Origin of the sequence: Streptomyces fradiae, from assembly GCF_041270065.1 — a bacterium.
Taxonomy (GTDB): domain Bacteria; phylum Actinomycetota; class Actinomycetes; order Streptomycetales; family Streptomycetaceae; genus Streptomyces.
This window is the reverse complement of sequence record NZ_CP065958.1, coordinates 3,369,016-3,425,206: the sequence shown is the minus strand read 5'-3', so window position 1 is coordinate 3,425,206 and position 56,191 is coordinate 3,369,016. Positions and strand designations below refer to the sequence as shown.

The 56,191-nt window shown below is 72.0% G+C and carries 53 protein-coding genes (2 of these 53 running past the window's edge); 30 read left to right on the top strand and 23 right to left on the bottom strand.

Translation table 11 applies throughout. The features are described from left to right. Positions 1–551 carry the 5' portion of an HAD family hydrolase gene (locus tag JAO84_RS15415; protein WP_370413408.1) on the bottom strand. Its footprint begins 400 nt before the window's first position, so the window shows 551 of its 951 coding nt (coding positions 1–551); its start codon is at positions 549–551; its stop codon lies off the left edge, out of view. 108 nt (positions 552–659) lie between these two features. Between JAO84_RS15415 and JAO84_RS15410 the strand changes: the two genes are divergently transcribed. From JAO84_RS15410 to JAO84_RS15380, 7 genes are all read left to right on the top strand, one after another. Then, positions 660–950, top strand: a complete 291-nt coding sequence (locus JAO84_RS15410; protein ID WP_365763883.1) for a glutaredoxin family protein — start codon at positions 660–662, stop codon at positions 948–950. 272 nt (positions 951–1,222) lie between these two features. After that, the gene (locus JAO84_RS15405) at positions 1,223–2,050 is read left to right on the top strand and encodes a redox-sensing transcriptional repressor Rex (protein WP_370413407.1); all 828 of its coding nucleotides are present in this window, start codon (positions 1,223–1,225) and stop codon (positions 2,048–2,050) included. Next, the gene (locus JAO84_RS15400; RefSeq protein ID WP_370413406.1) at positions 2,047–3,402 is read left to right on the top strand and encodes a glutamyl-tRNA reductase; all 1,356 of its coding nucleotides are present in this window, start codon (positions 2,047–2,049) and stop codon (positions 3,400–3,402) included. Before JAO84_RS15405 ends, JAO84_RS15400 begins: the two co-directional genes overlap by 4 nt. Then, positions 3,399–4,394 carry a hydroxymethylbilane synthase gene (gene hemC, locus JAO84_RS15395; RefSeq protein WP_370413405.1) on the top strand — a complete coding sequence of 332 codons (996 nt, stop codon included), beginning with the start codon at positions 3,399–3,401 and terminating at the stop codon, positions 4,392–4,394. The genes JAO84_RS15400 and hemC overlap by 4 nt, the downstream gene beginning before the upstream one ends. Further along, positions 4,391–6,061, top strand: coding sequence for a uroporphyrinogen-III synthase (locus tag JAO84_RS15390; protein WP_265866470.1), 1,671 nt, complete (start codon positions 4,391–4,393; stop codon positions 6,059–6,061). The genes hemC and JAO84_RS15390 overlap by 4 nt, the downstream gene beginning before the upstream one ends. 119 nt (positions 6,062–6,180) lie before the next feature. Next, positions 6,181–7,182 (top strand): porphobilinogen synthase, encoded by a 1,002-nt coding sequence (gene hemB / locus JAO84_RS15385; RefSeq protein ID WP_370413404.1) that lies wholly within the window; start codon positions 6,181–6,183, stop codon positions 7,180–7,182. 54 nt (positions 7,183–7,236) lie between these two features. Further along, entirely contained in the window at positions 7,237–7,509 is a 273-nt protein-coding gene (locus JAO84_RS15380; RefSeq protein WP_265866501.1) for a DUF1876 domain-containing protein, read from the top strand. 21 nt (positions 7,510–7,530) lie between these two features. Here JAO84_RS15380 and JAO84_RS15375 read toward each other — a convergent pair whose 3' ends face one another. The 3 genes from JAO84_RS15375 to JAO84_RS15365 all read right to left on the bottom strand — a co-directional run bounded on the left by JAO84_RS15375 (position 7,531) and on the right by JAO84_RS15365 (position 13,165). After that, positions 7,531–8,178 (bottom strand): TetR/AcrR family transcriptional regulator, encoded by a 648-nt coding sequence (locus tag JAO84_RS15375; protein ID WP_370413403.1) that lies wholly within the window; start codon positions 8,176–8,178, stop codon positions 7,531–7,533. Positions 8,179–8,353: 175 nt separating this feature from the next. Further along, positions 8,354–12,355, bottom strand: coding sequence for a type I polyketide synthase (locus tag JAO84_RS15370; RefSeq protein WP_370413402.1), 4,002 nt, complete (start codon positions 12,353–12,355; stop codon positions 8,354–8,356). 129 nt (positions 12,356–12,484) lie between these two features. Beyond that, on the bottom strand, positions 12,485–13,165 hold the full coding sequence (locus JAO84_RS15365; RefSeq protein WP_370413401.1) for a TetR/AcrR family transcriptional regulator: 681 nt from the start codon (positions 13,163–13,165) through the stop codon (positions 12,485–12,487). Between the two features lie 206 nt (positions 13,166–13,371). Here JAO84_RS15365 and JAO84_RS15360 point away from each other — a divergent pair, with 206 nt between their 5' ends. The 11 genes from JAO84_RS15360 (at position 13,372) to JAO84_RS15310 (ending at position 24,331) form a co-directional block, all read left to right on the top strand. Continuing rightward, on the top strand, positions 13,372–14,076 hold the full coding sequence (locus JAO84_RS15360) for a response regulator transcription factor (RefSeq protein WP_370413400.1): 705 nt from the start codon (positions 13,372–13,374) through the stop codon (positions 14,074–14,076). Between the two features lie 241 nt (positions 14,077–14,317). Then, positions 14,318–15,469 (top strand): isopropylmalate synthase, encoded by a 1,152-nt coding sequence (locus JAO84_RS15355; protein WP_370413399.1) that lies wholly within the window; start codon positions 14,318–14,320, stop codon positions 15,467–15,469. A gap of 141 nt (positions 15,470–15,610) precedes the next feature. Further along, a complete protein-coding gene (locus JAO84_RS15350; RefSeq protein WP_365763902.1) occupies positions 15,611–15,799 on the top strand; it encodes a lysine biosynthesis protein LysW in 189 nt (62 codons plus the stop codon). 1 nt (position 15,800) lies between these two features. Next, positions 15,801–16,652 (top strand): RimK family alpha-L-glutamate ligase, encoded by an 852-nt coding sequence (locus JAO84_RS15345; RefSeq protein WP_370413398.1) that lies wholly within the window; start codon positions 15,801–15,803, stop codon positions 16,650–16,652. Next, entirely contained in the window at positions 16,649–17,704 is a 1,056-nt protein-coding gene (argC, locus tag JAO84_RS15340) for an N-acetyl-gamma-glutamyl-phosphate reductase (RefSeq protein WP_370413397.1), read from the top strand. The genes JAO84_RS15345 and argC overlap by 4 nt, the downstream gene beginning before the upstream one ends. Further along, a complete protein-coding gene (locus JAO84_RS15335) occupies positions 17,701–18,519 on the top strand; it encodes an acetylglutamate kinase (RefSeq protein ID WP_370413396.1) in 819 nt (272 codons plus the stop codon). Before argC ends, JAO84_RS15335 begins: the two co-directional genes overlap by 4 nt. An 11-nt stretch (positions 18,520–18,530) precedes the next feature. Further along, positions 18,531–19,094, top strand: a complete 564-nt coding sequence (locus tag JAO84_RS15330) for a type 1 glutamine amidotransferase (protein ID WP_370413395.1) — start codon at positions 18,531–18,533, stop codon at positions 19,092–19,094. A 63-nt stretch (positions 19,095–19,157) separates the two neighbouring features. Then, entirely contained in the window at positions 19,158–20,318 is a 1,161-nt protein-coding gene (locus JAO84_RS15325; protein WP_370413394.1) for a Glu/Leu/Phe/Val dehydrogenase dimerization domain-containing protein, read from the top strand. Beyond that, complete coding sequence (locus tag JAO84_RS15320; RefSeq protein ID WP_370413393.1) at positions 20,315–21,946, top strand: AMP-binding protein; 1,632 nt, start codon at positions 20,315–20,317, stop codon at positions 21,944–21,946. Before JAO84_RS15325 ends, JAO84_RS15320 begins: the two co-directional genes overlap by 4 nt. 168 nt (positions 21,947–22,114) lie before the next feature. Further along, positions 22,115–23,413 (top strand): pyridoxal phosphate-dependent aminotransferase, encoded by a 1,299-nt coding sequence (locus JAO84_RS15315; RefSeq protein WP_370413392.1) that lies wholly within the window; start codon positions 22,115–22,117, stop codon positions 23,411–23,413. A gap of 30 nt (positions 23,414–23,443) precedes the next feature. After that, positions 23,444–24,331, top strand: a complete 888-nt coding sequence (locus tag JAO84_RS15310; protein WP_370413391.1) for a fumarylacetoacetate (FAA) hydrolase — start codon at positions 23,444–23,446, stop codon at positions 24,329–24,331. Here JAO84_RS15310 and JAO84_RS15305 read toward each other — a convergent pair. Continuing rightward, a complete protein-coding gene (locus tag JAO84_RS15305) occupies positions 24,290–24,760 on the bottom strand; it encodes a MerR family transcriptional regulator (RefSeq protein WP_370413390.1) in 471 nt (156 codons plus the stop codon). The two genes, JAO84_RS15310 and JAO84_RS15305, sit on opposite strands and share 42 nt — an antisense overlap. Before the next feature lie 78 nt (positions 24,761–24,838). Here JAO84_RS15305 and JAO84_RS15300 point away from each other — a divergent pair, with 78 nt between their 5' ends. Continuing rightward, positions 24,839–25,624: an SDR family oxidoreductase gene (locus JAO84_RS15300; RefSeq protein ID WP_370413389.1), complete on the top strand. Its 786-nt coding sequence runs from the start codon at positions 24,839–24,841 to the stop codon at positions 25,622–25,624. Positions 25,625–25,709: 85 nt separating this feature from the next. Here the strand turns inward: JAO84_RS15300 and JAO84_RS15295 are convergent, their stop codons facing one another. The 4 genes from JAO84_RS15295 to argS form a co-directional block, all read right to left on the bottom strand. Next, entirely contained in the window at positions 25,710–26,924 is a 1,215-nt protein-coding gene (locus tag JAO84_RS15295) for an MFS transporter (RefSeq protein ID WP_370413388.1), read from the bottom strand. A 111-nt stretch (positions 26,925–27,035) separates the two neighbouring features. Further along, positions 27,036–27,776: an SDR family NAD(P)-dependent oxidoreductase gene (locus tag JAO84_RS15290; RefSeq protein WP_370413387.1), complete on the bottom strand. Its 741-nt coding sequence runs from the start codon at positions 27,774–27,776 to the stop codon at positions 27,036–27,038. Next, entirely contained in the window at positions 27,773–28,537 is a 765-nt protein-coding gene (locus JAO84_RS15285; protein WP_370413386.1) for an arylmalonate decarboxylase, read from the bottom strand. The genes JAO84_RS15290 and JAO84_RS15285 overlap by 4 nt, the downstream gene beginning before the upstream one ends. A 209-nt stretch (positions 28,538–28,746) precedes the next feature. Further along, complete coding sequence (argS, locus tag JAO84_RS15280; protein ID WP_370413385.1) at positions 28,747–30,516, bottom strand: arginine--tRNA ligase; 1,770 nt, start codon at positions 30,514–30,516, stop codon at positions 28,747–28,749. A gap of 241 nt (positions 30,517–30,757) precedes the next feature. Between argS and lysS the strand changes: the two genes are divergently transcribed. Next, the gene (gene lysS, locus JAO84_RS15275) at positions 30,758–32,479 is read left to right on the top strand and encodes a lysine--tRNA ligase (RefSeq protein ID WP_370413384.1); all 1,722 of its coding nucleotides are present in this window, start codon (positions 30,758–30,760) and stop codon (positions 32,477–32,479) included. Between the two features lie 81 nt (positions 32,480–32,560). On the opposite strand, the gene JAO84_RS15270 is transcribed toward lysS, so the two are convergent. The 3 genes from JAO84_RS15270 to JAO84_RS15260 form a co-directional block, all read right to left on the bottom strand. Further along, the gene (locus JAO84_RS15270; protein WP_370413383.1) at positions 32,561–33,820 is read right to left on the bottom strand and encodes a DUF2637 domain-containing protein; all 1,260 of its coding nucleotides are present in this window, start codon (positions 33,818–33,820) and stop codon (positions 32,561–32,563) included. A gap of 150 nt (positions 33,821–33,970) precedes the next feature. Beyond that, positions 33,971–34,705 (bottom strand): DUF3558 domain-containing protein, encoded by a 735-nt coding sequence (locus JAO84_RS15265; RefSeq protein ID WP_370413382.1) that lies wholly within the window; start codon positions 34,703–34,705, stop codon positions 33,971–33,973. A gap of 134 nt (positions 34,706–34,839) precedes the next feature. Further along, the gene (locus JAO84_RS15260; RefSeq protein WP_370413381.1) at positions 34,840–35,733 is read right to left on the bottom strand and encodes a DUF3558 domain-containing protein; all 894 of its coding nucleotides are present in this window, start codon (positions 35,731–35,733) and stop codon (positions 34,840–34,842) included. A gap of 176 nt (positions 35,734–35,909) precedes the next feature. Here JAO84_RS15260 and JAO84_RS15255 point away from each other — a divergent pair, with 176 nt between their 5' ends. Continuing rightward, positions 35,910–37,103: an RtcB family protein gene (locus tag JAO84_RS15255; RefSeq protein WP_370416770.1), complete on the top strand. Its 1,194-nt coding sequence runs from the start codon at positions 35,910–35,912 to the stop codon at positions 37,101–37,103. Positions 37,104–37,165: 62 nt separating this feature from the next. Here the strand turns inward: JAO84_RS15255 and JAO84_RS15250 are convergent, their stop codons facing one another. The 4 genes from JAO84_RS15250 to JAO84_RS15235 form a co-directional block, all read right to left on the bottom strand. Beyond that, entirely contained in the window at positions 37,166–38,008 is an 843-nt protein-coding gene (locus tag JAO84_RS15250; RefSeq protein WP_370413380.1) for an LAGLIDADG family homing endonuclease, read from the bottom strand. 143 nt (positions 38,009–38,151) lie between these two features. Beyond that, on the bottom strand, positions 38,152–38,823 hold the full coding sequence (locus JAO84_RS15245) for a DUF2278 family protein (protein ID WP_370413379.1): 672 nt from the start codon (positions 38,821–38,823) through the stop codon (positions 38,152–38,154). 54 nt (positions 38,824–38,877) lie between these two features. Further along, a complete protein-coding gene (locus JAO84_RS15240; RefSeq protein WP_265866441.1) occupies positions 38,878–39,642 on the bottom strand; it encodes an SDR family NAD(P)-dependent oxidoreductase in 765 nt (254 codons plus the stop codon). 68 nt (positions 39,643–39,710) lie between these two features. Beyond that, positions 39,711–40,046, bottom strand: coding sequence for a YnfA family protein (locus tag JAO84_RS15235; protein ID WP_370413378.1), 336 nt, complete (start codon positions 40,044–40,046; stop codon positions 39,711–39,713). A gap of 88 nt (positions 40,047–40,134) precedes the next feature. On the opposite strand from JAO84_RS15235, the gene JAO84_RS15230 reads away from it, so the two are divergent. After that, positions 40,135–40,617 (top strand): hypothetical protein, encoded by a 483-nt coding sequence (locus tag JAO84_RS15230; RefSeq protein WP_370413377.1) that lies wholly within the window; start codon positions 40,135–40,137, stop codon positions 40,615–40,617. Positions 40,618–40,650: 33 nt separating this feature from the next. On the opposite strand, the gene JAO84_RS15225 is transcribed toward JAO84_RS15230, so the two are convergent. Continuing rightward, entirely contained in the window at positions 40,651–42,186 is a 1,536-nt protein-coding gene (locus tag JAO84_RS15225; protein ID WP_370413376.1) for an FAD-dependent oxidoreductase, read from the bottom strand. A gap of 159 nt (positions 42,187–42,345) precedes the next feature. Here JAO84_RS15225 and JAO84_RS15220 point away from each other — a divergent pair, with 159 nt between their 5' ends. Next, positions 42,346–42,906 (top strand): TetR family transcriptional regulator, encoded by a 561-nt coding sequence (locus tag JAO84_RS15220; protein ID WP_370413375.1) that lies wholly within the window; start codon positions 42,346–42,348, stop codon positions 42,904–42,906. A 24-nt stretch (positions 42,907–42,930) separates the two neighbouring features. Here the strand turns inward: JAO84_RS15220 and JAO84_RS15215 are convergent, their stop codons facing one another. Then, positions 42,931–43,677, bottom strand: a complete 747-nt coding sequence (locus JAO84_RS15215) for a Mut7-C RNAse domain-containing protein (protein WP_370413374.1) — start codon at positions 43,675–43,677, stop codon at positions 42,931–42,933. Positions 43,678–43,776: 99 nt separating this feature from the next. On the opposite strand from JAO84_RS15215, the gene JAO84_RS15210 reads away from it, so the two are divergent. Next, on the top strand, positions 43,777–44,250 hold the full coding sequence (locus JAO84_RS15210; protein ID WP_370413373.1) for a GNAT family N-acetyltransferase: 474 nt from the start codon (positions 43,777–43,779) through the stop codon (positions 44,248–44,250). On the opposite strand, the gene JAO84_RS15205 is transcribed toward JAO84_RS15210, so the two are convergent. Beyond that, on the bottom strand, positions 44,234–44,803 hold the full coding sequence (locus tag JAO84_RS15205) for a GNAT family N-acetyltransferase (RefSeq protein WP_370413372.1): 570 nt from the start codon (positions 44,801–44,803) through the stop codon (positions 44,234–44,236). The two genes, JAO84_RS15210 and JAO84_RS15205, sit on opposite strands and share 17 nt — an antisense overlap. Positions 44,804–44,817: 14 nt before the next feature. Beyond that, on the bottom strand, positions 44,818–45,762 hold the full coding sequence (locus JAO84_RS15200) for a DUF6597 domain-containing transcriptional factor (RefSeq protein ID WP_370413371.1): 945 nt from the start codon (positions 45,760–45,762) through the stop codon (positions 44,818–44,820). A gap of 80 nt (positions 45,763–45,842) precedes the next feature. Here JAO84_RS15200 and JAO84_RS15195 point away from each other — a divergent pair, with 80 nt between their 5' ends. Next, positions 45,843–46,457 carry a TIGR03086 family metal-binding protein gene (locus JAO84_RS15195; protein ID WP_370413370.1) on the top strand — a complete coding sequence of 205 codons (615 nt, stop codon included), beginning with the start codon at positions 45,843–45,845 and terminating at the stop codon, positions 46,455–46,457. A 21-nt stretch (positions 46,458–46,478) separates the two neighbouring features. On the opposite strand, the gene JAO84_RS15190 is transcribed toward JAO84_RS15195, so the two are convergent. Continuing rightward, positions 46,479–46,721, bottom strand: coding sequence for a hypothetical protein (locus JAO84_RS15190; protein WP_265866431.1), 243 nt, complete (start codon positions 46,719–46,721; stop codon positions 46,479–46,481). A 207-nt stretch (positions 46,722–46,928) separates the two neighbouring features. On the opposite strand from JAO84_RS15190, the gene JAO84_RS15185 reads away from it, so the two are divergent. Beyond that, complete coding sequence (locus JAO84_RS15185) at positions 46,929–47,792, top strand: ABC transporter substrate-binding protein (RefSeq protein ID WP_370413369.1); 864 nt, start codon at positions 46,929–46,931, stop codon at positions 47,790–47,792. A gap of 28 nt (positions 47,793–47,820) precedes the next feature. Here JAO84_RS15185 and JAO84_RS15180 read toward each other — a convergent pair whose 3' ends face one another. After that, positions 47,821–48,210 carry a MerR family transcriptional regulator gene (locus JAO84_RS15180; RefSeq protein WP_370416769.1) on the bottom strand — a complete coding sequence of 130 codons (390 nt, stop codon included), beginning with the start codon at positions 48,208–48,210 and terminating at the stop codon, positions 47,821–47,823. A 114-nt stretch (positions 48,211–48,324) separates the two neighbouring features. Between JAO84_RS15180 and JAO84_RS15175 the strand changes: the two genes are divergently transcribed. The 3 genes from JAO84_RS15175 to JAO84_RS15165 all read left to right on the top strand — a co-directional run bounded on the left by JAO84_RS15175 (position 48,325) and on the right by JAO84_RS15165 (position 54,206). Beyond that, positions 48,325–50,295 (top strand): APC family permease, encoded by a 1,971-nt coding sequence (locus tag JAO84_RS15175; RefSeq protein ID WP_370413368.1) that lies wholly within the window; start codon positions 48,325–48,327, stop codon positions 50,293–50,295. Between the two features lie 32 nt (positions 50,296–50,327). Then, positions 50,328–51,089: a hypothetical protein gene (locus JAO84_RS15170; RefSeq protein WP_370413367.1), complete on the top strand. Its 762-nt coding sequence runs from the start codon at positions 50,328–50,330 to the stop codon at positions 51,087–51,089. A gap of 162 nt (positions 51,090–51,251) precedes the next feature. Next, a complete protein-coding gene (locus tag JAO84_RS15165; protein ID WP_370413366.1) occupies positions 51,252–54,206 on the top strand; it encodes a hypothetical protein in 2,955 nt (984 codons plus the stop codon). 33 nt (positions 54,207–54,239) lie between these two features. Here JAO84_RS15165 and JAO84_RS15160 read toward each other — a convergent pair whose 3' ends face one another. After that, the gene (locus tag JAO84_RS15160; protein WP_265866499.1) at positions 54,240–54,737 is read right to left on the bottom strand and encodes a hypothetical protein; all 498 of its coding nucleotides are present in this window, start codon (positions 54,735–54,737) and stop codon (positions 54,240–54,242) included. 637 nt (positions 54,738–55,374) lie between these two features. Between JAO84_RS15160 and hemL the strand changes: the two genes are divergently transcribed. Continuing rightward, positions 55,375–56,191, top strand: the 5' portion of a protein-coding gene (gene hemL / locus JAO84_RS15155; protein ID WP_265866426.1) for a glutamate-1-semialdehyde 2,1-aminomutase. The gene runs 491 nt beyond the window's last position; the window shows 817 of its 1,308 coding nt (coding positions 1–817); the start codon lies at positions 55,375–55,377; its stop codon lies off the right edge, out of view.

Sequence of the window (56,191 nt, the reverse complement as noted above, 5' to 3'; positions counted from 1 at the left end):
GTGGCGGTCTCGACCGGGGCGGCGGTCACCAGCCAGACCTTCTGTCCGGCGTCCAGGTGCGCCTGGGCCAGCGCGCGGGTGCCCGGCCAGATGCGGTCGGCCATGTACTCGTCGTAGATCTCCTCGCCGATCGACATCAGTTCGGAGACGCGGTGGCCCTTCACGATGGACAGCGCGCTGTCCCGGGCCTCCTGCATGTGCTCGGGGTCCTCGACGCCGGCGAGCCGGAACCAGACCTGCGCCCAGGCGAACCGGGCGAGTTCGCGGCGCTGGAAGAACTTCCGCTTGTACAGGCCGCGGCCGAAGTGGAAGATCGCGGCGCCCTGCATCACGGTGTTGTCGAGGTCGAAGAAGGCGGCGGCCTCGGTGTCGCCGACGACCGGGAACTCCGGCTCCGCGGGCGCGGCTTCGGCGGCGGCCTCGGCCTCCGCCCGCTCCCGTTCGAGCTGGGCCGAGGTCTTGCGGGCCGCCTCCGCGGCGGCCTCGCCTGCCAGGACGCTGCGCGCGGTGGCGGAGCGCCTACGGGGGGTGAGCCATCCTGGAGCGGCCATGCTTGGAGCATAGCCAGTCTGTTCGGTCCTTCCCGACGTGCCGGGATGCCGTGGTGTGAACAGTGGGGGACTCCCTTGTTACCTACGGGCCCGTCGGCGGCGCGCAGAATGGACGGCATGTTCGGACGGACGAAGAAGAAGAGCGGTCCGCGGGAGAGCGGGCCGCGCACGGTGACGCTGATCGGCAAGCCGGGGTGTCATCTGTGCGACGACGCCCGCGCGGTGATCGAGACCGTGTGTGCCGAGACGGGTGCACTCTGGGAGGAGAAGGACATCCTCCGGGACGAGGCGCTGTACGCCGCCTACTGGGAGCAGATTCCGGTCGTCCTGGTCGACGGCGAGCAGCACACCTTCTGGCGGGTGGACGCCGGGCGGCTCCGGCGCGAACTGGGTGGTTGACCGAAAGGGGGCTACCATCATGGACGTTTTGTTGGGTTTCGGGGGCGGCGTCGTAAGGAGAGTGTGCGGTTTTGCCCCCTTCGGGATTCCAACGCTCTGATGCCGTCCGCGGTTCCGTACCGTCGCGATCCGGCCGCGTGACCCCGGTCACTTTGGGCGGACAAAACGGACACCATCTTTGTGCACGCGTTCACAAAGACATAGCCTGCATTCGACGGGGCGGTCCTGGGACACACGGCCGCCTGCAGCCCCGCTCATCCCGCAGGAGCACCGTGGCAACTGGCCGAACTCACCGACCGGCGACCCGTAGCCGAGGAATTCCCGAGGCCACCGTCGCCCGTCTCCCGCTGTATCTGCGTGCCCTCACGGCACTGTCGGAGCGCTCCGTGCCGACGGTCTCCTCCGAGGAGCTCGCGTCCGCGGCGGGGGTCAACTCCGCGAAGCTGCGCAAGGACTTCAGCTATCTCGGCTCGTACGGCACCCGCGGTGTCGGCTACGACGTCGAGTACCTCGTCTACCAGATCTCCCGCGAACTCGGCCTGACCCAGGACTGGCCGGTCGTGATCGTCGGTATCGGTAACCTCGGCGCCGCGCTCGCCGGCTACGGCGGTTTCGCCTCCCGCGGCTTCCGGGTCGCCGCGCTGATCGACGCCGACCCCGCGATGACCGGCAAGCCGGTCGCCGGGATCCCGGTCCAGCACAGCGACGACCTGGAGAAGATCGTCACCGAGGACGGCGTGTCCATCGGCGTCATCGCCACCCCGGCCGGTGTCGCCCAGCAGGTCTGCGACCGGCTCGTGGCCGCCGGTGTCACCTCGATCCTCAACTTCGCGCCGACCGTGCTCTCCGTGCCCGACGGCGTGGACGTGCGCAAGGTCGACCTCTCCATCGAGCTGCAGATCCTCGCCTTCCACGAGCAGCGCAAGGCCGGCGAGGAGCCCGGCGCCGACTCCGGCCCCGAGGCCGCGGCCCCGGCCGAGCCGGCCGGCGCCGCCGTCGCGCCGCCCGCCGCTCGTACGGCGCAGGACTCCGGCCGTACCGCTCAGGACTCCGGTCGCAAGGGACCTGACGGGGACATGCCCGCGGTGATGCCCGCATGAGCCTCCTCGTCGTCGGTCTCAGCCACCGCAGCGCCCCCGTCAGCGTCCTGGAGCGGGCCTCCCTCTCCACCGACGCCCGGGCGAAGCTGCTGCACGACACCCTCGCCGCCGAACCGGCCGGTGAGGGCGCCGTCCTGGCCACCTGCAACCGCATCGAGCTCTACGCCGACGTGGACAAGTTCCACGCCGGTGTCGCCGAGCTGTCCACGCTGCTCGCCCAGCACAGCGGCGTCGGCCTCGAAGAGCTCACCCCCTATCTCTATGTGCACTACGAGGACCGCGCCGTCCACCACCTCTTCTCGGTGGCCTGCGGCCTGGACTCGATGGTCGTCGGCGAGGGCCAGATCCTCGGCCAGATCAAGGACGCCCTCGCGCTCGGCCAGGACCTGCACACCGCCGGACGCCTCCTGAACGACCTGTTCCAGCAGGCGCTGCGGGTCGGCAAGCGCGCCCACAGCGAGACCGGCATCGACCGGGCCGGGCAGTCGCTCGTCACCTTCGGCCTGCAGCAGCTCGCCGAGGGCGCCGACGTCGACGCCTGGGCCAAGGGCAAGCGCGCCCTCGTCATCGGCGCCGGCTCGATGTCCTCGCTCGCCGCCGCGACCCTCGCCCGGGCCGGCGTCGCCGAGATCGTCGTCGCCAACCGCACCGCCGCCCGCGCCGAGCGCCTCGTCGAGATCCTCACCGAGCCCGGCAGCACGGGAGTGGCCGCACGCGCGGTCGAGATGGTTGCCGTCGGCGACGAACTGGCCCGTGCCGACGTCGTCGTCTCCTGCACCGGCGCCACCGGACTCGTCCTCACCGGCGAGGCCGTCGAGACCGCGATGCAAGGCCGCGAGACCCCGCTGTTCCTGCTCGACCTCGCGATGCCCCGCGACATCGACGCCGCCGCCCACCGCATGCCCGGCGTCCGGCTCGTCGACATCGAATCGCTCGCCGAGGCCTCCGCCGACGCGCCCATGGCGGGCGACGTCGACCAGGTGCGCACCATCGTCTCCGACGAGGTCGCCGCCTTCGGCGCCGCCCAGCGCGCCGCCCACATCACGCCGACCGTGGTCGCCCTGCGCGCCATGGCCGCCGAAGTCGTCGCCGGCGAGGTCGCGCGCCTGGAAGGCCGGCTGCCCGGCCTCGACGACAAGCAGCGCGCCGAGATCACCCAGACCGTGCGCCGGGTGGTCGACAAGCTCCTGCACGCGCCCACCGTGCGCGTGAAGCAGCTCGCCGGCGAGCCCGGCGGCGCCGGGTACGCGGACGCGCTGCGGACACTCTTCGACCTCGACCCGGAGACGGTTGCCTCTGTCAGCCGGGCCGACCGAAACGACGGCGACGTCAAGAACCGAGGGCGAGTATGACCGAGAAGGCACTGAGGCTCGGGACCAGGCGCAGCAAGCTCGCCATGGCCCAGTCCGGACATGTGGCCGACGCCGTCCGGCAGCTGACCGGCCGGACCGTCGAGCTCGTGGAGATCACGACGTACGGGGACACCTCCCGCGAGCACCTCGCGCAGATCGGCGGCACCGGCGTGTTCGTCGCCGCGCTGCGCGACGCGCTGCTCGCCGGCGAGGTCGACTTCGCCGTGCACTCCCTCAAGGATCTGCCGACCGCCCAGCACCCCGAGCTGACCCTGGCCGCGATCCCCAAGCGCGAGGACCCGCGCGACGTCCTGGTCGCCCGCGAGGGCGTCACCCTGGACACGCTGCCGGACGGTGCCCGCGTCGGCACCGGTTCGCCGCGCCGGATGGCCCAGCTCAACGCGTACGCGCGCAGCCACGGCCTGACCATCGAGACCGTACCGATCCGCGGCAACATCGACACCCGGGTCGGCTATGTGCGCAAGGGAGAGCTCGACGCGGTGGTCCTCGCCGCCGCCGGACTCAACCGCATCGGCGGAACCGAGGAGCTCACCGGCTCCCTGACGGTCGACCCGCTGTCGGTCGACGCGGTCCTGCCCGCCCCCGGCCAGGGGGCCCTGGCGGTCGAGTGCCTGGCGTCGAACGCCGACCTCGTCGCCGCGCTCGCCGAGCTCGACGACCCGTACACCCGGGTCGCCGTGACCGCCGAGCGAACCCTGCTCGCCGCCCTGGAGGCCGGCTGCTCCGCACCCGTGGGTGCGCTGGCCGACCTGCTGGCCGACGGTCCCGGTCACGGGTCGCACGAGCAGACTGTCACCGAAATGCGCCTGCGCGGCGTCGTCGGCACCACCGACGGTTCCACGCTGGTGCAGCTGTCCACCACCGGTCCCGTACCCACCTCGCACGACGAGGCGGTGGCGCTCGGACGCGAACTCGCGGACGAGATGCTCGCCAAGGGTGCGGCCGGTCTTATGGGGGAGCGAGCACTTTGAGCCCCACCGCCCCGACCACCAGCCCCGCGTCCGCCGCCTTCCCCGGCCACGGTCACGTCACCTTCCTCGGCGCCGGACCCGGCGACCCGGGACTGCTGACGCTCCGGGCCGTCGAAGCCCTGGCCGGCGCGGACGTCCTGATCGCCGAGCCGGAGGTGCTCGAAGTCGTTCGCGGGCATGCGCGCGCGGGCGTGAGCACGCCTGAGCTGACGGTTGTCGACGAGGCGTCAACAACCGTCGGTGTCCCCGTGTTGAGGGATGCGACCAATCTTGTCATGGAGGCCGCGCGCGGCGGCAGGCGGGTCGTCCGTGCGGTGACCGGCGACCCCGGCCTCGACGGCAACGCCGGCGCCGAGATGCTCGCCTGCGCCTCCGCCGGCATCCCCTTCGAGGTCGTGCCCGGCGTGGCCACGGCGGTGGGCGTGCCCGCGTACGCCGGCGTGCCGCTGCGCGACGCGCAGGGCACGGACGTGCGCTTCGTCGACGCGCGGACCGCCGACGACCGGTGCTGGGCCGAGGTCGGCGCCTCCGACGGCACCGTCGTCGTCTCGACCTCCCTCGACTCGGTCGCCGCGGCGGCCGGTGAGCTGGTGGCGGCAGGCCGTAAGCCGGACACCCCGCTCACCGTGACGATCGCGGGTACGACGACCCGGCAGCGGACGTGGACCGCGACGCTCGGCACGATCGCCCAGGTCTTCAAGCAGGGCAAGGTGCTCCCGTCGCCCGAGGGCCACCGTCCGGTGATAGCCGTGGTCGGCGAGCGCAGCGCTCCGGCGCAGCGGGACCTGCTGTCGTGGTTCGAGTCCAAGCCGCTCTTCGGCTGGCGGGTGCTCGTGCCGCGTACCAAGGAGCAGGCCGCGTCGCTCTCCGACCAGCTGCGCTCGTACGGCGCGGTGCCGCACGAGGTGCCGACGATCGCCGTCGAGCCGCCGCGTACGCCGCAGCAGATGGAGCGGGCGGTCAAGGGGCTCGTCACCGGCCGCTACGAGTGGATCGCCTTCACGTCGGTCAACGCGGTGAAGGCGGTGCGGGAGAAGTTCGAGGAGTACGGGCTCGACGCCCGCGCCTTCGCGGGCATCAAGGTCGCGGCGGTGGGCGAGCAGACCGCGGCCGCGCTTGTCGACTTCGGTGTGAAGCCGGACCTGGTGCCGTCGGGTGAGCAGTCCGCGGCGGGTCTGCTTGAGGACTGGCCGCCCTACGACCCGGTCTTCGACCCGATCGACCGCGTCTTCCTGCCGCGCGCCGACATCGCGACCGAGACGCTGGTCGCGGGGCTCATCGAGCTGGGCTGGGAGGTCGACGACGTCACCGCCTACCGGACCGTGCGCGCCTCGCCGCCGCCGGCGGACACCCGTGAGGCGATCAAGGGCGGCGGCTTCGACGCGGTGCTCTTCACCTCGTCGTCCACGGTGCGCAACCTCGTCGGCATCGCCGGCAAGCCGCACAACGTCACCGTCATCGCCTGCATCGGCCCGGCGACCGCCAAGACGGCGGAGGAGCACGGCCTGCGGGTCGACGTCCTCTCGCCCGAGCCGTCGGTCCACAAGCTCGCCGAGGCCCTCGCCGAGTTCGGCCTCCGCCGCCGCGCGGCGGCCCTGGAGGCGGGCGACCCGGTCACCCGCCCGAGCGAGCGCCGCCCGGGCGCGCGACGTCGTCGCACGACGTAGCGGGCGCGGTTTACGCAGCGGGGCGCGGTTCCTTCGGGGGCGGCGCCCCGTTCGCGTGGGGGACGGCGGCAACATCGTGTCGGTAAATGCACGGTGTGTGCGGGCGTAGCCTCGATGGCATGAATGGGTACGGAAGCTTTCCCGGGACGCGGCCGCGGCGGCTGCGGACGACGCCTGCCATGCGGCGGATGGTGGCCGAGACGCGGCTGCACGCGGCCGATCTGATTCTGCCCGCCTTCGTGCGGGAGGGCGTCGACGCGCCCGTGCCGATCTCCGCGATGCCCGGCGTCGTACAGCACACGCGGGACACGCTGCGGAAGGCCGCCGTGGAGGCGGTGGAGGCCGGGGTGTCCGGGATCATGCTGTTCGGGGTGCCGGAGGACGCGAAGAAGGACGCGGCCGGTACGGCGGGGACGGATCCCGAGGGGATCCTGCAGGTGGCGATCCGGGACGTGCGGGCCGAGGTCGGGGACGACCTGGTGATCATGTCGGACCTGTGCCTGGACGAGTACACGGACCACGGCCACTGCGGTGTCCTGGACGCGCAGGGGCGGGTCGACAACGACGCCACCCTGGAGCGGTACGCCGAGATGGCCCAGGTGCAGGCCGACGCCGGCGTGCACGTGGTGGGGCCGTCCGGGATGATGGACGGCCAGGTCGGGGTGATCAGGGACGCCCTGGACACCATCGGCAAGGAGGACGTGTCGATCCTCGCGTACACCGCGAAGTACTCCTCCGCCTTCTACGGCCCCTTCCGCGAGGCCGTCGGCTCCTCCCTGACGGGCGACCGCAAGACGTACCAGCAGGACCCCGCCAATGTGCGCGAGTCGCTGCGGGAGCTCGCGCTCGACCTGGAGGAGGGTGCGGACATGGTCATGGTGAAGCCGGCCGGCCCGTACCTGGACATCCTGGCCAAGGTCGCCGAGTCGGTGGACGTGCCGGTCGCCGCGTACCAGATCAGCGGTGAGTACGCGATGGTCGAGGCCGCCGCCGAGAAGGGCTGGATCGACCGGGACAAGGCGATCTTCGAGACCCTGACCGGCATCCGCCGGGCCGGCGCGCAGATGATCCTCACCTACTGGGCCACCGAGGTCGCCCAGAAGCTCGCCCGCCAGATCTGATGCACCCTGGAGAGGTACCCGACAGGTACCTCTCTGGAGGTGGTCCTCATGACGATGAACACGCTCGTCGGCTGGCACGTCGACATGGAGTTCCAGGAGGAGGGCGACCGGACGCGGGCCGCGTGCATGGTGCGGCTCAGTGACGGCACCGAGTTCCGCGCCCACGGCAATGCGAACCGGCACCCCTCCGACCCCGAGCAGTTGCGGGTCGGCGAGGAGATCGCCGGGGCGAGGGCGCTGATGGACCTCGCCTCCCAGCTCTTGCAGAAGGCCCACACCGAGATCGACGAGGTGTCGGGCCGTACCTCCCACCCCATCAACAGGTGAGCTGGCTGGCCTCCGGCGTCGTCAGTCGCGGGGGTCGCGGGCGGCCTGGACGCCGTCCAGGACCAGGTCCAGGGTGCTCATGAGCTCGTGGGCGAGCTGGTCCGGGGCCGCGTCCGGGCGGCCGCACCAGCGGTACAGCGCGCCCAGGTAGAGGTCGCGCAGCGCGTGGCCGATCTGGTCGGCGGTGAAGCGGGTGTGGAACTCGCCGCTGCGGATGCCGTCCCCGGCGATCCGGGCGAACAGATCGGCGAGGTAGGGGTCCTCCAGGAGCGGGCGGCCGGCCCGGACCCAGGCCATGAGCAGCGAGTTGGTCTCCTGTCGGTGTCCCTCGTTGATCCGGCTGAGTGTGGTCATGCAGTGGCGCAGCTGCCCGACGGCCGAGTCCGCGCCGCAGCCGTCGGCGGCCAGCGTGGCGAGGAGGGCGTCGCGCCGCTTCTCTCCCCAGGCGCCGAGGAGGTCTTCCTTGCGCTGGAAGTAGTTGAAGAACGTCCCCCGTGCGACGTCGGCGCGCTCCACGATCTCGTCGATGGAGGTCTCGTCGTAGCCCTGCTCCGCGAAGAGGGTGATGGCGGAGCTGTAGAGCCGCTCCTTGACCCTGAGCTTGTTGCGTTCCCGCCTGCCCAGGGGGGCCGTGCCCTGGCGGTTCGTGGCCGCTTCTGTCGGGCTCACGCGCTACTCCGATCTGTTCGTCAGCCGATCAGGCCCGCTCCCCTCGGTCCTGGTTGATGGACCAAAGTTTAACTATGACTCGAAGTCAAAGTTAATACGTAGGCCATATTCGGCCGCCGAACCGGACCGGCGGACTCCGTCCCGCCGGTCCGGCCGATGGAGCGGGTCCGGACAGCTAGTGGATCGTCGCGAGGATCCGGTGCAGGCTCTCCGGGCCGAGCAGCCGGCCCGCCGTGAGGTCGAGCCCGAAGTCCGAACGCAGTTCGGTGCGCAGCCGGGTCGCCATCAGCGAGTCCAGGCCCATCTCGCGCAGCGGGCGCCGGTGGTCGAGCCGGTCCTCGGGGATCTCCAGGAGGTCGGCGACCCGCCGCACCAGGGCCTCGGCCGCGGTGACCGCGCCGTTCAGGTGCGCCGGGGGCTCCGGGCGCTCCGGGGCCGCCTGCTCACGGGTGTGCTGGGCGGCGGTGCGCTGGGCCGGGATGCGGACCAGGGGGGCCCGGGACTGCGGGGCCTGCGCCCGCGCCTCGTACGCCTCACGGGGCCGTGGCAGCAGCCGGGCGCCGAGCGCCGCGAGGGGGTGGGGCCGGTGGCCGGGCAGGGCCTGGAGTTCGACGCCGAGGAACTCCGCGAGCACGCAGCCGTCGGGGTCCAGGAGCAGGACGTCGCCGTGCGCCCGGTCCTGGCCCCTGGCCGGGCGGACCCGGCACAGCGCCCAGAACTCCTCGCCCGGGTCGGCGTGCACCCGTACCGAGCCGAAGCCGGTGGGCACGTACGCGCTACCGGGCCGGTAGGCGGCCAGCAGGGTCAGCAGGCCCGACTCCCAGGAGGCGGCGTCGGGGCCGTCCGCCTCGGCTCCGGGCGTACGGCGCAGGCGGGCGACGGCCTGGCCGCCCCGGCGCCAGACGTGCCGTACGGCCCGCAGCTCCTCGTCGATGCCGAAGCCGAGCTCCTCGGCCAGCGCGAAGAAGTCCTCGGCCCGGCAGTAGCCGAGCCGGCGGGCGAGCGTGCGGTCGAGCAGGGCGCGCCGGTCGTACGGCTGCGCGGGGCCGGCCCCGGCGGGCCGCAGGGTGGCCTCGGCGCACAGCTCCGGCGGGGCGTCCGGGGCGCGCCGGGCCTCGGCGCGCACCCGCCGCACTCCGTCGGGGCCGGGGCTTTCGACGGTCACCCGCAGGACGGCCGCGGGCAGGTCGTCGAGGGTGAGGGGGGTCTCGCCGAGCCGGACCCCGGTCAGCGCGATCCCGGTGCTTTCGCCGGTGGCGGCGCGGGCGGTGTCGAGCATCGCCGCCAGGTACACCGAGGGCAGGACCGGTCTCAGGCCGCGCACGTTCACCCCGGTGTCCCAGCCGGTGATGCCCCAGTCGGCGAGGGCGTCCTCGCGGACGTACGGCCCGGCCGGGCGGGCGGGGCGGGTCGTCACGGTGCCGCCCGCCGGGGCGGCCGGGTGGCGGAGCGCGTCGCAGTCCCAGGCGTACGTCGGGAGGTCCTCCGGCATCGCGGGCGCGGCCCCGTCCCCGTACCCGTACCACCGGGTCCAGTCCACCCGGGCGCCGTGGGCGAAGGCCCGGCCCACGGTCTCCAGGAGGGCGACGGGCTCGTCGCAGTCGCGCCGCAGGGTGGCGAGCGCCGCGCCGCCCTCCGCGCCCTCCGCGCCGAGGGACCGGCGGGTCTCGTCGACGGCCGCGGTCAGCACCGGGTGCGGGCTCACCTCCAGGAACAGGGTCTCCTCCGCGCACAGGAGCCGTACCGCCTCGGTGAAGCGGACCGGCTTGCGGAGGTTGTCCTGCCAGTACTGGGGCAGGAGTTCGTCCCCGCGCAGCGGCGCGGCGAGGACGCTGGACACGAGGCCGGCGGTGGCCTGGCCGGGGTTCAAGTCGGCGAGCGCGGAGAGGAGTTCGTCGCTGATCAGATCCATGTCGGGGGAGTGCGAGGCCACTTCGACCCGGACGGTGCGGCAGAGCACGTCGCGGCCCTCCAGGGCCGCGGTGACGGCGGCGAGCGCCTCGTGCGGCCCGGCGAGCACGGTGGCGGAGGGGGAGTTCTCCGCGGCGACGCACACCCCGGCGAACTCGGGCCGCTCGGCGAGGACTTCGCGTGCCGCGTCGGCGCCGAGCTCGACGGCCAGCATGGCGCCGCGGCCGGCGAGCCGGCGCATCAGCCGGCTGCGGCGGCAGATCACCGCGCAGCCGTCGCGCAGGCTCAGCGCACCGGCCACGCAGGAGGCGGCGATCTCGCCCATGCTGTGGCCGAGGCAGACGTCCGGGTCGAGGCCCGCCTCGCGCAGCGCGGCGGCGAGGCCGACACCGATGGCCCAGAGCGCGGGCTGGACCAGGTCGATGTCGGTGGGCAGTTCGGTGGCGGTGGTGAGCAGATCGAGCAGCGACCAGCCGAGTTCGGCCCCGATCGCGGTGTCGCACTCGGTCAGCGTGGCCCGGAAGGCAGGGGAGGAGTCGAGCAGTCCGCGGCCCATGCCGAGCCACTGGGAGCCCTGGCCGGGGAAGACGAAGGCGGTGCGGCGGGGTGCCCCGAAGCCGGCCTCGGCGATGCCGCCGCCGGTGATGCCGCTCCCGGTCGCCCGGCCGTCGGCGGCGAGCGCGCGCAGCCGTTCGGCGACGGCCGCGTGGGTGGCGCCGCGGACCCAGAGCCGGTGCGGATGGGCGTCCCTGCGCAGGGCCGCGGCGGCGCACAGCTCGCGCAGCGGCCGGTCGCGGCCGGGGCCGTCGAGGTGGAGAGCCCAGGACCGGGCGAGGCGGGCGAGCGAGCGCTCCGACCGGGCGCTGAGGACCAGCAGCTGTTCCGCTCCGGCAGCCCCCGCCGCGGTCGGAGCGGTCTGAGCGGTCTGAGGGGTGGCCGCCCGCGGTGCGGTGGCGGGCGCGGGCCGGCGGGAGCCGACCACGACGTGCGCGTTGGTGCCGGAGATGCCGAAGGAGCTGACGCCGATCCTGGCGTCCGCGCCGGCGTGCGGCAGTTCGGTGGTGCGGGTGACCACGCGGACGTGGAGTCCTTCGTCGGCGATCACCGGGTTCTCGGTGGAGCAGTGCAGCGAGGCGGGGACGACGCCGTGCCGGGCGATGAGGACGGCCTTGATCAGTCCGGCGATGCCGGCGGCCGACTCGGTGTGCCCGATGTTGGTCTTCACCGATCCGGTGGGCAGCGGCCGTTCGGCCGGCCGCCCGGTCGCCTCGGCGAGGGCGCGCAGTTCGACGGCGTCGCCGACCGCCGTGCCGGTGCCGTGGGACTCGACGTAGTCGAGGCGGTCGGGGGTGATCCCGGCGGCGCGGCACGCCGCCCGGAGCATCGCGACCTGGCCGCTGACCGCGGGCTGGAGCAGCAGTCCGCTGCCGCGCCCGTCGTTGGTGACGGCGCTGCCGAGGAGGGTGGCCAGGACGGGGTCGCCGTCGCGCTCGGCGTCCGCGAGGCGCTTGAGGACGACCACGCCGACGCCGTCGCTGCGGACGAATCCGTCGGCGTCGGCCGCGCCGAAGCGGCAGCGGCCCTCGGGGGAGAGCATGGCGCCCTGGGAGTAGGCGATGGCATCGTGGCTGGAGAGCACGAGGTTGACGCCCGCGGCGAGGGCGAGGTCGCACTCGCCGGTGAGCAGGCTCTGCCGGGCGTGGTGGACGGCGACCAGGGAGGAGGAGCAGGCGGTGTCCAGGACGACGCTGGGGCCGAGCAGGTCGAGGGCGAAGGAGAGCCGGCCGGCGGTCACGGCGCGCAGCCGACTGCCCGCCATGTCACGGATGTTGGGGCCGCCGGGGCCCGCGGAGACCTCCGAGTACTCGGCGGTGGCCTGTCCGACGAAGACGCCGGCGGGGGTGCCGGCCAGGGTGGAGGGGCGGATGCCGGCGTGTTCCAGGGCTTCCCACGCGGTCTGGAGAAGCAGCCGCTGCTGCGGGTCGACGGCCTTCGCCTCGGCGGGCGAGATGCCGAAGAAGGCGTGGTCGAAGGCGAACGGGTCGTCGATGAAGCCGCCGTGGCGCGAGGCGGTCTTGCCGAGGGTGCCGGACTGCGGCGCGTAGTCCGCCGTGATGTCGAAGCGCTCGGCGGGCACCGTGGTGATCGAGTCCGTCCCGGCCAGGAGATTGGCCCAGAACTGCGCGGGCCCGTCCGCGCCCGGGAACCGGCACCCGAGGCCGATGACGGCGATGGGGGTGGAGGCGAGGTTTGCTAAGAGCGCCATGGGAATGAGTGCCAACCTTTTCTTGATGCGACCGATGGGTTCGTCAGCAGTGCAGTTGGACTAGCGGGATACAAACTTACACTCCGAGCCAACTTTGACCCAGTGTTCTTCGGTGCATCTCCGTCATTCTCAGTATTTGAGACGATTTGGCTCGCCGTACGGACAGAGTCCATGCGGGGACGTGGTCAGACCGTGCAGCAACAGGCTGAGCGACAGCTGCAGTTCGGCGTGGAGGTCGGCGTGCAGGCGGCGGTGCCGGCCGTCGGTCGCGGGCCCGGCCCACCGGCGCAGGGCGCCGACGTACAGATCGCGCAGCGCTTCGCCGAGCTGCTCGGAACTGGCGGCGCTGCGGATCTCGCCCCGGACCCGGCCCTCCTCGATGATCAGGGCGAAGAGCGACTCCAGGTGTGATCGCCCGTCGAACAGAAGCCCGGACTGGATCCAGGCCGTCAGCATCGCGGCGCTCAGTTCCGGCTCCTCCTCGTTGAGGTCGCCGAGGGTGGACATGCAGGCGCGCAGCGCCTCCACGGCGTCGGCCGCGCTCTCCAGGCGGGGCGTCAGGCGGCGGTTCAGCTTGCGCATCCGCTCCTGCGACCAGGCGCTGAGCAGACAGTCCTTGCGCGGGAAGTAGTTGAAGAAGGTGCCGCGCCCGATGCCGGCGTGCTCCGCGATCTGTGCGACGGAGGTGTCCGCGTACCCCTGCCGGCGGAACAGGGACAGGGCCGCGACGTAGACCCGCTCCTGGGTGCGCTCCTTGCCGCGCCGCCGGCGCGGGGGAGTGGGTGCTCCGTCGTCCGAGGGCTGGCGCACGAGGCCTCCAGGTAAGTGATCGTCTTTGTATGAGAGTTCAGGTATACCCTCGCATATAAACATGGACTCTGGCCCGGAAATGGACTTGAGTGTATGTTTGCATCCGGGCCTGGTCGGACAGGTCCGGGCGGAAGCCACTGCCACGGGGCTCGGGAGTGGGTGGTGCCCACGTCCCACCGGCTACGAACGGGGGAGCAATGACTTGGATGGCAGCTCAGAGACCGCGTACCGAAGGGGCCGTCGCGGCCCAGCCGGTCTCCGTCCTCGTGGTCGAGGGCGACACCACCGCCGCCGAGGCGCGGGTCCGCGATCTGCAGCGGCAGGGGTACGCCGCGAGCAGCGTCGGCACCGGGGAGCAGGCCCTCGCGGTGCACCAGCGGTCCGACATGGTCCTGCTCGATCTCGACTTACCCGACATCGACGGCCTGGAGGTCTGCCGGCTGATCCGCCGCACCGGGGACAAGCCGATCATCTCCATCGCCACCCGCGACACCGAACTGGACCGGGTCCTCGCCCTGAAGGCCGGCGCGGACGACTGCGTCGTCGCCTCGTGCGGGCCGCGCGAGATGCTCGCCCGCGTCGAGGCCGTACTGCGCCGGGCGCACCCCCGGCCGCCGGCCTCGCACACCATCTCCCTCAGCCCGCTGCACATCGACAACATCACCCGCGAAGTCAGCCTGGACGGACGGCCGGTGGAGCTCACCGCCAAGGAGTTCGACCTGCTGCACACCCTCGCCGCGGACCCCAAGACCGTCCTGTCGCGCAAGGAGCTGATGACCCGCGTGTGGGACACCGCGTGGGCGGCTTCCAGCCGCACCATCGACACCCATGTCAGCAATCTGCGCGCGAAACTCGGCGAAAAATGGATCATCACCGTCCACGGGGTCGGCTATCGGCTCGGCCGCGGATAGCGCAGACAGCACGGACAGCAGCGCGGAAAAGACGCTCCCATGTGCGGCTTTGTTCACCGGGGCCGCATGGTATTCACGGCCGATGACGTTCGCTGACACTCCTTGACAAGCTCCGACACAAGAAGCGTTGTCCGGCCAGGAGCGGGGCGTACAGGATGGTCACCGGCGCGGAAAGGCGCAGCGCGGAAAGGCGCTCCGCGCTTCGACGGGATATCCACGGATACCGACGGAGGAAAACGCAATGCCGAAGACAGGACGCGAGGAAAACCCCCCGATAAGGCCCCGCATTTCCGATGCGACGCTGCGCGACAGCGCGCACATGGCGGGCGTCGAATTCGGCCCCAAGGACGCCGCGGCCATCGCGGACCTGCTGGTGAAGACCGGCGTCGAGCTGGTCGAGGTCGGCATGGTGGCCGGCCCCGGCTCCAAGGACGCCGACCTCATCCTGGCCACCCACGAGACCGTCGGCCCCGAGCGCAGCATGACGCTCGTGGTCGTCCGGGACCGCCAGCAGGTCGCCAAGGCCCTCGACGAGGCCGAGCGGCTCGGCGTGAAGCACATCATGTACTCCATCCCCACCTCCGAGCAGCACGCCCGGCTCAAGCTCGGCTCGCCCAGCGCCAAGTTCCTCAACACCCTTGCCAAGTCCGCGGTCTCGCAGGCCAAGGAGCGCGGCTTCCACGTCACCTTCAGCGGCGAGGACGGTGCGCGCACCCCGGCCGAGCGGCTCGTCCCGTACGTCACCGCGGGCTTCGAGGCCGGCGCCGACCGCTTCCGGCTCGCCGAGACCGTCGCGTACCTCTCGCCGTGGCAGATGGAGGACGTGATCGGCGACCTCACCGCGATCGACGGCTCCGAGATCGAGATCCACTCGCACAACATGCTGGGCATGGCCGTCGCCAACTCGCTCGCCGCGGTCCGCGCCGGCGCCCAGTGGATCTCCGCGACCGTCGGCGGCATCGGGGAGCGCGGCGGCAACGCCCCGCTCGCCGAACTGCTCACCTCCCTGCGGGTGATCCACGGCGACACCCGGTTCGACCTGAGCCACCTCACCGAACTGTCCCGGATCGCCCTCAAGGGCGCCGGCCTCGGCGAGGCCTTCCAGTCCGGCCCGACCACGCCGCACGCCTTCGCGTACGAGCTCCCGGGCCAGCTCACCCACCCCGAGGCGTACGAGACGCTGCCGGCCGAACTCGTCGGCAACGCCCGCGAGGTGCGCGTCCGCACCCGCCTCACCCCGGCCCTCGTGAAGTGGGCGCTCGCCGAGTCCGGCGTCTTCGTCGACGTCGAGATCTTCACCCCGTGGCTGATCGAGCGTCAGGAGCGCGCGGGCGGACCGGTCATGGACCGGGACGCGATCCGCAAGGCCGCCGTCGACTTCCAGGCCGCCTGATCCCCCGCACACCGCAGACCCCCCCACCGCAGAACCTCACACCGCACCACCTCCCCCACGCGCACCGCACACCCCCACGCGTACCGCACCACCCCCCCCACGCGTACCGCACCAGCCATGACAAACCACTGGAGTTCACTCATGTCCACCGCCACCACCGTGACCGGCGTCTGCCCCGAGTGCGAGACCGACCTGACCGTGCCGCCGATGGTCACCGGCGAGACCCTCGCCTGCCCCGAGTGCATGCTGACCCTGCGCGTCGAGGACGTCCGGGACGGCGTGCTCAGCCTCGAGATGGTCGAGGTCACCCTCCGCGACTGGGGTCAGTGAGATGACCAAGAAGGTCGCGGTCGTCGCCGACCGGATCGGCTGGGAGGAACGCAAGCTGATCGAGCTCGGCCCCGGCCTCGGGGTCGAGGTCGACTGGGTCAACGACGAGTCGCTGTGCCTCGGCGGCGCCGACGCCCCGTCGGTCAACGCGTACGACGCCCTCCTGGTCCGCAGCCGCAGCTACACCCGCGGCGGCCTGGTCGCCACCCTCGCCGAGGAGGCCGGGATCCCGGTCCTCAACTCCGCCCGGGCCATCAACGCCTGCGAGAACAAGGCGGTCCTGCGGGCCGTGCTGCGGGCCGCGAGCATCCCGGTCCCGGACTTCCGGCTCGTGCTGTCCCGCAAGGACTTCGCCAAGGCCCTCGACGAGCTCGGCGTCCCGGTCGTCCTCAAGCCGATCTTCGGCGGCATGGGCAAGCGGGTCACCCTGATCCGGCACACCGACACCGCCCACTCCGTCTACGACTACGTCGAGGACCTGGGCCACGCCTTCGAACAGGCCTGCCTGGTCGAGCCGTTCCTGGCCGGCGGCAGCTCCGTGCGCTGCCTGGTCGCGGGCAGCGAGATCGTCGCCGCCGCCGAGTTCGCCAGCGCCGGCACCGACTGGCGCAGCAACGCGGCCCTCGGCAACAGCAGCACCGCCATCGCGCACGACCCCGACGTCGTGAAGATCGTGGACGCCGTGGTCGCCGAACTCGGCCCGGGCATCTACGGCATCGACCTGTTCCGCACCGAGGACGGCCTCGTCGTCAACGAGGTCAACCACGCCCCCGCCTTCCGCGGCGTGGCCTCCACCACCGCAGCGGACATCCCCTCCGCCATCGTCCAGTACGTGCAGGAGTTACTCGCATGATCCGGGCAGGAGTCGTCGGAGCCTCCGGGCTCGCCGGCGGCGATCTGATCAGACTGATCACCCAGCACCCCGACATGGAACTGACCTTCCTCGGCGGTTCCTCCAACATCGGCCGGCGCCCGGCCGAACTGCACGCCAACCTGCGCATCGACCTCGGGCTCACCGTGCAGCCCGTCACCGAGGAGGTCGCCGACCAGGTCGACGTCCTCTTCCTGGCCACCCCGGCCCCCGTCTCCAACCGCCTGGCCGAGCAGCTGGTCGACAAGGTCCCCGCGATCGTCGACCTCAGCGGCGCCTTCCGCATCGCCACCCCCGAGCGCCACGACCGCTGGTACCCGAAGGTGGACCGGCGCGCCGACCTCGCCGACCGCTTCGTGTACGGCGTGCCGGAGCTCGTCCGCGACCAGCTCAAGGAAGCCTCGCTGATCTCGATGCCGGGCTGCTACGCCACCGCGCTCACCCTGAGCCTGGCGCCGCTGACCCTCGGCCTCGGGCTCGACCTGAAGACCGTCGTGGTCGACGGCAAGAGCGGCTCCAGCGGCGGCGGCCTCCAGCTGCGCACCTCGGACCTGCACCCGTTCCGCAGCGGGGCCATCGCCCCGTACGCCCCCACCGGGCACCGGCACGCGGCCGAGGTCGGCGACTTCCTGGAGCGCGCCAAGAAGGGGAGCATCGACTCCCTGACGATGTCCGCGTACGGCGTCTCGCACGTCCGCGGGCTGCTGACCAGCTCGTACGTGTTCACCGACGAGCAGGTCGACCAGCGCGAGCTGCAGCGCGCGTACACCCGCTTCTACAAGGGCGAGCGCTTCGTCCGGGTGCGCCGCAACAACGAGACGCTGATCCCGGTGCCCGACCCGCAGGCCGTCCTCGGCTCCAACTTCTGCGACGTGACCGTCCTGAAGGACGAGGAGGGCGACCGGATCGTCGTCCTCGCCGCCCTGGACAACCTCATCAAGGGCGCCGCCGGCCAGGCCGTGCAGGCCGCGAACATCCGCTTCGGGCTGCCCGAGGAGTCGGGCCTGACCATGCAGCCGGTGATGCCCGCATGAGCGAGACGCAGCAGAACCCCACGCCGACGCAGACGCCGACCGTCGTCAAGCTCGGCGGCAGCTGCCTGGACGACCTCGACGGCAGCTGGTGGGACGACCTGGCCGCGCACGGCCGGGAACACCCGCTGATCCTCGTGCACGGCTGGTCCAAGCCGCTCAAGCGGCTCGACCCGCGCCGCTACACCGACCCGTCGGCGATCCTGCGCGACCGCTACGGCAACCAGAGCCGCTGGACCACGCCCGAGGTCATCGCCGACATCAAGACCGTCAGCGCGGCCATGGCCGAGGACGTCTTCGCCCGGCTCGCCGACCGCGGCATCACCGCGGAACGGCTGCTCGGCAGCGACGGCCTGGTCCGGGCCGGCGAGGGCGAGCGCTGGTGGTGGCGCGACAAGAAGCTGGTCGAACTGGAGAACCTGGTCGGCCCGATCACCGGCGTCGACCCGGCGCCCCTGAAGAACCTCCAGGCCGGCCACGCCTACCTCGTCACCCCGCTCGCCCAGGGGCCGGCCGGCCAGGAGGTCAACACCGACGCCGACCGGGCCGCCGCCGCCATCGCGGGCGCCGCCGGCGCCACCGACCTGGTCCTGGTCACCGACGTCGCCCATCTGCTGATCGACGGCGAACCGGTACGGGAGATCAGCGCCGAGGCGGCCGCCGCGTTCCGCGACAAGGGCGCCACCGGCGGCATGCGCAAGAAGCTGCGGGCCGCCGGCGAGGCCCTGGAGCGGGGCGTGGAGCGCGTCTTCATCGGCAGCGCGGCCACCACGGACCTGCTCGCGGCCCGTACCGGCACCGTCATCACGCGAACCTGAGGAGCGAGCACGTGGCGAAATCCCGTGTCCTAGTCGTCAACAACGGAACCCTGTCCCTCCCGCAGCTGCGCAAGCGCTTCGAGGACCTGGGCTCCGACACCGAGGCCGTCGACGCCGCCTCCGTACCCGCCACGCTCGGCGGCCGCTACCAGGCCATCGTGCTCAGCGGCACCAAGGTGCGGGCCTACGACCAGGACTTCTACAAGCCGCTCGTCGACCTCGTCATGGGCGCCGACGTCCCGGTCTTCGCGATCTGCGGCGGCATGCAGCTGATCGCGGTCTCGGCCGGCGGCCGCCTGGAGGAAGGGGAGTCGCGCGTCGGCGGCTACGAGGTGCAGGTCGACAAGACCGAGCCGCTCTTCGAGTACGTGAAGCCGACCGTGACGGTCTTCCACCGGCACACCCTGTACCTCCAGGAGGCGCCGGAGGGCTTCCGCTCCATCGGCCGCTCCGAGCACGCCCCCGTGGAGTTCATGCGCTCCGAGGACGGCCGGATCTTCGGCGCCCAGGCGCACCTGGAGTTCCGCAGCGACGGCATGGAGATCCTGCGCGGCTTCGCGCAGCTCTACCAGTGACGCCGGTGACGGCCACACCTCTTCTGGCCTCGGCCACCGATCCCAGTATCCAAAGGACTGGCAATGAGTGATCTGGAAAACCCGCAGGACCTCTCGCAGGACCACCCGAAGGACCCCGCCCTCACCGTCCATCTGAACGGCAGCGGCGGCAGCATCAAGGGCTGGGTCGTCGTCGACTCCCTCGTCGACGGCCTGGCCATGGGCGGCACCCGGATGACCACCGGGGTCACCGAGGAGGAGGTCGCCGGCCTCGCCCGCGACATGACCGAGAAGTTCACCCTCGCGGGCCTGCGCATCGGCGGCGCGAAGGCGGGCATCGTCGCCACCGCCGCCAACTCCGAGGGCGCCGGCCGCGAGCAGACCTTCCGCACCTTCGGCCGCACGGTCAAGCCGCTGCTGCACGGCGGCATCCACCTCGGCATCGACATGGGCGTCACCCCGGCCGACCGCGCCGTCTTCTTCGACGAGGCCGGCTACGACCCGCGCTACCGGCTCGGCGCCCCCGACATGCCGATCGACTGGCGTACGTACTACGAGCCGCTGATCGACTGCACCGGCCACGGTGTCGGCGTCGCCGCGCTCACCGCCCTGGAGGCGGGCGGCCGCACCGAGCCGGCCCGGGTCGTGATCCAGGGCTTCGGCGCCGTCGGCCGTGCCGTCGCCCGCTTCCTGGAGGACCGCGGCCACCTCGTCGTCGGCATCGCCGACGTCCAGGGCACCATCAGCGCCGACCGCCTGCCGGTCGCCGATCTGGTCGCCATCACCGACGAGTTCGGCCGCATCGACCACTCCCGGCTGCCGCAGCACGTCACCGTGAGCCGCGAGCCCGACGCCTGGCTCGACGTGGACGCCGACCTGCTGGTGCTCGCCGCCCAGAAGTACGCCCTCAACGCCGAGAACGCGCACCGGCTGCGCGCCCGGGTGGTCGTGGAGGGCGCCAACCTCGCCTCCAGCGCGGAGGCGAAGGAGAAGGTCGCCGCGTCCGGCGCCGCCCTGGTCCCCGGTGTCATCGCCAACATCGGCGGCGCCGGCTCGGCGGCCCTGGCCGTCACCCGCAAGGTCCCCTTCGAGCTGTCCCACGAGGCCCGCAAGCAGTGGGTCTTCGACTGGGTCGCCGACCGGGTCCGCCTCAACACCCGCGATCTGCTCGACATCGCCGCCTCGCGCGCGGGCAACCCGCTGCCCGAGCTGCTCGCCGCCCGCCGCCAGGAGCTCTTCGGATGAGTGTCACACCCTCGGCCGCCGACCGCCTGGCCGAATTCCGCCGCCGCGGCTGGTGGCGCGACGAGACCTTCCTGGACGACCTGCGCCGCCAGGCCGGCGAACGGCCCCGCAAGCTCGCCATCGCCGGCCGCCGCCTCGACGAGGCCCGTACCGACACGCTCGACTACGCCGAACTCTCCCGGCTCACCGACCGGTTCGCCGGTGCCCTGCTCGAACTGGGCGTGCAGCGCGGCGACGTCGTCGCCGTCCAGCTGCCCAACCGGTGGGAGATGGTGCCGCTGATGTTCGCCTGCATGGCCGTCGGCGCCGTGATCTGCCCGATCGCGCCCGTCTGCCAGGCGGAGGAGCTGCGCCACCGGCTCGTCCTCACCGAGGCGAAGGTGTGCGTCACCGTGCCGGAGTGGGAGGGCTACCCGCTCGCCGAGACCATCGACGGGCTGCGCGACGAGCTGCCGCTCGAGCACCTGGTGGTCCTCGACGGGCACGTCCCCGACGGCGCGGTCGACTTCCACGACCACTTCGTCTCCGTGCACTGGGAGAAGCGGCGCATGGGCGATCTGATCGATCGTCAACTGCGTCCGGACGAGCCGTTCGTGGTGCTGTTCACCTCCGGCACCACCGGCTTCTCCAAGGGTGTCGTGCACAGCCAGAACACCGTCCACTCGGGCGTGCGCGGCTATGTGGACAGCTTCATGCTCCGCGACGACCTGGTCGCCGCCGTCACCACCCCGCTGGTGCACTACTCCGGCTTCGGCCAGGGCATCCTCGCCGGCGTCATGCTCGGCGGCACGGTCGCCTTCCAGGACGGACCGGACCACGACGGACTGCTCGACCTGGTCGAGCGGTACCGGGCCACCCTGCTGTACGGGCCGCCGCCCACCCTCATGGGCGTCGCCCGGGTCCAGCAGCGCGACCCGCACGACGTGTCCAGCCTGCGCCACACCATCACGGGTGCGGCGCCGGTGCTCCAGCCCCTGGTGGACGAGCTGCGCGCGACCTTCGGCGCCCGGACGTACTCGGTATGGGGCATGTCCGAGTTCGGTCCGGTCACCATCACGCGGCTCGACTACAACCAGGACTGGGCGGCGCACAGCCACGGCAGGCCGATCGACTCCATGCAGATACGGATCGACGCCTGCCAGGACCCCACCGTGCGGGCCTCGGTCGGCCGGCTGCGGGTGCGCGGGGCGTCGCAGGCGCTCGGCTACTTCAAGCAGCAGGACGTCTTCGACGACGAACTCACCGACGACGGCTGGTTCGACACCGGCGACGTCGCCCGTGAGGACGGCCGCGGCGGCATAAGGGTCCTCGGCCGCGCCAAGGACGCCATCATGCGGGACGGCATCGTCCTGCCGATGGCCGAGCTGGAGGCGGTCATCGCCGGCCACCCCAAGGTGACCGACGCGGCGGTGGTCGGCCCGACCGGCCACATCGACGACCCGATCCTCGCGGTCGTCGTCGCGGCCGGCGGCACCCCGCCGACCCTGGACGAGATCCGCGCCCATCTGCGCGAGGCCGGCCAGGACCCCAGGTTCTTCCCCGAGCGCCTGGAGGTCATGACGGCCCTGCCCAAGACCCTGACGGGCAAGGTCCGCAAGATCGAGCTCAGGAAGCTGTACGCGGACTAGTCGTACGCGGCCCGAGCTCTCGCTCGCGGGCGCCGCACCGTTCCCGTACGGGCTGACCCGTGCGGTGCGGCGCCCCACACCGACCACCGGGGGGTGCACCTCCCCCGACACCCCCCGGTTTTCCCCCTCCCCTTCCTGTCCTTGAACGACCCGCCTTCGGAGGCCGTCATGTCCCAACCCGCGCCGGTGACCATGTCGGCGACCCTCGCCGCCGACGAGGCGCTGGAGCGCCGGCGCCGCGCCGGGGAGCGGGTCCTGTCGCTCGCGAGCGGCGAGATCGGCCTGCCCGTCCTGCCCGAGCTGCGGGAGCGGCTCGCCGCGGCGGCGGGCCTGGGCGCCTACGGCCCCGTCGCCGGAAGCCCGGCGCTGCGCGCCGCGGCCGCCGGCTACTGGGGGCGGCGGAACCTCGACACCGACCCGGAGATGGTGGTCTGCGGCCCGGGCAGCAAGCCCGTGCTGTTCGCCCTCATGCTGGCCGTCGGCGGCGACGTGGTCGTACCGGTGCCGAGCTGGGTGAGTTACGCGGCCCAGGCCCGGCTCGCCGGCGCGCAGCCGCTCCACGTACCCACGCTGCCCGGCCAGGGCGGAGTCCCGGACCCGGCCGCGCTGCGCGAGGCGGTCACCGCCGCACGGGCCGCCGGCCGCGATCCGCGGTGCGTCGTGGTGACCCTCCCCGACAACCCGACCGGGACCGTCGCCGAGCCGGACACCCTGCGCCGGCTCGCCGCGGCGGCCCGGGACCTGGACCTGGTCATCGTCTCCGACGAGATCTACTGCGACCTCGTCTTCGAGGGCGCGGACCGGGCCCTCTCCCCGGCCGTGTTCGCGCCCGAGCGGACCGTGGTGACCACCGGGCTCACCAAGAACCTCGCGGTGGGCGGCTGGCGCATGGGCGTCGCCCGGCTGCCCGAGGGCCCGCTCGGCCGCGCGCTGCGCGACCGCCTCGAAGCCGTCGCCAGCCAGACCTGGTCGACCACCGCCGCCCCCGTCCAGGCGGCCGCCGCCTACGCCTTCGCGGAGCCGCCCGAGGTCCTCGCGTACGTGGCGGCGGCCCGGCGCCTGCACGAGACGGTGGTGCGCGCGGTCCACCGGCACTTCACCGCGGCCGGCGCCGCACTGACCCCGGTCCGCGCCACCAGCTACCTCTACCCGGACTTCGAGCCGCTGCGCGACCACCTCGCCGCCGCGCACGGGGTGTCGGGCGGCGGGGAGCTCGCCGCGCTCCTCGCGGACCGGCACGGCCTGGGCGTCCTGCCCGGCAGCGCGTTCGGCGAACCCGACCGCGTCCTGCGCGTCAGGGCCGCCACCAGCCGGCTCTACGGCGACACCGAAGAGCGGCGCACCCAGGCCCTGCACTCCTCCGCACCCCTCGAACTCCCGTGGATCAAGGCCTCCTTGGACCGCATCGAGGAGGTCCTGCACGACCTCGTCCACGTACCTGCCCCTGCATCAGTCCCGACGATCTGACACCGACCACCTGAGAAAGGTCACGAACCCATGCTGATCCTCAGCGAATACGAGTACCGGGACCGGCGGTACGTCAGCCTCGGCATCCAGACCCCGGGCGAGCCGCAGACCCTCCACGCGGTCGCCGAGGGCGCGCTCCTCGACGTCTTCCTCACCGACGGCGGACCGGACGCGATCACCGCCCTCGTCGAGGCCGCCGAGACGGTCACCGTCACCGCCGGCGACCCCGAGCTGCACGCCCTGCCGCCGCTCCTTCCGACCACCGGCGCCTCGCTGGTCAGCGGCTTCCTCGGCACCCACAAGTCCAAGGCGGACGCCATCGAGTCGCACGACGGCCGGCCGCCGATCCCCAAGTGGTACTTCAAGGGCCTCGGTTCGTGGCTGCGCACGCCCGGCCAGCCCCTCGTCGTCCCCGCCGAGCCGATCATCCTGATCGAGGAGGCCGAGGTCGCCCTCGTCCACGTCAACGACGACGACGGCACGCCCCACTACGCCGGCTTCACCTTCGGCAACGACTTCTGCGACATCGGCCTGCACCGGATCCACCCCGGCTACACGCCGTCCGGCAAGCTCTGCGACACCGGCATCTCGCCGTACCTCTTCGTCGGCGAGCCGCCGCGCTCGGCCACCGGCCGCGTCACCATCGAGCGCGCCGGACAGGTCGCCTGGGAGGGCAAGTTCGACTGCGGTGCCGACGCCCTGTACTTCACGGTCGAGGACATGGTCGACCGGGCCTTCTCCTTCCCCGCCCTGCGCCGCCCCGGACTGGTCAACTACCTGCTGACCGGCGCCGACCTGAGCAGCTTCCACGACGGGTTCCAGGTCGCCGACGGCGACCGGCTCACCATCGAGGTGGCCAGCCACGGCGTCGTGCTCTCAAACACCGTCCAGTACGGCGGTACGGCCTCGTCCCACTGACGTACTCGGTGCGCCGGACGCACCCCCCGACGCGCTCGGTGTGTCGGTGCGGGCCGCGACGCGCTCCGCCTTCCTGCGGCGTACTTCCGCGAGGTAGGCGGAGACCGCGTCGCGGTTGCGCTCCAGACACCGGATGCGTTCGGTCATGCGGTCGCACTCCTCCTCGAGGGTGGCCAGCATCTCCGGGGTGGCCTCCTCGAAGTGGATGGCGCGGGGCTGACTGAGGCACGGCAGGATCTGCTTGATGATCCTGGTGGGCAGCCCCGCCGCCAGCAGGCCGCGGATCTGCATGACCCGGTCGACGAAGGCCTCGTCGTAGTCGCGGTAGCCGTTGGGCTCGCGCGACGAGGCGATCAGGCCCTGTTCCTCGTAATAGCGCAGCAGCCGCCGCGAGGTCCCCGTGCGCTCCGACAGCTCACCGATCCGCACCCCTGTCAACTCCCCTCGTACGTACCTGATTTGACCCGCTTGACCCTCACATTAATGGAAAGGTTTCAGGATCCCGTCATGACGAACAGCAACCAGTCCAACGGAGGAAGCACCGTGACCGAGACGCCCGAGCTGACCGGCAAGGTGGCCCTGGTGACCGGCGGCAGCCGCGGTATCGGCGCGGCCGTGGCCAAGCGGCTCGCCGCCGCCGGCGCCGCCGTGGCCGTGACCTACGTCCGGGCCGCCGACCAGGCCCGCGCGGTCGTCAAGGACATCGAGGCGGCCGGCGGCAAGGCCGTCGCCATCCAGGCCGACCTCACCGAGTCCGACGCCGCCGTGGCGGTCGTGGAGCAGACGGTCCGCGACCTGGGCCGGATCGACATCCTGGTGAACAACGCCGGCTTCCTCGCCTACGGCGCCTTCGACGAGGTGACCGCCGAGGACCTGGACCGCGCGCTCGCCGTGGACGTCCGCTCGATCTTCCTCGCCTCCCAGTCCGCCGCCCGGCACATGGGCGACGAGGGCCGGATCATCAGCATCGGCTCGTGCTTCAACGGCCGTGTCCCCGGCTCGAACTTCGTCGTCCAGGCGATGGCCAAGACCGCGCTCATCGGCTTCACCAAGGCCCTCGCCCGGGAGCTCGGGCCGCGCGGGATCACCGTCACCGCCGTGGACCCGGGCCCGATCGACACCGACATGAACCCGGCCGCCGGCGAGAGCGGCGACTTCCAGCGCGGTCTGACCGCCCTGGGCCGGTTCGGCGAGGCCGAGGACATCGCCGCCGCGGTGGCCTTCCTCGCGGGCCCCGGCGGCCGTTACGTCACCGGCACCTCGCTCGCCGTCGACGGCGGCTACACCGCCTGACCGACCACCCCTGCATTAGCCGCGAGGCGCCCCGGCCGTTCCCCCGGCCGGGGCGCCTCGCGGCTTTCGTACGGCGTCGCGGACGTCAGGCCCGGCTCTTTCCGGGGAAGCCGTGCGCGCGGGAGGCGAGGACCACGACCAGGACCGGGACCAGGAGGGCGAGGACGATCCAGGGGAACGGGGTGACCCCGACGGCCTGCAGCACGAGGCCGCCGGCGATGCCGCCGCCGGCCATGGCCACGTTCCACAGCACCACCAGGATGGCCTGGGCGGCGTCGGCCGCCTCGCCGCCGGCCTGCCCCGCGGCCGTCTGCAGCAGGGTGGGCACGCCACCCCAGCCCAGACCCCACAGCGCCGCTGCGACGTAGACCAGGGCGTCGGTGCCGGAGAACGCGCCCAGGACCGCGACGGCGAGGCCCACAAGGAGGGTGCTGGCGATGGTCAGGGTCCGCAGGTGCGCGGCGATGTAGGTGCCGACGACCCAGATGCTCACCAGGGACGCGACGCCGAAGACGAGCAGGGCCGCGTCCGTCTGGTCGCCCATGCCGATGTCGTCGAGGAACGAGGCGATGTACGCGTACAGGATGGTGTGCGCGAGGACGAAGACCAGCATGACGAAGAGCACCGGGGTGACACCGGGCACCCGCAGGGTGCTGCGTACGGGGATCTTGCCGCCCGCCGCCTGCCCCGGGTAGTCCGGCACGATCGCCGCGATCCAGACCAGGAGCAGCACGGTCAGGCCGGTCATGACGAGGAACGCCGCCTGCCAGTTCGCGATCCTGCCGAGGAAGGTGCCGGCCGGGACGCCGAGCGACAGGGCGACGGGGATGCCGGCCATCGCGATGGCGATGGCGCGGCCCTCCTGGTGCGGGGCGACCATGCGGCGGGCGTACCCGGCGAGCAGCGCCCAGGCCAGGCCGGCGGCCACACCGGCCAGGAAGCGGCCGACCAGGGTGAGCGGGTAGTTCACCGACAGGGCGGTGATGGTGTTGGCGACGGCGAAGGCGCCCATGGAGGCCATCAGCAGGCGCTTGCGGCGCCATCCGGCGGTGGCCGCGGACAGCGGGATGGTGGTGAGGACCGTGCCCAGCGCGTAGATGGTCACCGTCTGTCCGACGGCCGACTCGCTGGTGTGCAGGGTGTCGCTCATCGCGGGCAGCAGCCCGGCGGGCAGCGTCTCGGTGAGGCTGGTGATGAAGACGGCGACGGCCAGCGCGAGCAGGGCCGCCATCGGCAGCTTCGCGGCGTCGGCCGGCGGGGCGTCACGGGTGGGGGACTCGGGGGAAGCGGTGCTCGTCATGACGAGATCCTGAAACCTTTCCATTGATGTGAAGGTCAAGCGCGTGCGGGGACGGGCGCCGGGGGAGCGGCCGCGCAGCCGCGCGTGCGGCGTCCGGCGTGCGGCGGGCGGCTACAGGCGCAGGGCGTGGATGCCGCCGTCGACGGTGAGGACCGTGCCGGTGGTGCCGGAGGAGGCGGAGGTGGCCAGATAGGCGATGGCCTCGCCGACCTCCTCGGGGCGTGCGAGGCGCCCGAGGGGATGCCGCTCGTTCAGCTCGGCCCGCGCCGCCGCCGGGTCCGGGGCCAGCGCCAGGACCCGCGCGATCCAGGGCGTGTCGACGGCGCCGGGTGCGACGGCGTTGACCCGTATGCCCTCCCGGACGTGGTCGGCCGCCATCGCCAGGGTCAGCGAGTAGATCGCGCCCTTGGACGCGGAGTAGAGCGTGCGCCGGGGCACGCCGGTCAGCGCGAAGACGGAGCAGGTGTTCACGATCGCGGCCGCCGGGGACTCGCGCAGATGCGGCAGCGCGGCACGGGCGAGCCGCACCATGCCGATGACGTTCACGTCGAGGACCCGACGCCACTCGTCGTCGTCGTTGCCCGTGATGTCGCCCTGGGCGGCGATGCCCGCGTTGTTGACGACGATGTCGACCCGGCCGAAGCGCTCGACGGCCTGCGCGACCGCCCCGCGTACGGAGGCGTCGTCGGTGACGTCGCAGGCGATCCCGACAGCGGGCGCGGCGACCTCGTCGGGCTTCAGATCCAGGCCGGCGACACGTATGCCCCGGGCGGCGAGGGCGGCCGCGGCGGCCGCCCCGATCCCGGACGCGGCGCCGCTCACCACGGCCACGAGGGAGTCGGAGGTCGTCATCGCACCGCCCCGTCGATCCGCTGGAGCAGGGCGTGCTCACCGGCACCGGCGAGCCCCGCGGTGCGCCGCGCCCACCACGCCGCCGCGCTGTTGGAGGTGATGAGGGTCCGCCGCGTGCCCTCCGCGGCGAGCGCGGCCACGGCCGGCAGCGTCCCCATGCCCGTGCCGGTGAACAGCACCGTCCCGTCCTCGGGGACGTCGGCCTCCCGTATGCGCTCCAGGAGCGTCTTCGTCGTCACCAGGTACGGGTTGAAGTCCTCGTCCTTCTCCTCGCCGCGGCCCGGCGGGTTCGGCCCGGCCGGCGCGAGGACGATCCGGTCGACCGTCAGACCGGCCTTCTCCCAGTAGCCGCGGGACAGTTCGGTGAGCCACGACGCGTACGGGGACACCAGCGTCAGGCTGCTCACCCCCAGCGCGTCGCACAGGTCGAGGATGGCCAGCGTCGTCGACTGCACGGGGAACCCGCAGCGCTCCGACAGCTCCGCGCAGAAGGCACGGTCCCCGTCCGGGCCCAGCAGATAGTGCGAGGCGTTGCACGCCACGACGGCGCCGTCGAGCCGCATGGTCCCGAACGTGGCGAGCACATCGGGAAGCACCTCGTTGTACATCTCCATCGTTTCCAGGGTGAATCCGGGAGTCACCGGGAAACGGGTCGTGTACACATTCATCTCGGAGCCGAGCAGCTCGTGGTACTCGGGTTCCGCGATGGGGTTCTCGGGCGGAACGAGGAGCCCTAAGCGGGGCAGCGTGAAGATATCCATGCCCGCAAGCTAACGCCGAAAACGGGGGCGATTCCCCCGTCCTGACGTACTGCCATGTCAATCTTGAAATGTCTTTCAGTCTTGACACTTCTTGACAAGTCGCCACATTTTCTTTGCGAAAAGGCGTGGCGAAAGGCCTGGAAAAAGGAGAGGACGGCCGTGCCCGAAGGCACGGCCGTCCTCTCCTTTTTCGCCGATACTGCCGAGTGTCAGAGACGCTCGGGCGTCCGGATGCCCAGCAGGGCCATGCCCTGGTGCAGGGTCCGGGCGGTCAGGTCGCAGAGGAAGAGACGGTTCTCGACCTGCTCCGGGGTGTCGGCCTTCAGGACCGGGCACTCCGAGTAGAACGTCGTGTACAGCGACGCCAGCTGGTAGAGGTACGCCGCCAGCTTGTGCGGGGCGAACTCCTCGGCGGTCTCCTGGATGACCTCGCCGAACGAGTCCAGGTGCAGGCCGAGTGCCCGCTCCGAGGCCGCGAGCGCCAGCTCCGGGTGGGCCGCGGGCCTCGCGTCACCGGCCTTGCGCAGGATCGACTGGATACGGGCGTACGCGTACTGCAGGTACACCGAGGTGTCGCCGTTCAGCGAGACCATCTGGTCCAGGTCGAACTTGTAGTCCCGCGCCGCCGACGTCGACAGGTCCGCGTACTTCACCGCGCCGATGCCCACCTGGGCACCCCGCTCGGCGATCTCTTCCTCCGACAGGTCCTGGGCCTTCTCCCGGACGACCGCCGACGCACGCTCGACCGCCTCGTCGAGCAGGTCCACCAGCCGCACCGTCTCGCCCTCACGGGTCTTGAACGGCTTCCCGTCCTTGCCGAGGACCGTGCCGAAGGCCAGCTGGTGCGCCTTCACCTCGTCGTTCAGCCAGCCGGCCCGGCGGGCCGTCTCGAAGACCATCTTGAAGTGCAGCGACTGACGGGCGTCCACCACATACAGCAGGGTCGACGCCTTCAGGTTCTGCACCCGGTCGCGGATCGCCGACAGGTCGGTCGCCGCATAGCCGAAGCCGCCGTCGGACTTCTGGACGATCAGCGGGACCGGGTTGCCCTCCGGGCCCTTGATGTCGTCGAAGAACACGCACAGCGCACCCTCGGAGCGGACGGCCACGCCCGACTCCTCCAGGATCCGGCAGGTCTCCTGAAGCATGTCGTTGTACCCCGACTCGCCGACGATGTCGGGGTCGCGGATGTCCATGTCGAGCTTCTCGAAGACCGAGTAGAAGTAGATCTTCGACTCGTCGACGAACCGCTGCCACAGGGCGAGGGTCTGCTCGTCGCCCGCCTGCAGGTCCACGACCCGCGCCCGGGCCCGCGTCTTGAACTCCTCGTCGGAGTCGAAGAGCGCACGCGACGCCTTGTACAGCCGGTTCAGGTTCGACATGGCCTCCTCGCCGGAGACCTCCGCGCCCGCGCCCTCGGCCTTGTGGTCCAGCTCGTGCGGGTGCTCGATCAGATACTGGATGAGCATGCCGAACTGGGTGCCCCAGTCGCCGATGTGGTGCCGCCGGACCACCTGCTCGCCGGTGAACTCCAGGATCTCGACCATCGCCGCGCCGATCACCGCCGACCGCAGGTGGCCGACGTGCATCTCCTTCGCCACGTTCGGCTGGGCGTAGTCGATCACCGTCGTGCCCGCCGCCTCGTTGAACGGCACGCCGAGCCGCGCGTCGGCGGCACGGGCCGCGAGCGTGTTCACGATCGCCGCGTCGGAGACCGTGATGTTGAGGAAGCCGGGGCCCGAGACCTCGATCACCTGCAGCACGTCATTGGCCGGGATGGCCTCGACGACCTTGGTCGCCAGCTCGCGCGGATTGCCCTTGAGCTGCTTGGCGAGGGCCAGGATGCCGTTGGCCTGGAAGTCGGCCCGGTCGCTTCGTCGCAGCAGCGGGTCGGCGGACCCGGCCTCCGGCAGGGCTGCCGAGAGGCCTTCCGCGAGGCGCTGCTGCACGGTCGAAGCGAGGGAAGGGACCGAGGCCATGAGCTTCCGTTCCTGTGGTGGGAGACTTACGGGCTGTTTCGCCTGTCAAGTGTCCCATGGGCAGGCAACGAGTTTTCTCCCCCTGTGGACAACCACAGGCCTGTGGACAACCACGGAGTACGGAGAAGCTCAGCCTGTGGACAACCTCGGAGCGCGTCCTTCCGTCTGGGACAATGACTCGTGTGGGGCCTACCGGCCCGCAGGCTTTCCGAAGGAACCAAGGAAGAAGGACGAACCGACCGTGGCTCAGAGCAGCACCGAGACCGACTGGGTCTCCCGTTTCGCGGACGAGGTCATCGCCGAGTCGGAGCGACGTGCGCCTGGCAAACCGGTCGTCGTCGCCTCCGGCCTCTCCCCCTCCGGCCCGATCCACCTGGGCAACCTCCGCGAGGTCATGACCCCGCACCTGGTCGCCGACGAGATCCGCCGCCGCGGGCACGAGGTCCGCCACCTCATCTCCTGGGACGACTACGACCGCTACCGCAAGGTGCCCAACGGCGTCACGGGCGTCGACGAGTCCTGGGCCGAGCACATCGGCAAGCCGCTGACCTCCGTCCCGGCCCCCGCCGGCTCGCCGCACGCGAGCTGGGCCGAGCACTTCAAGGCCGCCATGGTCGAGGCGCTCGCCGAGCTCGGCGTCGAGTACGACCCGATCAGCCAGACCGAGCAGTACACCTCCGGCGTCTACCGCGAGCAGATCCTGCACGCCATGCGCCACCGCGGCGACATCGACGCCATCCTCGACCAGTACCGGACGAAGAAGGCCCCGAAGAAGCAGTCCCAGAAGCCCGTCGACGAGGCCGAGCTGGAGGCCGCCGAGGGCTCCGGCGCCGCCGGCGAGGACGACGGCTCCGGCGGCGGCGCCGGCTACTTCCCGTACAAGCCCTACTGCGGCCAGTGCGAGAAGGACCTCACCACCGTCACCGGCTACGACGACGAGACCACCGAGCTCTCCTACACCTGCTCCTCCTGCGGCTTCGCCGAGACCGTCAAGCTCAGCGAGTTCAACCGCGGCAAGCTGGTCTGGAAGGTCGACTGGCCCATGCGCTGGGCCTACGAAGGCGTCATCTTCGAGCCCTCCGGCGTCGACCACTCCTCGCCCGGCTCGTCCTTCCAGGTCGGCGGCCAGATCGTCGGCATCTTCGACGGCGTCCAGCCCATCGGCCCCATGTACGCGTTCGTCGGCATCAGCGGCATGGCCAAGATGTCCTCCTCCCGCGGCGGCGTCCCCACCCCGGCCGACGCCCTGCAGATCATGGAGCCCCAGCTCCTCCGCTGGCTCTACGCCCGCCGCCGCCCCAACCAGTCCTTCAAGATCGCCTTCGACCAGGAGATCCAGCGGCTCTACGACGAGTGGGACAAGCTGGAGGCCAAGGTCGCCGACGGCACCGTGCTCCCCGCCGACGCCGCCGCCCACGCCCGCGCCGCCCGCACCGCCGCCGGCGAGCTGCCGCGCACCCCGCGCCCCCTGCCGTACCGCACGCTGGCCTCCGTCATGGACATCACCGCCGGCCACGACGAGCAGACCCTGCGCATCCTCACCGAGCTCGACCCGGAGAACCCGGTCGCCTCGCTCGACGAGGTCCGCCCACGCCTCGACCGTGCCGAGAACTGGATCACCACCCAGGTCCCGGCCGACCAGCGCACCATCGTCCGCGACGAGCCCGACACCGCACTCCTCGGCTCGCTCGACGACGAAGGCCGCGAGTCGCTGCGCCTCCTCCTGGAGGGCCTCGACACCCACTGGTCCCTCGACGGCCTGACCACCCTGGTCTACGGCGTCCCGAAGGTCATGGCCGGCCTCGACCCCGAAGCCAAGCCCACCCCGGAGCTCAAGCTCGCCCAGCGCTCCTTCTTCGCCCTCCTCTACAAGCTCCTCGTGAGCCGCGAGACCGGCCCCCGCCTCCCCACGCTGCTGCTCGCGGTGGGCGCGGACCGCGTGCGCAAGCTGCTCGGCGCGTAACCGTCACCGACGGCCCGAGCCGACGAAAACCGCCCTCCTCCGCATCGTGCGGAGGAGGGCGGTCTCATGCGCGGGCGCCGCCTACGGCGTGTGGGTCTCCGCCCACTCCTGCTCGATCCGGAGCCGCAACTGCGGGATCAGCTCCCGCAGGATCGACGTACTGCGCGGATGAGTGATCCCGTACCGGTCACTCAGCCGTATGTCGAGCTGCTCCGACGTCGGGAACTCCTGGTTCTCCTCCACGTAGTCCCACATCGCCTTGTACGCCGACTCCGCGAACTCGACCCCCGACGGCTCCTCGTCCACGAACTCCGAGTACTCCTCGAACTCCTCCGGACCCGGCGGCGGAACATCGTCCGGACCCTGCGGGATCGGCACCGGAGTCGGCTCCAGACCCTCCACGATCTGAGGGTCGTACGTGCCCTGATAGGTCTCCGGCGAAAGCTGCTGCGCCGCAAACCACGGGTTGCCGTCCTCACCCGGAACACCCTGCTGCGCGGGCACCGCCTGAGCCGGCACCATCTGCCCGGGCGCCATCTGCCCGGGCACCTGCGCCGCCACCTGCACCGGCTGCATCTGCATCTGCGCCTGCGCCTGCGACTGGGGCAGCTCCGGAGCCACGGGAGCCACCGGGACCGCCGGGGCCGGCGGCAGCAGGGCCGGTTCCACACCGGCCGCCGCCAGGCCCGCCGCCGCCGTCTCCGCCAGCGGCACGCCGTACTTCGCAAGCCGCAGCGGCATCAGCGCCTCCACCGGCGCCTTCCGCCGCCACGCCCGCCCGAACCGGGCCTGCAGCCGCGCCTGATAGATCAGCCGGTCCTGCTCCAGCTTGATCACCTGCTCGTACGAACGCAGCTCCCACAGCTTCATCCGCCGCCACAACCGGAACGTCGGAATCGGCGACAGCAGCCAGCGGGTCAGCCGCACACCCTCCATGTGCTTGTCGGCCGTGATGTCCGCGATCCGGCCCACCGCGTGCCGCGCCGCCTCCACCGCGACCACGAACAGCACCGGGATCACCGCGTGCATGCCCACACCCAGCGGGTCCGGCCACGCCGCCGCGCCGTTGAACGCGATCGTCGCCGCCGTCAGCACCCACGCCGTCTGCCGCAGCAGCGGGAACGGGATCCGGATCCAGGTCAGCAGCAGATCGAGCGCGAGCAGCACACAGATGCCCGCGTCGATGCCGATCGGGAAGAAGTACGAGAAATCGCCGAAGCCCTTGTCGACGGCCAGCGCGCGCACCGCGGCGTACGAGCCGGCGAAACCGATCCCGGCGATGATCACCGCACCCGCGACGACCAGGCCGATGAGTATCCGGTGCGTGCGTGTCAGCTGCATCGCGGCCACCCGCGATCCCTCCCGTCGTTCGACATCTCGCGGGCACAGACTGGCACATGTGCGCGAAGCCCGACCCTCGGGGGAGGGACGGGCTCCGTTACGAATCCGCACAAACGGCGCGAAAACGTCGTACAGGCGTCGTACAGAGGCCTACTTGTTGGCCGCCTCGACGGCGGCGATCGCCTCCTTGGCGGCCTTCAGCGCACCATCCGAGATCGTCTTGTCCGACGGAGTGTCAGCCCCGGCGTAACCGGCACCGTTGTACGACAGCAGCACCACCACATTGCCCGCACGCGCGACCACCGAGGCGTACTGGAAGTCCTCGTCCGTCTTGCGCAGCTGGTACGTCACCGTGTCCGCCTGCTCGCCGACGCCTGTCGTCTGCGTCGTCTTCAGCTTCTTCGCACCCGCCGTGGCCTGGACCTTGGCCAGCTCCTTGGCGTAGCTCTCCGTGGCGCGCTCCTGGCCGCTGCCGAGCGTCGCGTCCGACTCGTAACGGTAGAAGGACACATCGAGCCAGCGGTACTGCGAGCCCTTGGTGCCCTTGTCCTCCAGACCGTTCCACGAGCAACCGCCACGGCTCGCGGCATCACTGGAGGTGGCCTCCGTGCCGTTCTTGTTCTTCACCTTCGGCACGAGGCTCTCGACCGTCTTCGACGAGACCGACTTGCAGATCTCCGGCAGCTTCGCGAACTTCGCCGGCTCCACCTTCTTCGTCGACTGCGTGGGCTGCGGCGCCGCCGCGGACGAGGACGCCCCCTTGTCCGGGGCACCGGAGCCCTTGTCGCCGGAGTCCGATCCGGAGGAGCAGCCGGCGGCGACGAACATCACCGGGACGGCGGCGCAGGCGAGTATGCGGGAGAGGCGCGGGGCAGATCGCTGCATGGTTCCTTCAGTCGCTTGTCGTACGGTCCGGGGGCGCCCTGAGCGCATCCGGCCGGCCGACGGCCGGCTGCCGACGGGCGGATACGCCGACACGTTACGTGGTCCCGCGCCGCTCACGGAGCGGGTCCGGACGGCTACTCCTCAAGCCGCTCGGCGAGCAGCCGGGCCAGATTCCGGGCCTTTTCCTGCAGCTCCCTGCTGTCGGGCAGCTCGGCGGAGGTCGTCGTCTGCTCCTCGTACGCCACCGTCACGATGACGTTCGATGTGCGGAACACCACGCTCACGAGCCGCTTCGCGCCCGACGGGCCGGGCGCGGCGAGGGTGTCGTTCACGAACGCGACCTCGCCGAGCCCGTCGAGGGTACGGGGCTCCAGACCGGTCGTCGGCGAGGCGGGAGTGGCCGGGGTGGCCGGGGCGGACGGGGCCGTGCTCCCGTGCGACGGCTCGTGCCCGGCGAGCGCGGAGGTGGCCCCACCGGCGGGCGTCGTGGTCGGGGTCGCCGCCCCGCTCGGCGCGCCCGTCGGCGTGGGCGGGGCGGTCGGCGGCGCGACGATGCCCGCGGCCGCCTGCTTGCTCCCGAACACCTCCTGCGCACGGTCGGCGTCGCTGACCGCCGGGTCGTACGACACCACCCGCTCGAAGTCCAGCGTCAGCCGGTGCGTCGCGTCGGGCGCGTCCGCCTTCCAACTGCACCCCACCCGCCGGTCGGTGTCGAACGTCGCCGCCGCCGTCCCCCGATAGGTCCGGTCCCGCTCGGCGTCCGGCAGCGCGGCGGCCCCCGGCAGCAGATCCTTCAATGTCGCCTGCGGCACGGCACCACACGGCTCGAACAGCGTCCGGTAGCGCCCGGGCGCCGCCGTCGTGGTGGCCGGACCCGCCTTGGCGTCCACCGTCTCCGCACTCGGGGCGGTACCGGAGGAGCAGCCGGTCAGCCCGACCCCGAGACCGACGGTCAGGGCGACCGCGGAGACCACCGCGGACCCGGGCCGACCCGCCCCGCGCCCCGGTCCGTACGCCTTGCGCTGCACGATCCCAGGCTCCCTTCTCCGGGAGGCGAACCCCCGAAAACCGATTGCCGCGCCGCCTGGCGCGATGAACACAATGTGTATCGCAAGCACAGCCGTCGATGCCGGTCCGCAGTCACCTGTACGGGCTTTGGTTCCGGTTTTTGCGTTATCAGGCTTATCGGGGGAATCGAGGGAGTATGTCGTACGTAGAGGTACCGGGCGCGAAGGTACCCATCCGCATGTGGACCGATCCGGGCTCCGTCGAGGACGGCGCGATGCGCCAGCTCCAGAACGTCGCGACGCTCCCCTGGATCAAGGGCCTCGCCGTGATGCCCGACGTGCACTACGGCAAGGGCGCGACGGTCGGCTCCGTCATCGCGATGCGCGACGCGGTGTGCCCGGCGGCGGTGGGCGTGGACATCGGCTGCGGCATGTCGGCCGTCAAGACCTCCCTCACCGCGAACGACCTCCCGGGCGACCTCTCCCGCCTCCGCTCCAAGATCGAGCAGGCCATCCCGGTCGGCCGCGGCATGCACCGCGCGGCGGTGGACCCGGCCCGGCTGTTCCAGTTCCCGACGGCGGGGTGGGGCGACTTCTGGTCGCGGTTCGACTACGTGGCGGAACCGGTCAAATTCGTTCGTGATCGAGCAGAAAAGCAGATGGGAACGCTCGGCGGAGGAAATCATCTGATTGAAGTCTGTCTTGATGAGTCATGTTCGGTCTGGCTGATGCTGCACTCCGGCTCCCGCAACATCGGCAAGGAGCTCGCCGAGTACCACATCGGTGTCGCGCAGAAGCTGCCTCACAATCAGGGTCTGGTCGATCGCGACCTCGCCGTGTTCGTCTCGGACACTCCGCAGATGGCCGCTTACCGTAACGATCTCTACTGGGCGCAGGAGTACGCGAAGTACAACCGGGCCGTCATGATGGCGCTGCTGCAGGAGGTTATGCGGCGAGAGTTCCGCAAGGCGAAGGTCACCTTCGAGCAGGTCATCTCCTGCCACCACAACTACGTGGCAGAGGAGCAGTACGAGGGAATGGACCTGCTCGTCACCCGCAAGGGCGCGATCCGGGCCGGCTCGGGAGAGTTCGGCATCATCCCGGGCTCCATGGGCACCAGTTCGTTCATCGTGAAGGGACTCGGCAACGAGGCCGCGTTCAATTCGGCCTCGCACGGTGCGGGCCGCCGCATGAGCCGCAGCGAGGCGAAGCGACGGTTCACGACCAGGGACCTGGAGGAGCAGACCCGTGGTGTGGAGTGCCGGAAGGACTCGGGTGTGCTGGACGAGATCCCCGGCGCGTACAAGCCGATTGAGAAGGTGATGGAGCAGCAGCGGGACCTGGTCGAGGTGGTCGCGAAGCTGAAGCAGGTCGTGAACGTGAAGGGCTGAGGCACGATGCCGAAAAGAGGGCCGATGCGTGCGCATCGGCCCTCTTCGCGTGATGCGGGGGGCTAGTTCTTCTTCAGCAGGCGCCAGCGGCGCAAGTTGCAGGACTGGTAGGTCCGGCCGAGGGCGCTGGCGGCTTCTTCGATCGTTGCCGAGCTCAGCAGAATGTTGTCTTCCAGCAGTGTCCAGGTGCGTACCTGGCGGGGCGGTGGCGTGTCCGTGGGGCGCTCCCAGGCGCTGACATCGCCTGCTGCCAGCTGCTTCCGTTCCAGGGCAAGTGCGCCCGGCGTGTAGAGGTGCTGAGCGAGGGCGACGGCTCCTTCCCGCAGGTACACGACGTTGTACGCGGCGTCGCGCTTGTTGCGGCCAGGGATTTTCCGGATGCCGAGGGTGCGGTTCGTGTAGTGGCACAGGTACACCGCGATGGCAGTGCTCTGGGTGGTGAGGCTGATGAACGGATGGCCGTCCTTGGTGAAGCCCACAGAGCCGTCCGCGTCGATGAGGCCTCGGATGTAGTCGGGCCGGGAGAACGGCACGCGGGGCGGTGTGATGCGCTTCGACTTGCGGCCGTAGGGGATGCCGAGGTCGTTGAGCCTCGTACGGGCTTCCAAGGCGCAGAGGGCCCAGGTGGCCGTGTGGCTGACCTCGGCGAAGTTCGTCGCCCGGGTGCGCTGGGTGATGCTGCTGTTGTACGGCGTGAGGCGCTGGAATTCTTCCAGGATCGCGATGTCGCGCGCGTTGATTTCGACGGTGAGTTTGCCCTTGCGGCCGATGCCCGCTTGCAGGTGTCCGTCCGCCTGGAGGAAGCCGAACATGTACGCGTAGTCGGGGTTTTCCAGGTCCATGAAGGAACTGGCGGGCGCGTCGAGGTCGAAGAGCGTTGGCGCGCTAGGGTCGTGTTCAGCCATGGGAAGTCTCAGCCTTCCTGATGGTGAGGCCCTCGGTCGGGATTGCAGTCCCGGCCGAGGGCCGTTGCTGTATGGAGTTGTTTCGACCGTAGGTCGGGCGTTCGGGTGGCGTTGGGGCTTTCGGGGGGATTCACCCGAACGGGTCAGTTCGCCGGGTGGCCGAGGATGTTCGTGTGGGCCGCTTGGCTGGAGAACTTGTTCAGGAAGACGTCGTAGCGGCCGTCGGGGCGGCGGGTGGCCGTGGCGCCGTCCTGCCAGATGCCGTTTTCGGGCCACCACTGGGAGCCGGCGGGGTCGCCCTGGTTCTGGTGGATGTTGTGCATGCCGAGGTCGCCCGGGGGGTCGTCGTCGAAGGGTTCGCCGAAGACGAGGATGGGGCGGCCGGGGGCGAGGAGGGGTTCGAGGGCGGTGGCGGCGTCGAGGTTGGTGCCGGCCTGCCAGGGGTGGGAGCCCAGGAGGTCGAGGAGTTCCTCGAGCCAGGTGGGCGGGCGGCGTTGGAAGAGGACGCCGGAGTGGTCGACCAGGGGCGGGTGGCGGAGGTAGTCGAGGGCGCCGGAGTCCGGGCTGGGGGCGAGGTCGTGGTAGCCGGGGGTGAGGGCCGCGGCCTGGCCGAGGGTGTGGGCGTCCAGGGTGAGGGTCTTCCACTCGACGCCGACGTTGGACTGGTGGCTGTCGACGTCGATCGCGCACTGGTAGCGCCCGGCGGGGGCGTCCACCTCCACGTGGATGTGGAACCAGCGGCCCTGGTCGTCGGGCTGGTCGCGGTAGTGGCGGTACACGGTTCCCGAGAGCACGCCGTAGCGTTCGAAGGGCATGCCGTCAGTGAAGCAGCCGGAGCGCCGCGGGGCCTGGCGGCGCTCCGGGAGCGGTCAGAGCTCGCGGTGGACCTTGGTGTTGGAGGCCTGGGCGCGGGGGCGGACGACCAGGAGGTCGATGTTGACGTGCGGGGGGCGGGTGCAGGCCCAGGTGATGGTGTCGGCGACGTCGTCCGCGGTGAGCGGCTCCGCGACGCCCGCGTAGACCTTGGCGGCCTTCTCGGTGTCGCCGCGGAAGCGGGTGGTGGCGAACTCCTCGGTGCGGACCATGCCGGGGGCGACCTCGATGACGCGGACCGGGGTGCCGACGATCTCTAGGCGGAGGGTCTCGGCGAGGACGCGGGCGCCGTTCTTGGCGGCGACGTAGCCGGCGCCGCCCTCGTAGGTGGAGTGGCCGGCGGTGGAGGAGACGACGACCACCGTGCCGTCGCCGCTCGCGGTGAGCGCGGGGAGCAGGGCCTGGGTGAGGTTGAGCGTGCCGATGACGTTGACCTCGTACATGCGGCGCCAGTCGTCGGGGTCGCCGGTGGCGACGGGGTCGGCGCCGAGGGCGCCGCCGGCGTTGTTGACGAGGACCGCGAGGGTGCGGAAGGCGGTGGCGAACTCGTCGACGGCGGCCCGGTCGGTGACGTCGAGGGCGTAGGCGGTGGCCTGGTGGCCGGCCTCGGTGAGCTCGGCGGCGAGGGCCTCGATGCGGTCCTTGCGGCGGGCGGTGAGGACGACGCGGTAGCCGGCGGCGGCGAGCTGTCGGGCGGTGGCCGCGCCGATGCCGCTGCTCGCTCCGGTGACGACGGCGATGGGCTTGCCGGGGGCGGTCATGACGGACTCCTCGCGCGGGTGGTCGGTGGGCCTGGTGGCCGGCGTGGTCAGGATAGGCGGGGGGCTGGTCAGCGGCCGCGTGGGGCCCACATGATCACGGCCATGCCGGCCAGGCAGATCAGCACTCCGGTGACGTCCCAGCGGTCGGGCCGGTAGCTGTCGGCGACCATGCCCCAGGCGAGCGATCCGGCGACGAACACGCCGCCGTAGGCGGCGAGGATGCGGCCGAACTCGGCATCGGGCTGGAGGGTGGCGACGAAGCCGTAGAGCCCGAGGGCGATGACTCCGGCGCCGATCCAGGCCCAGCCGCGGTGTTCGCGGACGCCCTGCCAGACGAGCCAGGCGCCGCCGATCTCGAAGAGGGCGGCGACGACGAACAGGGCGGCGGAGCGGGCGATGAGCATGGGGGCAGGGTGTCACGGGCGGGACACGCGGCCGGGCGGTACTGACGGGTAGTCAGAATATATGCGGAGTAATCGGTATCTTCGGGGCATGAGTGCGATGCGCAAGGTGCTGCTCGGCGTGACCCTGACGGCTGCCCTGGTGGCCGGGACCGGCACCGGGGCCGCGGTCGGAGCCGGGGCGGCCGGGGGCGAGGCGGACCTGGCCCACCACGGCCATGTCTCCCTGTGGGACGGGGAATTGGGCGTCTGGCTGGTCAGCGAGAACCACGGCCCCTCGGACGTCCACCAGGCGACCGTCCGGCTCGCCTTCTCCGCCCCGATGGCGGGCGGCCAGGAGCTGCCGGCGGCCTGTCTGTGGAGCAGCGACCGGGTGATCTCCTGCCGTACGGGTGAGCTGCGGGCGGCCGGCGCGGCCGACGAGATCGCGCTCTCCCTGCGGACGGCGGGCCGCCCCGAGGAGCTGACCGTGGACATCCGCACGGTCTGGCGCGACGGCGCCGCCGACCGCAATCCGCGCAACGACCGTCACCATGTCCTGGTCCTCGCGACGGGCGACCCGTACGTCTTCTGAACGGTCTCCTGCTTTCGACATCGCCGACCGTCCTTACAGTGCGGTCGTGTAGCCGTCGGGGCGGACCAGGAGGGTGTCGCGGCGGGCCGGGTTGGCCCAGGTGGCGCGGATCAGGCCGCCGTCGGTGACCGGGGCCGTGCCGGGAAGGTCCGGGGTGGCGCCCTCGGGGTCCTCGGGGGTGACCAGGACGAACTGGCCGGCCCGGAGGAGCTCGTGCAGCCGGCCCTCGCGCAGCTTCAGGTCGGGGACCCGGCGGGTCCCGGGGCCGTAGCCGATGCCGATGCCGCTGATCTGGCCGATCGCCCGGTCGGCGACCGGGCGGACGGAGCCGATCACCCGGGTGGCGAGGTTCCGGCCGAACCGCTGGAGCGGGGTGTGCGCCATGGCGAGCCGGACGATGGCGCCGCTGGTGCGCAGTACGCGGGCGCCGATCGGGTGCCGCTCGGTCTGGTAGCCGTCGAGGACGGCCTCGGGGTCGCGGGCCGTCCCCCGCAGCACGGCGGCGAGCCGCCAGGAGAGGTTGGCGGCGTCCTGGAGGCCGGTGTTCATGCCCTGGCCGCCGGCGGGGGAGTGCACGTGGGCGGCGTCGCCGGCGAGGAAGACCCGGCCGGCGCGGTAGGCGGGGGCCTGGCGCTCGTCGCTGTGGAAGCGGGAGATCCAGCGCGCGTCGCGCATGCCGTAGTCCCGGCCCAGGGCCCGGCGGGCGATGCTCCGGAGCTCGTCGAGCTCCACCGGCTCGTCGTCGGCGACCTGGCGGCGCCGGTCCCAGCCCATCACCCGGTACCAGCCGTCGCCGAACGGGGCGAGGAAGGCGAAGGTGTCCCCGGACGGCGAGGCGGCCACGGTGAGCAGCTTGTCGGGCTCCTCGTCGAGGCGCACGTCCGCGAGGACGATCGAGCGGATCACCGAGGCGCCGGGGAACGGCAGCCCGAGCGCGGTGCGGACCGCGCTGCGCACGCCGTCGGTGCCCACCAGATAGCGCGCCCGTACGGTGACCGGCCCGTGGATCCCGTCGGTCCCGTCGGCTCCGTCGGCCTCGTCCGCCCCGTCGGGGCCGGTGAGCTCGGCGGTGACGCCGTCGGCGTCCTGGCGCAGGGCGTGCAGCTCCGTCCCGTACCGGAAGTCCACTCCGGCGGACAGCGCGCGCCGTTCGAGCAGGTGCTCCACCTCGTACTGCGGGGTGATGAGCAGGAAGGGGAAGCGGGTCTGGAGTCCGGAGAGGTCGAGGGAGAGCTGTCCGAAGAGGCGCAGGGCGCTGATCGTCGTGCCGGTGGCGATCAGCTCGTCGGCGAGGCCACGGGCGTCGAGCTGCTCCAGGGTGCGGGCGTGGACGGCGAAGGCGCGGGTCAGGTTGGAGCGGCCGGCGGGCCGCCGCTCGACGACCGTGACCTTCAGCCCGGCGGCGGCCAGGTCCCCGGCGAGCAGCAGCCCGGTGGGCCCGGCGCCGACGACGAGCACGTCCGTGTCGTGGGCGGGAGTGGCGGCGGGAGTGGGGTCGGGAGTGGGGTCGGGAGAGGGGGTGGCGTCGTGGTTCGTGGCCGTGCCGTGCGTGGTGCCCGTGGTGCTCATCGCTGCCTCCAGGGGGTGCCTGCGGTCGTCCGTGTCCGATGCCCGTCGCCCGAGCGTCGGCCAACGGCTGTAGGCCAACGCTTGTGGGTCAACGCTTGTAGGCAAAGGTAGACCCGTCCGCATCGCAATGTCAACGCCTGTAGGCCTACACTTGTGGACATGACGACCGCACGACGCTCCGACGCCACCCGCGCCGCGATCCTCGACGCCGCTCGCGAGCGCTTCGCCGCCGACGGCTACGAGCGCGCGACCATCCGCGCCATCGCCAAGGACGCCGGGATCGACCCGTCGATGGTCATGCGCTACTACGGCAACAAGGAGGGGCTGTTCGCCGCCGCCTCCATCATCGAGCTGGACCTTCCCGAGCTCGGCTCGATGCCCACCCGGCACATCGGCCCGGCCATGGTCGAGCACTTCCTGGACCGCTGGGAGCGCGACGACGTGCTGACCGGGCTGCTGCGGGTCGCCGTCACCAACGACAGCGGCGCCGAGCGCATGCAGCAGCTCTTCGCCGAACAGATCGGCCCCTTCGTCGCGGGCGTCTGCCCCGACTCCGCCGACGCGCCGCGCCGCGCCGGGCTCGTCGCCTCGCAGATCCTCGGCATGGCGCTCACCCGCTATGTGCTGCGGTTCCGGCCCGTCGCCGAGATGGACCGCGCGGACGTCGTCGCCTGGCTCGGCCCGACGATCCAGCGCTATCTGACGGCCGAGGCCCCGTAGAACCTCCGGCGGTACGGGTCAGGGTCAGGAGCGCGGTGCCGCCGACGCGCCGCCGAACTCGCGGACCGCGTCCGTCACGATCGCCTCCAGGCGCGCGTGATGGGCGCCCCGCCAGTAGATCCGCCCGCACTCGGTGCACTGCGCGAACACGTCGTACGTGTTCTCCGTGCCCTTCTCCAGGCGCTCGCGCACCGCGTCCTTGTCGGTCTCCGTCAGCGGCCCGTTGCACGCCGTGCAGCGGGTCCACGGCGCGAGCGGCGGCGCGAAGCGCTCCAGTACGTCCCGCAGCTGGTCGTCCGGCCGGTCGCTGTAGACGTAGGCGCCCGCCCACAGTTCGCGGCGGCGCAGCAGCCCGCGGTCCCGGGACAGCATCACCCGCCGCTCCTTCGCGGACAGCGCGGCGAGCGCCGGATCGCCGATGTCCTCGCTCTCGTACGCCGCGTCGACGCCGAGCAGCCGCAGCCGGCGGGCCAGCGTCCCCAGGTGCACGTCGAGCAGGAAGCGGAGCGGCGCGCCGGGCACCGGCTGGGGCCGCTCGACCCCCTCCACCTCGATCGTCTCGCCGGCCGCCGGCACGTGCGACGGATCCACCGGGCGCCCGTCCACGAGCAGCCGTCCGGCCTCGGTCAGCGGAACGCCCAGCGACTCCACGACGTGTCCGAGCGACGAGGCGCCGTCCGTGGTCACGGTGCTGTACCCCGCGCGGCGGTCGGCCGCGACGAAGAGGCGCAGGCCGGGGGCGAAGGCGATCTGGATCTCCGGTCCGTTCACGGAGCCAGAATGTCACCGCCCGCACCCGCCCTGCCAGGCAATTCCGCCCCGCCGCCCCGGACCAGGGCGCGGGACCGGGCCCCGGGGTACGGTCCCGGCATGAAGATCATCGACCTGGAACCCGGCGACCCGCGCCTGGAGGCCGAGCTGCTGCCCGTGCTCCGCGAGCTGCGCCCGCACCTCACCCCCGAGCTGTTCCGCGACATCTACGCCACCGGCCACGCCCAGGGCCTGCGCTTCAGCGCCGCCTACGCGGACGACGGCGCGGACGGCGATGGCGATGGCGAGGGCGCCGGCGCCTGCGTCGGAGTCGCCGGCTGGCGGATCGTCATCAACACCAGCGCGGTCAAGAAGCTGTACGTGGACGACCTCGTGACCAGCGAGAACGCCCGCTCCGGCGGCGTCGGCCACGCGATGATCGCCCACCTGGAGGGCCACGCCCGCGCGGCCGGCTGCTACGAGCTCAACCTGGACTCCGGCACCCACCGCACCGCCGCCCACCGCTTCTACCTGCGCGAACGCCTCGACATCGTCGCCTTCAACTTCGCCCGGGAGCTCAAGCCCCTGCCGTAGGGGCCCGGCCCTGCTCCAGGTCGAGGCGCCAGGCGTTGCACCGTATCGGGTGGCCCGGCGGGTACTCGTAGTCCCGCTCCCCGAGCAGGGTGAAGCCCGCCTTGCGGCACACCGCGTTCGACGGCGCGTTGTCCGTCGAGGGGAAGGCGAACAGCGACCGGAACCGGCCCTCCGCCCGCGCGCGCTCGATCACCGCGAGCGTCGCGGCGGTGGCCACGCCCCGGCCCTGGAACCCGGGCAGGACGGTCCAGCCCGTCTCGTACACCGGCTCGCCCTCCCAGGACGACTCCCAGAAGCCGACCGAACCGGCCGGCCGCCCCTCCGGAAGCACCTCGACCCGGAACATGCACCCGGGGCGGTCGGCGGCGGCGCTCAGCTCCACGTACCGCCGCTGGCGGACGACGAGCTGTTCCTCGCTCTCCGGGCCGCCCAGATGCCCCATCAACTCCGGTGCGTTCACCGCCCGGAGCAGCCCGCCGTCCTCGTCCGACCACGGGACGAGCCGGACACCCGTGCTGCTCTCGCTGCTCTCGCCGCTCTCGCCGATCTCCATGACGACACCGTAGGTCAGGCCGCTGACAACGCCCGCGCGTACGCGGTCGGCGGCACCCCGACCGTGGCCGTGAAGTCCCGTACGAGATGGGCCTGGTCGCTGTAGCCGAGGTCGGCGGCGAGCCCGGCCCAGTCCGGGGTCTCGGCGGGGGCGCCGGTCTCGGCGCGCTCCAGGGCCTCGTGGATGCGGTAGCGGAGGATGACCCACTTCGGGCCGACGCCCACGTGGGAGGCGAAGAGGCGCTGCAGCGAGCGCGGCGAAAGGCCGGCCGCCCGGGCGAGCGTGGACACCCGGCGCATGCCCCGGTCCGTACGGACCAGGTCCACCAGGGCCATCGCCTCCTCGGCCGCCGGGTCGGGGACCGGGCCGTGCGCCAGCAGGAACGCGTCGAGCGCCGCCACGCGCGCGTGGTCCCCGGCGGGGGAGAGGACCCGGGCGGCCGGTTCGTCGTCCGGTCCCTCGTCCTCCGCTTCCGGGAACGCCTCCGCCAGCGGGGCGATCCGGCCCGTCCAGTGCGACACCGGCCACGCGGGCGCGAACGGGCGGAAGCCGCCCGGCCGGAACTGCACGCCGCAGACCCGGCCGGTGCCGGTCAGCTCCTTGGTGAACAGCTCCAGACCGATGCCGGACACCACGGCGGAGTCCCTGGCCGAGTCCCCGGCGGAGTCCGTCGGACCGCCCGGCCGCGCGTGGCGCTCGAAGACCACGTTCACGGAGGGGTGCGGGACGACGTGCGAGGCGTACGGCTCCGTGAGGTCCCAGTCGATCAGCCAGTAGTGCTCCAGATACGGGCGGAGCTCGGGCGCCGGCAGGTGCCGCCGGAAGCGGACCCGGGCCAGCAGCTCGGCGGCGTCGACGATCCCCCGGGTGTCACGCCGGGGCCCCGGTCCCTGCCCCGGTCCCTGCCCCTGCCCTTGCCCCTGCCCTTGCTCTGGTCCTGGTCCGGAGGCGGTCGTCATGCTTCGCATGCTAGGCGCCGGGTTCCGGCCTGGCGCGTTTCTTCAAGAAGAGCCGGTTCTCGCCGCCTAGCGTCGGTCCCATGACGTACGAAGCCGGCACCCGGAATCCCCCGCTCGCCGAACTGCTCGGGATCGCCGCGGCGCACGCCGTGCCCATGGTGCGCGGCACCGCCGACGCGGACCTGGGCGCGCCCACGCCCTGCGCCGAGTACGACGTGCGCGGGCTGCTCGACCACCTCTTCCGGGTGGTCGAGAACTTCACCCTGCTCGCCGCCAAGCAGCCCTCCGACTTCGCCGGCCCCGACCCGGCGCGGCTCGCGGAGCCGGACTGGCGGGCGCGCTTCGAGACGGAGACCGCGAGGCTGGTCGCCGCCTGGGGCGAGCCCGGCGCGGAGGAGGGCACGACCGGCGCCATGGACATGCCCGCGCGGACGGTCGGCGCGATGGTGCTGCTCGATCTGACCGTGCACATCTGGGACCTGGCCCGGGCGACCGGCCGGTCCTTCGAGCCGGACGCGGCGGTCGTCGCCGAGCTGGCGGGGGAGGTGGCGCGGATGGCGCCGACGGCCCGGAAGATGGGGGTCTTCGGCCCGGAGGTACGGCTTCCGGACGGCGACGGTTCGGGCGCGGGCCCGACGCCCTTCGAGCGGCTGCTCGCGCTGACGGGGCGCGACCCGGAGACGAAGGCCTACTAGGCCTACTGGCGCGCGGGTCGCCTAGCGGATCCGGCCCGCCGCGCCGACCGACAGGCGGGAGACGACCTGCCCGAAGGCCCGTTCCTCGGCCGGTGTGAGCGGGATCGTCTCCTGCGGGTGCCACACGCGGTCCAGCGGGGCGAGCGGGCGCTCGCGGCGGGTGCGGGCGCGCAGGCCCAGGGCGACCCATACGGCCGCCGAGACGGCGAGCAGGCCGAAGAGGGTGAGGACGCGGGGGTCCGAGAACTGGCCGGGCAAGGTCATGGCTGACTCCGAAGACGCGATTCCTGCTGCTTCCTCCCGACCCGTTCAGTTAACACCACCCTGGGGGTCTTTCGGCAGGGGGTCCCGGGACCGAAGTCCCGCCCCCGCCTTGCCCCGTCCCGCCCCGCCCAGGCCCTCTTGTGCGGGCCTCGGAACCGTCCCAAGGTGTCGGGGACGGAGATTTCCGGCCGGGGAGGGAGCAGCCGCATGTCGGACGCGACAGGTACGAGCACGGGTGCATGGGGTTTCACGGACGACCGGGGTACGGGCCTGACGGCCGCGCGCCGCCCGGAGCGGGTCCTCGCGTACGTACGGGCCGGGGCCGCCCTGCTCGACCTGGGGGTGCGGCCGGTCGCGGTCTACGGCTCCGGGCACGACGGGGAGCGCCTCGACCCGGTGAAGGCGGGCGGGCTCGCGGCGGCGGGGGTGCCGTACCTGGGGCCGGGGCGGACGCTGACCGAGGAGCGGATACGGGAGCTGTGCGGGCCCGGCGGGATCGACCTGGTGGCGGACGTGACGTACGACGGCAAGAGCCCGTACGCGCTCGACGAGGCGCTCGCGGAGGGGCTGGGGGCGCCGCTGGTCGCGCTGTCCGTCGGCAACGAGCTGACGCTGGCGGCGATCGTGGCGCGCTTCGGTGAGCTGGCCGGTTCGCTGGGTGCGGCGGGCTCTGCCACGGCCCGGGGGGCCGACGCGGAGGCCGCGCTGCGGGCCGCCGCCGGCCGCAGCGCCCTGCGCGTCCTCGCCCTCTCGGGCGCGGGCCCCGACCAGGTCCACCTGGCCCGCCCCGAGGCCTGGCCGGAGCTGGCCCGCCTCGCCGAACTGGGCGTCCGTCTCCTCGACCCCGGTCCGGGCCCGGGCGCGAACTGGCTGACCACCGACTGGGAGTACGCGCTGGACCTCGCCCCCGACCTGGTCCTCTTCGACAGCCGCGCCAACGCGACCCCTCCGCACGCCGTCCCGCCGGGCGCCCACCTCACCCCCTGGAACCCGGAGACCCCGCCGAGCCCGCAGGCCGTCGCCCGCTCCTTCCAGGACCTGACGGTCGCTCTGGAGGCCCCGGACGTCTGAGCCCCCCCGCCCCCCGCGCCGAGCCTCCCTACGGCACCCGCGCCCGCAGCGACCCCGCGAATTCCTCAGCCCTCGCCAGCTGGGCGCGGAGTTCGGCGACGCGTTCCGTCGCCGCGTGTTCGTAGCCGCGGACGCGGGCGACGAGGATGGCGCGGGTGGTGGGGTCGAGTTCGTGGGGGGTGTCGGGGGTGTCGGCCGTGAGGCGGTCGACGGCGTCGAGGAGCTCGCGGGTCTCGTCGAGGGTGAAGCCGAGGGGCTTCATGCGGCGGATCACCATCAGGCGGGCGACGTCGGCGTCGGTGTAGAGCGGGAAGCCGCCCTCGGAGGACGCGGACGGGACGACCAGGCCGCTGTCCTCGTACTGGCGGATGGTGCGCAGGGACAGTTCCGTCCGGGCCGCGACCTCGCCGATCTTCATGGGGCGCACGGGGCTGCTGAGCACATCGGGTCCTTCCTCGGTGGCCCCTCGTCGGGGGCGCAGGCGGGCGCGGCTTCCGCGCATTACATCCGATTCGTCCTAACTTCAGCACTTATGAGAGCTGGAAGCGTGGCGAAACGCCTGCTGGTAGGACGTCCGTTGGACAGCGCACGGCTCGGCGAGACCCTTCTGCCGAAACGGATCGCCCTGCCGATCTTCTGCAGCGACCCGCTCTCGTCCGTCGCGTACGCCACCGAGGAGATCCTGCTGATCCTCGCGCTCGGCGGCCTCGCCGTACTCCATCTGGCCTGGTACGCGGCGGTCGGCATCGTCATCCTGCTGCTCGTGGTCGTTGCCTCCTACCGGCAGACCTGCCACGCCTACCCGGGCGGCGGCGGGGCCTATGTGGTCTCCGCCGAGAACCTGGGGACCACGCCCGCCCTGATCGCGGCGAGCGCGCTGCTCATCGACTACGTGATGACGGTCGCCGTGTCCGTGGTCTCCGGGGTCGCCGCGATCACCTCGGCGGTGCCGGCGCTCGACGGGCACGCCACCCTGCTGTCCGTGGCCTTCGTCGCGCTGCTCGCCTGGCTCAACCTGCGCGGGGTGCGCGAGTCCGGGCGCTGGTTCGCCCTGCCCACGTACGCCTTCGTCGCCGTGATCTATCTGATGTTCGCGGTCGCGGCGATCCGCATGGCGACGGGCACGCCCATCCGAGCCGAGTCCGCCGACCTGCCGGTGCACCCGGTGCCCGCGTACTCCGGCCTCGCGCTCGTGCTGCTCGGCCTGCGCGCCTTCGCCTCCGGCTGCACGGCGCTCACCGGCGTCGAGGCGATCAGCAACGGCGTGCCCGCCTTCGAGAAACCCAAGAGCCGCAACGCCGCCACCACCCTCGCGGTCATGGGCGGCCTGTCCGTGACCATGTTCTTCGGCATCACCACCCTCGCGATGGTCTACGACGTGCACGTCGCCGAGGACCCGACCGAACTCGGGCTCGCGCCGGGCACCCCGACCTCCACCGCGCTCGCCCAGATCGGCCGCGCCACCTTCGGCGACTGGCACGTCCTCTTCTACGCCCTCCAGGCCGTCACCGCGGGCGTCCTCGTCCTCGCGGCCAACACCGCGTTCAACGGCTTCCCGATGCTCGCCTCCGTCCTGGGCCGCGACCGCTTCGCGCCCCGTCAGCTCGTCCACCGCGGCGACCGGCTCGTCTACTCCAACGGAGTCGTGCTCCTCGCCCTCACCGCGATCGCCCTGATCGTCGCCTTCGACGCCAACCTCACCCGGCTCATCCAGCTCTACATCCTGGGCGTCTTCGTCTCCTTCACCCTGTCCCAGTCGGGCATGGTCAAGCACTGGCGGCGAGAACTCGCCACGCCCGCCGGCCGCCCCGGGCACCCCGACCGGTCCGAGCGGCGCCGGATCCGGCGCCGCCAGGCGATCAACGCGTTCGGCGCCTGCCTCACCGCCGTCGTCCTGGTCATCGTGCTCGTCACCAAGTTCACCCACGGCGCCTGGATCGTCGTCCTCGCGATGCCGCTGCTGTTCGCCACGCTGAAGGGCGTGCGCCGGCATTACGACACGGTCGCCGCCGAAGTCGCCGTGGCGCCCGGCATCCGCCCCCGTCCGCTCGCCGAGAACCACGTCCTCGTCCTCGTCGGCTCTGTCAACGCCCCCAGCCTGCGCGCCGTCTCCTACGCCAAGACCCTCAAGCCCGCCACCCTCACCGCCGTCACCGTCGCCGAGGACCCGGCCGAGGCGGAGGAGCTGGGCGCCCAGTGGGAGGCCCACGGCATCGACGTACCGCTGCGCGTCCTGAACTCCCCCTACCGATCCGTCGTCCAGCCCGTCCTGCGCCACATCCGCGACGCCCCGCAGCGCACGGCCGACTCGGTCGTCTCCGTCGTCATCCCCGAGTACGTCGTCGGCCACTGGTGGGAGCAGCCGCTGCACAACCAGATCGCGCTGCGCCTGAAGGCCCGGCTGCTCTTCATGAAGAACGTGGTCGTGATCGACGTCCCCTACCTGCTGGCATCGGCACGCCAAGTCGGCGCCGACACGCGTACATTGGTGGACCCGGATTGAGGCGTGTCGTGGTGTGACGGAGGGGGCGCCCCGTGGTCGAGAAGATCGTTGGCGGCATCGTCGTGGCCCTGCTGACGGGCGTGGGGCGCCTGTTGTGGGCGAACAGGAAGCATCTCTCGCTGCTGTGGGTGCTGTTCACGCCGTTCGGGCGGGCGCGAGTCTCGGTGGCGGTGCTGCTGCGCGTGTACGACGAGGACCACTTCGTGCTCTTCGCCTCCGCCAACCGGCCCGGCGCGTTCGGCCCGCCCGGCGGCGTCGTGAAGTACCAGGAGTCGGCCAAGCGGACCCTGGAGCGGCTCGGCTTCGAGCCCGAGGGCCGCAACCGCGAGGTGATGAAGCACGACCTGCGCGGCTTCCTCGGCGCGCTGCGCGTCCTGGGCTTCGCCCGCTGGCTGTCCAAGGAGACCGACCGGGAGACCGCGACCGACTGCCTGCGGCGCGAACTCGTCGAGGAACTCGGCGAAGTGGGCCATGAAGAACTCATTCCGCTCGCCCGCGAGGTCGGTTTCCGGTCAGCCCGCCGCGTCATCGACGGGCCGCTGAAGGTGCCGGGGGAGAACTACCGGCAGATCCGTTTCTTCGACGTCTACGACCTGGTTCCGGACAAGCCGGAGGCGGTCCGGCTGCGGGACGCGCTGCTCGAACTGGCGGCCGACGCCGACGAGCAGCTGGTGATCGGCGTGAACCGCGTCGAGATCGCCCGAGGCCGGGCGCAGACCCATGTCGTCCTGCCGCAGTCGGCCTTCCTGGCAGGTGACAAGCGGTTCCGCGAGGACCTCACCCCGGCGTCCTGACCCGTCCCGGGCCCCGTCGAGCCGCGCCCGAGCCCCGCCACGTCCGCTCACGCGCGCGTGGCGCAATGGCACCTCCCGTACCACCGACGATCTGCGATAGATCCATGCCGAACGACCCTATGCGCGCAAGCAGTACGAGCGGCACGAGCGGCACGAAAGGGCATGGCAATGGCGCCATACATCTCGCGGGACGAATTCGAGCACTGTTTAACGACCGTCGACGAGGCCATGGGCGATGCCCTGGCCGCCGAACCGTGGCTCGAATCACGGTTCGCCAGGTCGCGCGAAGTCATGACGGAGGCGGAGCAGGAGCTCGCCGGCGGCAACATGGTCGGACCGGCTTTCAAGATCGCCAATACGGCGCGCACCGTGGCCGTGGACCACTACATGAGGGTGGACCCGGAGCGGGCGCGAGGACTCCTCGACATAGCGATCAAGCTGTACGGCTTCCGCGACCAGCCGCAGTTCGCCGGGTCGATCGCGAAGTGCAAGGAGCACCTGGCCCAGCTCGACCTCCCGGAGCCGCAGCCGCCGGAGCAGACCCCGCCGACGCCCTCCTCGGACGGGGCCCAGGCCCCGGCCGCCGAGCCCTCCTCGGACGAGGGCGCCGCCCAGGCCTCCGCGCAGACCACCACCCAGACCTCCGCACCCACCCAGACCTCCGCGCCCGTGCCTCGCCAGGCCGGCTCGGCGTCCGCCTGGCGGCGCACCGCCGCCGACGACGACTCCGACGACGGCGAGACCGAGGGATCGGCGCTCCGGGAGCACCACCGGAACGTCAGCTGGGATCAGCTCCTCGCCGAGTGGCGGGACGGCGGGGCCGACGAGACGCCCGCCGAGGACCTGATCGACGCCTTCGGCGAGCACGTGGTGGAGATGCTCCGCCGGAACGCGCCGACGGCGGCCGAGCGGTTCGGGGCGCTGCTCAAAGACGATCTGCAGCGGCTCAGGGAACATCTCGCCGGGACCTCCGTTCCCAGTGACGTCTACGGGCCGCTGCACGAGCGGGCGAAGGAGGCCCGCCATGTCACGGCCCGCGACCTGCGCACGTACGGCCGTGGAGGGACGGCGGCGGACGGCCGGCGGATCCGGCTGCAATGGCTGTCGTCCGCGCTCCTGAACGTCTCCCTGCGGCGGCACATGCCGGAGAACGACTACCAGATCGTGGCCGACGTCCTGGGCTACCTGCAGACCCTGCAGATCGAGTACCGGGTCGACAACGCCCGCCGGGAGGATCTCCTCGCCGTCTCCGAGGCGACCTCGCTCGTCGCCGTCGGCGAACTCCAGGAGTACCACCTGGACAGCGTCAACCAGGTCTGTCAGTGGGTACGGCTCGCCGTCGGGTTCCAGCTGCTCGTCCGCGGGCCCGAACCGGTGCTGCCGGGGGAGGCCAGGCGGCACGCGCGGGTTCAGCGTCCCGACGACTCGGGCCGCTACTTCCTTCCCGAGCAGTGGGCGCAGCATCTGCTGAGGCAGTGGGCGGGCGAACCGGAGCACTGGGACAGCATCGCCTTCATCCTGCTGATCCTCTCCAACTGGAAGGCCGAGGGCCTGGAGCGCCTGCTCGCCGCCCTGTACCGGCCCCACTACACCGCCCTGGGCGGACCGGTGGCGAAGGACGAGATCCGCGAGTTCTGGCGGGAGCGCGCCCTCGCCATGCTCACCGCCGCCCGCGCGGTCCGGGTGGTCCGCAACGCCTGGGAGCCGGGCGCGGCCGGTGCCGCCGCCTCCACCTCGATGTCGCTGACCGAACGGGACTCCGTGGTCCAGCTGCCCAACCGGCTGCTGCAGGGCGTGGCCGTGGAGCTGGCGCCGAAGACGAACGGCGCCGTGATGCAGGGCGCGCTCTTCGCCGACCGGCCCGTACCGACCTTCCTCGCCTCCAACGTCTTCGGCCCGATCGGCGTCCTCAAGATCGACGAGGCCACCAAGGTCCAGCGCGAGAAGCGGAACTTCGACGCGTTCGGCGAGCTGCTGCACCCGGTCTACCGGTCGAGCAAGTGCACGGTGTCCACCGCGACCGTCATCAACAGCAGCAACGGGCAGCGCTACCAGGGCATCCTCACCTCGTACGTGTTCCGCAACCGCGACGAGCCGACCACCCTGCGGGCGTGGCTGGTGCGGTCCGACGACGTCAAGGAGGAGACCCTCGGGGGCGTGGTCGACGATCTGCTGCTCGAAGCCCTCGGGCCCTGGCTGAGCAACGCCAGCCGCGCCATGGGCGACCTGCGTGGCGAGTACCCGGCGCTGCGGCCCGACGACCACGAGCGGACCGAATACGTCCCGGGCAAGGACGCCCGGACCGAGCTGGAGCACTTCGTGACCCCGGAGGTCGCGGAGATCTTCGGCGTCGACGGCGGGCTCACCTGGCGGCCCCGCACCCTGGGGGCGCTGTTCGAGGGCTCCACGTCCCGGGCCGGCCTGCTGGCCGACGACCGCGACGCCGGGCTGACCAACCCGCTGTGGCTGGTGGCGCACATCGCGGAGGTCTTCCCGGAGGGGCCCGAGAACCCCGCACAGCAGGACCAGGAGGCCCAGGAGGACCCGGCCGAGCTGCTCGAATGGCTGCTGTACGACCGCCAGGCGGGCCTGACCACCCGCTCGTACCTCACCTGTGTCGCCCACGGCGATCTGCACTGCGAGAACGTCCTGGTGGGCGGCACGGAGCGGGCCGAACCCGACCTGTACATCATCGACTTCGAGACCACCCACCGCGGGCACATCTGCAAGGACTTCGCCCGTCTCGAATCCGCCCTGTGGTCACGGACGTTCGCCTGGACGCCGGAGCAGCTGGCCGAGATCCGGCCCTGGTTCGCGCAGGCGCTGAGCGGGGAGGCGCTGTGGGAGCCGGCGATCCAGGAGACGGCGGATCCCGAGGTACGGCGGGTGCTGACCTGTGTGACGCGGCTGCGGGCCATCCTCAAGGGCTGTGAGCAGCCGAACTGGGCGTTCACGGACCTGGAGTACCGGTGGGCGCTGTTCGCCTCGCTCCTGCCGTTCGCCCGCTACCGGGACCACGAGACGCCGAGCAACCGCTTCCTGCCGTTCCTGCTCGCCGCCGAGGTGGCCGAGGGGCTGATCGAGGACGCGCGGAAGGCCACCGGCCGGCGCCCCTAGCCCGGCGTCGACAGCGCTATGCGGGCACCGGTCCTACGGCCACACCAGGCAGTAGGGCTGGTGCCCCGCCTCGTGGAGGCGGTGGCTGAAGTCCTGCCACTCGTGGAGCAGCTGGTAGACGTTGAACGCGTCCTGGGGGCCGCCGCGGTCGGGGACGGTGGACCAGATGAAGGCGGCGGCGCCGACGGATTCCTCGCCGATGCCGCGGAGGGGGTCGACGACGGTCATCGGGAGCTTGACGACCGCGTAGTCGGGGTGGAGGACGACCAGTTCCAGCGGTGGGACCTTGTGCAGGGGCATGCCCTGGATGCCGGTGAGGACCATCGCGGCTATGGTCTCCGGCTTGATCTTGGTGAACATGCCGCCCATGCCGAGCTCGTCGCCGCCCAGCTCCTCGGGGCGCATCGAGATCGGGACCCGGGCCGCCGTCGCGCCGTCGGGAGCGCCGAAGTACTTGTACGTGACGCCCAAGCGCCCGCCCCCGTTCCCGTGACCGTTTCCGCCCGTGTCTCCGCCGCCCACCGGGGTCACCGAACCCTCGACGGGGCCGGCCTCGCGGGCGCGGGCGGCGCGGCGGGCCCGGGCCCGGCCGAGGCGGGACTCGTCGACGGCAGGCTGGCTCCGCTCGGGGGCGGGAGCGGGGGCAGGGCTAGGGGCCGGGGCAGGGCTCGGGGGCGTGGGGTCGACCGGCTCCGCCGGCCGTACGGGCTCGGCACCCATCCGCGGGTCCGCACCCATCCGCGGCTCGGCGCCCGGCCTTGGCTCGGCACCCATCCGCGGCTCATTGGCCCGCGGCTCGTTGGCCCGCGGCTCTTCCGTCCGCCGGCGCCGGTGCCTCCCCCTCCGGACAGGGTCGGGACCCAGGTCGTCCGTCCCCTCGCCCGGTCCGCCACCGCGATGCATATCTCCACCCGACTGCTGTTCCGGTCCGCGGTCTGCGCGCGCGGCCCGATCATCGTGACAGTGACCTCCCCCACGGTCGTACGGTGAAACACCTGTCCGCAAGATCGCCGTGGCCTCTGACACCATGGATTCCGTGAGCCATCCTTATGACGCCCCAGTTTCGCAGACGCGACGGAGACACGCCCCGGCGTAATTCACAGGGTGCCCACACCGTCCCCACGTACTCGACGTCGTCCTCGCAGGTCAGGATCAGGTCAGGATCACAGTGCCGTACTCATACGAAGCCCCAGTCTCACAGACGCTTTTCGACCGCGCCTCCCTTGTGACGCCCGGCGGCGTGAATTCGCCGGTGCGGGCCTTCCGGGCCGTGGGGGGAACGCCCCGGTTCATGGTGTCCGGTACCGGTCCGTACCTCACTGACGCGGACGGTCGCGAGTACGTCGACCTCGTCTGCTCGTGGGGACCGATGATCCTCGGCCACGCGCACCCCGAGGTGACGGCGGCGGTGCAGGCGGCGGTGGCGCGCGGCACCTCGTTCGGCACGCCGGGCGAGGGCGAGGTCGCGCTCGCCGAGGAGATCGTGGCGCGGATCGAGCCGGTCGAGCAGGTACGTCTGGTGTCCTCCGGCACCGAGGCGACGATGTCGGCGATCCGGCTGGCCCGCGGTTTCACCGGGCGCGCGAAGGTCGTCAAGTTCGCCGGCTGCTACCACGGGCACGTGGACGCGCTGCTCGCCGCGGCCGGCTCCGGCGTCGCCACCTTCGGCCTGCCCGACACGCCCGGTGTGACCGGCGCGCAGGCCGGCGACACCATCGTCCTGCCGTACAACGACATCGAGGCCGTGCACGAGGCCTTCCACCGCCACCCCGGCGAGATCGCCTGTGTGATCACCGAGGCCTCCCCGGGCAACATGGGCGTCGTCCCGCCGCTGCCCGGCTTCAACCAGGGTCTGAAGGACGCCTGCGCGAAGAACGGCGCGCTGTACATCTCCGACGAGGTCATGACCGGCTTCCGCACCTCGCGGGCCGGCTGGTACGGCGTGGACGGCGTCAAGCCCGACCTGATGACCTTCGGCAAGGTCA

Coding starts and splice junctions, on each gene's coding strand:
- JAO84_RS15410 (WP_365763883.1), top strand. CDS start 660: ATGGACGGCATGTTCGGACGGACGAAGAAGAAGAGCGGTCCGCGGGAG.
- JAO84_RS15400 (WP_370413406.1), top strand. CDS start 2,047: ATGAGCCTCCTCGTCGTCGGTCTCAGCCACCGCAGCGCCCCCGTCAGC.
- hemC (WP_370413405.1), top strand. CDS start 3,399: ATGACCGAGAAGGCACTGAGGCTCGGGACCAGGCGCAGCAAGCTCGCC.
- hemB (WP_370413404.1), top strand. CDS start 6,181: ATGAATGGGTACGGAAGCTTTCCCGGGACGCGGCCGCGGCGGCTGCGG.
- JAO84_RS15380 (WP_265866501.1), top strand. CDS start 7,237: ATGAACACGCTCGTCGGCTGGCACGTCGACATGGAGTTCCAGGAGGAG.
- JAO84_RS15370 (WP_370413402.1), bottom strand. CDS start 12,355: ATGGCGCTCTTAGCAAACCTCGCCTCCACCCCCATCGCCGTCATCGGC.
- JAO84_RS15360 (WP_370413400.1), top strand. CDS start 13,372: ATGGCAGCTCAGAGACCGCGTACCGAAGGGGCCGTCGCGGCCCAGCCG.
- JAO84_RS15355 (WP_370413399.1), top strand. CDS start 14,318: ATGCCGAAGACAGGACGCGAGGAAAACCCCCCGATAAGGCCCCGCATT.
- JAO84_RS15350 (WP_365763902.1), top strand. CDS start 15,611: ATGTCCACCGCCACCACCGTGACCGGCGTCTGCCCCGAGTGCGAGACC.
- JAO84_RS15345 (WP_370413398.1), top strand. CDS start 15,801: ATGACCAAGAAGGTCGCGGTCGTCGCCGACCGGATCGGCTGGGAGGAA.
- argC (WP_370413397.1), top strand. CDS start 16,649: ATGATCCGGGCAGGAGTCGTCGGAGCCTCCGGGCTCGCCGGCGGCGAT.
- JAO84_RS15335 (WP_370413396.1), top strand. CDS start 17,701: ATGAGCGAGACGCAGCAGAACCCCACGCCGACGCAGACGCCGACCGTC.
- JAO84_RS15325 (WP_370413394.1), top strand. CDS start 19,158: ATGAGTGATCTGGAAAACCCGCAGGACCTCTCGCAGGACCACCCGAAG.
- JAO84_RS15320 (WP_370413393.1), top strand. CDS start 20,315: ATGAGTGTCACACCCTCGGCCGCCGACCGCCTGGCCGAATTCCGCCGC.
- JAO84_RS15315 (WP_370413392.1), top strand. CDS start 22,115: ATGTCCCAACCCGCGCCGGTGACCATGTCGGCGACCCTCGCCGCCGAC.
- JAO84_RS15310 (WP_370413391.1), top strand. CDS start 23,444: ATGCTGATCCTCAGCGAATACGAGTACCGGGACCGGCGGTACGTCAGC.
- JAO84_RS15300 (WP_370413389.1), top strand. CDS start 24,839: ATGACGAACAGCAACCAGTCCAACGGAGGAAGCACCGTGACCGAGACG.
- JAO84_RS15295 (WP_370413388.1), bottom strand. CDS start 26,924: ATGACGAGCACCGCTTCCCCCGAGTCCCCCACCCGTGACGCCCCGCCG.
- JAO84_RS15290 (WP_370413387.1), bottom strand. CDS start 27,776: ATGACGACCTCCGACTCCCTCGTGGCCGTGGTGAGCGGCGCCGCGTCC.
- JAO84_RS15285 (WP_370413386.1), bottom strand. CDS start 28,537: ATGGATATCTTCACGCTGCCCCGCTTAGGGCTCCTCGTTCCGCCCGAG.
- argS (WP_370413385.1), bottom strand. CDS start 30,516: ATGGCCTCGGTCCCTTCCCTCGCTTCGACCGTGCAGCAGCGCCTCGCG.
- JAO84_RS15270 (WP_370413383.1), bottom strand. CDS start 33,820: ATGCAGCTGACACGCACGCACCGGATACTCATCGGCCTGGTCGTCGCG.
- JAO84_RS15265 (WP_370413382.1), bottom strand. CDS start 34,705: ATGCAGCGATCTGCCCCGCGCCTCTCCCGCATACTCGCCTGCGCCGCC.
- JAO84_RS15255 (WP_370416770.1), top strand. CDS start 35,910: ATGTCGTACGTAGAGGTACCGGGCGCGAAGGTACCCATCCGCATGTGG.
- JAO84_RS15250 (WP_370413380.1), bottom strand. CDS start 38,008: ATGGCTGAACACGACCCTAGCGCGCCAACGCTCTTCGACCTCGACGCG.
- JAO84_RS15245 (WP_370413379.1), bottom strand. CDS start 38,823: ATGCCCTTCGAACGCTACGGCGTGCTCTCGGGAACCGTGTACCGCCAC.
- JAO84_RS15240 (WP_265866441.1), bottom strand. CDS start 39,642: ATGACCGCCCCCGGCAAGCCCATCGCCGTCGTCACCGGAGCGAGCAGC.
- JAO84_RS15235 (WP_370413378.1), bottom strand. CDS start 40,046: ATGCTCATCGCCCGCTCCGCCGCCCTGTTCGTCGTCGCCGCCCTCTTC.
- JAO84_RS15230 (WP_370413377.1), top strand. CDS start 40,135: ATGAGTGCGATGCGCAAGGTGCTGCTCGGCGTGACCCTGACGGCTGCC.
- JAO84_RS15225 (WP_370413376.1), bottom strand. CDS start 42,186: ATGAGCACCACGGGCACCACGCACGGCACGGCCACGAACCACGACGCC.
- JAO84_RS15220 (WP_370413375.1), top strand. CDS start 42,346: ATGACGACCGCACGACGCTCCGACGCCACCCGCGCCGCGATCCTCGAC.
- JAO84_RS15210 (WP_370413373.1), top strand. CDS start 43,777: ATGAAGATCATCGACCTGGAACCCGGCGACCCGCGCCTGGAGGCCGAG.
- JAO84_RS15205 (WP_370413372.1), bottom strand. CDS start 44,803: ATGGAGATCGGCGAGAGCGGCGAGAGCAGCGAGAGCAGCACGGGTGTC.
- JAO84_RS15200 (WP_370413371.1), bottom strand. CDS start 45,762: ATGACGACCGCCTCCGGACCAGGACCAGAGCAAGGGCAGGGGCAAGGG.
- JAO84_RS15195 (WP_370413370.1), top strand. CDS start 45,843: ATGACGTACGAAGCCGGCACCCGGAATCCCCCGCTCGCCGAACTGCTC.
- JAO84_RS15190 (WP_265866431.1), bottom strand. CDS start 46,721: ATGACCTTGCCCGGCCAGTTCTCGGACCCCCGCGTCCTCACCCTCTTC.
- JAO84_RS15185 (WP_370413369.1), top strand. CDS start 46,929: ATGTCGGACGCGACAGGTACGAGCACGGGTGCATGGGGTTTCACGGAC.
- JAO84_RS15180 (WP_370416769.1), bottom strand. CDS start 48,210: ATGAAGATCGGCGAGGTCGCGGCCCGGACGGAACTGTCCCTGCGCACC.
- JAO84_RS15175 (WP_370413368.1), top strand. CDS start 48,325: ATGAGAGCTGGAAGCGTGGCGAAACGCCTGCTGGTAGGACGTCCGTTG.
- JAO84_RS15165 (WP_370413366.1), top strand. CDS start 51,252: ATGGCAATGGCGCCATACATCTCGCGGGACGAATTCGAGCACTGTTTA.